Source organism: Paenibacillus sp., assembly GCF_031177825.1.
Taxonomy (GTDB): domain Bacteria; phylum Bacillota; class Bacilli; order Paenibacillales; family YIM-B00363; genus Paenibacillus_AE.
The window spans coordinates 229,358-284,865 of sequence record NZ_JAPSKE010000002.1 but is presented as its reverse complement, the minus strand read 5'-3'; the positions used below and the strand labels follow the sequence as shown (position 1 = coordinate 284,865).

At 61.9% G+C, this 55,508-nt stretch carries 64 protein-coding genes (2 of these 64 running past the window's edge); 58 read left to right on the top strand and 6 right to left on the bottom strand.

All coding sequences use genetic code 11. From position 1 onward, the window contains the following. The 27 genes from RIN49_RS03480 to spo0A all read left to right on the top strand — a co-directional run. On the top strand, positions 1–203 hold the 3' portion of the coding sequence (locus RIN49_RS03480; RefSeq protein WP_138193229.1) for a YqhV family protein. It extends 64 nt beyond the left edge of the window; only the last 203 of its 267 coding nucleotides appear in the window; its start codon lies off the left edge, out of view; the stop codon is at positions 201–203. Between the two features lie 90 nt (positions 204–293). Beyond that, positions 294–1,373: a stage III sporulation protein AA gene (gene spoIIIAA / locus RIN49_RS03475; protein ID WP_309118766.1), complete on the top strand. Its 1,080-nt coding sequence runs from the start codon at positions 294–296 to the stop codon at positions 1,371–1,373. Next, positions 1,367–1,888 (top strand): stage III sporulation protein SpoIIIAB, encoded by a 522-nt coding sequence (gene spoIIIAB, locus RIN49_RS03470; protein WP_309118765.1) that lies wholly within the window; start codon positions 1,367–1,369, stop codon positions 1,886–1,888. The genes spoIIIAA and spoIIIAB overlap by 7 nt, the downstream gene beginning before the upstream one ends. Before the next feature lie 13 nt (positions 1,889–1,901). Continuing rightward, positions 1,902–2,105: a stage III sporulation protein AC gene (spoIIIAC, locus tag RIN49_RS03465; RefSeq protein WP_138193231.1), complete on the top strand. Its 204-nt coding sequence runs from the start codon at positions 1,902–1,904 to the stop codon at positions 2,103–2,105. Positions 2,106–2,116: 11 nt separating this feature from the next. After that, on the top strand, positions 2,117–2,506 hold the full coding sequence (spoIIIAD, locus tag RIN49_RS03460; protein ID WP_138193232.1) for a stage III sporulation protein AD: 390 nt from the start codon (positions 2,117–2,119) through the stop codon (positions 2,504–2,506). Between the two features lie 41 nt (positions 2,507–2,547). Beyond that, a complete protein-coding gene (gene spoIIIAE / locus RIN49_RS03455) occupies positions 2,548–3,678 on the top strand; it encodes a stage III sporulation protein AE (RefSeq protein WP_309118764.1) in 1,131 nt (376 codons plus the stop codon). Positions 3,679–3,703: 25 nt separating this feature from the next. Continuing rightward, complete coding sequence (gene spoIIIAF / locus RIN49_RS03450) at positions 3,704–4,462, top strand: stage III sporulation protein AF (protein WP_309118763.1); 759 nt, start codon at positions 3,704–3,706, stop codon at positions 4,460–4,462. 31 nt (positions 4,463–4,493) lie between these two features. Further along, on the top strand, positions 4,494–5,153 hold the full coding sequence (gene spoIIIAG / locus RIN49_RS03445; protein WP_309118762.1) for a stage III sporulation protein AG: 660 nt from the start codon (positions 4,494–4,496) through the stop codon (positions 5,151–5,153). Positions 5,154–5,221: 68 nt separating this feature from the next. Continuing rightward, positions 5,222–5,959 (top strand): SpoIIIAH-like family protein, encoded by a 738-nt coding sequence (locus RIN49_RS03440; RefSeq protein ID WP_309118761.1) that lies wholly within the window; start codon positions 5,222–5,224, stop codon positions 5,957–5,959. 171 nt (positions 5,960–6,130) lie between these two features. Continuing rightward, positions 6,131–6,622, top strand: a complete 492-nt coding sequence (gene accB / locus RIN49_RS03435) for an acetyl-CoA carboxylase biotin carboxyl carrier protein (RefSeq protein ID WP_309118760.1) — start codon at positions 6,131–6,133, stop codon at positions 6,620–6,622. Positions 6,623–6,647: 25 nt separating this feature from the next. Then, positions 6,648–7,991: an acetyl-CoA carboxylase biotin carboxylase subunit gene (gene accC, locus RIN49_RS03430; RefSeq protein WP_309118759.1), complete on the top strand. Its 1,344-nt coding sequence runs from the start codon at positions 6,648–6,650 to the stop codon at positions 7,989–7,991. 100 nt (positions 7,992–8,091) lie between these two features. Beyond that, a complete protein-coding gene (locus tag RIN49_RS03425) occupies positions 8,092–8,505 on the top strand; it encodes an Asp23/Gls24 family envelope stress response protein (RefSeq protein ID WP_138193239.1) in 414 nt (137 codons plus the stop codon). A gap of 144 nt (positions 8,506–8,649) precedes the next feature. Next, a complete protein-coding gene (gene amaP, locus RIN49_RS03420; RefSeq protein WP_309118758.1) occupies positions 8,650–9,207 on the top strand; it encodes an alkaline shock response membrane anchor protein AmaP in 558 nt (185 codons plus the stop codon). A 9-nt stretch (positions 9,208–9,216) separates the two neighbouring features. After that, complete coding sequence (locus RIN49_RS03415; RefSeq protein WP_309118757.1) at positions 9,217–9,462, top strand: DUF2273 domain-containing protein; 246 nt, start codon at positions 9,217–9,219, stop codon at positions 9,460–9,462. Positions 9,463–9,504: 42 nt separating this feature from the next. Continuing rightward, positions 9,505–9,960, top strand: coding sequence for a transcription antitermination factor NusB (gene nusB / locus RIN49_RS03410; RefSeq protein WP_309118756.1), 456 nt, complete (start codon positions 9,505–9,507; stop codon positions 9,958–9,960). 32 nt (positions 9,961–9,992) lie between these two features. Beyond that, positions 9,993–10,853 (top strand): bifunctional methylenetetrahydrofolate dehydrogenase/methenyltetrahydrofolate cyclohydrolase FolD, encoded by an 861-nt coding sequence (folD, locus tag RIN49_RS03405; RefSeq protein WP_309118755.1) that lies wholly within the window; start codon positions 9,993–9,995, stop codon positions 10,851–10,853. Continuing rightward, on the top strand, positions 10,850–12,217 hold the full coding sequence (gene xseA, locus RIN49_RS03400) for an exodeoxyribonuclease VII large subunit (protein WP_309118754.1): 1,368 nt from the start codon (positions 10,850–10,852) through the stop codon (positions 12,215–12,217). Before folD ends, xseA begins: the two co-directional genes overlap by 4 nt. A gap of 25 nt (positions 12,218–12,242) precedes the next feature. Further along, the gene (gene xseB / locus RIN49_RS03395; protein WP_138193507.1) at positions 12,243–12,461 is read left to right on the top strand and encodes an exodeoxyribonuclease VII small subunit; all 219 of its coding nucleotides are present in this window, start codon (positions 12,243–12,245) and stop codon (positions 12,459–12,461) included. Further along, entirely contained in the window at positions 12,454–13,368 is a 915-nt protein-coding gene (locus tag RIN49_RS03390; protein WP_375295203.1) for a polyprenyl synthetase family protein, read from the top strand. The genes xseB and RIN49_RS03390 overlap by 8 nt, the downstream gene beginning before the upstream one ends. Positions 13,369–14,204: 836 nt before the next feature. Beyond that, a complete protein-coding gene (locus RIN49_RS03385; RefSeq protein ID WP_309118753.1) occupies positions 14,205–14,810 on the top strand; it encodes a hypothetical protein in 606 nt (201 codons plus the stop codon). Further along, positions 14,782–16,701: a 1-deoxy-D-xylulose-5-phosphate synthase gene (dxs, locus tag RIN49_RS03380; protein WP_309118752.1), complete on the top strand. Its 1,920-nt coding sequence runs from the start codon at positions 14,782–14,784 to the stop codon at positions 16,699–16,701. The genes RIN49_RS03385 and dxs overlap by 29 nt, the downstream gene beginning before the upstream one ends. Positions 16,702–16,730: 29 nt before the next feature. Next, a complete protein-coding gene (locus RIN49_RS03375) occupies positions 16,731–17,630 on the top strand; it encodes a TlyA family RNA methyltransferase (protein WP_309118751.1) in 900 nt (299 codons plus the stop codon). Between the two features lie 75 nt (positions 17,631–17,705). Next, the gene (locus tag RIN49_RS03370) at positions 17,706–18,155 is read left to right on the top strand and encodes a hypothetical protein (protein WP_309118750.1); all 450 of its coding nucleotides are present in this window, start codon (positions 17,706–17,708) and stop codon (positions 18,153–18,155) included. 7 nt (positions 18,156–18,162) lie between these two features. Next, positions 18,163–18,612, top strand: a complete 450-nt coding sequence (gene ahrC, locus RIN49_RS03365) for a transcriptional regulator AhrC/ArgR (RefSeq protein WP_138193250.1) — start codon at positions 18,163–18,165, stop codon at positions 18,610–18,612. A 12-nt stretch (positions 18,613–18,624) separates the two neighbouring features. Beyond that, positions 18,625–20,322 (top strand): DNA repair protein RecN, encoded by a 1,698-nt coding sequence (recN, locus tag RIN49_RS03360; RefSeq protein WP_309118749.1) that lies wholly within the window; start codon positions 18,625–18,627, stop codon positions 20,320–20,322. A 117-nt stretch (positions 20,323–20,439) separates the two neighbouring features. Further along, positions 20,440–21,765 (top strand): SpoIVB peptidase, encoded by a 1,326-nt coding sequence (gene spoIVB, locus RIN49_RS03355; RefSeq protein ID WP_309118748.1) that lies wholly within the window; start codon positions 20,440–20,442, stop codon positions 21,763–21,765. Positions 21,766–21,903: 138 nt separating this feature from the next. After that, positions 21,904–22,743, top strand: coding sequence for a sporulation transcription factor Spo0A (gene spo0A / locus RIN49_RS03350; RefSeq protein WP_138193253.1), 840 nt, complete (start codon positions 21,904–21,906; stop codon positions 22,741–22,743). Positions 22,744–22,805: 62 nt separating this feature from the next. Here the strand turns inward: spo0A and RIN49_RS03345 are convergent, their stop codons facing one another. Both RIN49_RS03345 and RIN49_RS03340 read right to left on the bottom strand, forming a co-directional pair. Further along, positions 22,806–23,093, bottom strand: coding sequence for a DUF3817 domain-containing protein (locus RIN49_RS03345; protein WP_309118747.1), 288 nt, complete (start codon positions 23,091–23,093; stop codon positions 22,806–22,808). A 497-nt stretch (positions 23,094–23,590) separates the two neighbouring features. Continuing rightward, positions 23,591–24,196, bottom strand: a complete 606-nt coding sequence (locus RIN49_RS03340) for a YhjD family protein (RefSeq protein ID WP_309118746.1) — start codon at positions 24,194–24,196, stop codon at positions 23,591–23,593. Between the two features lie 251 nt (positions 24,197–24,447). Here RIN49_RS03340 and RIN49_RS03335 point away from each other — a divergent pair, with 251 nt between their 5' ends. Next, the gene (locus RIN49_RS03335) at positions 24,448–24,825 is read left to right on the top strand and encodes a cupredoxin domain-containing protein (protein WP_309118745.1); all 378 of its coding nucleotides are present in this window, start codon (positions 24,448–24,450) and stop codon (positions 24,823–24,825) included. 26 nt (positions 24,826–24,851) lie between these two features. On the opposite strand, the gene RIN49_RS03330 is transcribed toward RIN49_RS03335, so the two are convergent. Then, positions 24,852–25,112: a DUF2627 domain-containing protein gene (locus RIN49_RS03330; RefSeq protein WP_309118744.1), complete on the bottom strand. Its 261-nt coding sequence runs from the start codon at positions 25,110–25,112 to the stop codon at positions 24,852–24,854. A 176-nt stretch (positions 25,113–25,288) separates the two neighbouring features. Here RIN49_RS03330 and lpdA point away from each other — a divergent pair, with 176 nt between their 5' ends. The 4 genes from lpdA to RIN49_RS03310 are packed head-to-tail and all read left to right on the top strand — an operon-like array spanning position 25,289 to position 30,238. After that, complete coding sequence (lpdA, locus tag RIN49_RS03325) at positions 25,289–26,725, top strand: dihydrolipoyl dehydrogenase (RefSeq protein WP_309118743.1); 1,437 nt, start codon at positions 25,289–25,291, stop codon at positions 26,723–26,725. A 59-nt stretch (positions 26,726–26,784) separates the two neighbouring features. Beyond that, entirely contained in the window at positions 26,785–27,825 is a 1,041-nt protein-coding gene (locus tag RIN49_RS03320) for a thiamine pyrophosphate-dependent dehydrogenase E1 component subunit alpha (protein WP_309118742.1), read from the top strand. 1 nt (position 27,826) lies between these two features. Beyond that, entirely contained in the window at positions 27,827–28,807 is a 981-nt protein-coding gene (locus RIN49_RS03315; RefSeq protein WP_309118741.1) for an alpha-ketoacid dehydrogenase subunit beta, read from the top strand. A 33-nt stretch (positions 28,808–28,840) separates the two neighbouring features. Beyond that, on the top strand, positions 28,841–30,238 hold the full coding sequence (locus RIN49_RS03310) for a dihydrolipoamide acetyltransferase family protein (protein WP_309118740.1): 1,398 nt from the start codon (positions 28,841–28,843) through the stop codon (positions 30,236–30,238). Here the strand turns inward: RIN49_RS03310 and prli42 are convergent. Further along, positions 30,235–30,333 (bottom strand): stressosome-associated protein Prli42, encoded by a 99-nt coding sequence (gene prli42, locus RIN49_RS03305; protein ID WP_158299270.1) that lies wholly within the window; start codon positions 30,331–30,333, stop codon positions 30,235–30,237. The two genes, RIN49_RS03310 and prli42, sit on opposite strands and share 4 nt — an antisense overlap. Before the next feature lie 96 nt (positions 30,334–30,429). Between prli42 and RIN49_RS03300 the strand changes: the two genes are divergently transcribed. Next, positions 30,430–31,566: a M20/M25/M40 family metallo-hydrolase gene (locus tag RIN49_RS03300; RefSeq protein WP_309118739.1), complete on the top strand. Its 1,137-nt coding sequence runs from the start codon at positions 30,430–30,432 to the stop codon at positions 31,564–31,566. A 103-nt stretch (positions 31,567–31,669) separates the two neighbouring features. Here RIN49_RS03300 and mciZ read toward each other — a convergent pair whose 3' ends face one another. Continuing rightward, complete coding sequence (gene mciZ, locus RIN49_RS03295; RefSeq protein ID WP_309118738.1) at positions 31,670–31,903, bottom strand: Z-ring formation inhibitor MciZ; 234 nt, start codon at positions 31,901–31,903, stop codon at positions 31,670–31,672. A gap of 84 nt (positions 31,904–31,987) precedes the next feature. Here mciZ and RIN49_RS03290 point away from each other — a divergent pair, with 84 nt between their 5' ends. The 20 genes from RIN49_RS03290 to sigF all read left to right on the top strand — a co-directional run bounded on the left by RIN49_RS03290 (position 31,988) and on the right by sigF (position 49,593). Then, positions 31,988–32,551 (top strand): NUDIX hydrolase, encoded by a 564-nt coding sequence (locus RIN49_RS03290; RefSeq protein WP_309118737.1) that lies wholly within the window; start codon positions 31,988–31,990, stop codon positions 32,549–32,551. A 7-nt stretch (positions 32,552–32,558) separates the two neighbouring features. Further along, the gene (locus tag RIN49_RS03285) at positions 32,559–33,755 is read left to right on the top strand and encodes an endonuclease Q family protein (protein ID WP_309118736.1); all 1,197 of its coding nucleotides are present in this window, start codon (positions 32,559–32,561) and stop codon (positions 33,753–33,755) included. 80 nt (positions 33,756–33,835) lie between these two features. After that, positions 33,836–34,501 carry a stage II sporulation protein M gene (spoIIM, locus tag RIN49_RS03280; protein WP_309118735.1) on the top strand — a complete coding sequence of 222 codons (666 nt, stop codon included), beginning with the start codon at positions 33,836–33,838 and terminating at the stop codon, positions 34,499–34,501. Between the two features lie 68 nt (positions 34,502–34,569). Next, positions 34,570–35,034 (top strand): ferric iron uptake transcriptional regulator, encoded by a 465-nt coding sequence (gene fur / locus RIN49_RS03275; RefSeq protein WP_309118734.1) that lies wholly within the window; start codon positions 34,570–34,572, stop codon positions 35,032–35,034. Positions 35,035–35,199: 165 nt separating this feature from the next. Continuing rightward, complete coding sequence (locus RIN49_RS03270; RefSeq protein ID WP_309118733.1) at positions 35,200–36,045, top strand: SDR family oxidoreductase; 846 nt, start codon at positions 35,200–35,202, stop codon at positions 36,043–36,045. A 21-nt stretch (positions 36,046–36,066) separates the two neighbouring features. Next, positions 36,067–37,191: an alanine dehydrogenase gene (gene ald, locus RIN49_RS03265; RefSeq protein WP_309118732.1), complete on the top strand. Its 1,125-nt coding sequence runs from the start codon at positions 36,067–36,069 to the stop codon at positions 37,189–37,191. Positions 37,192–37,268: 77 nt separating this feature from the next. Then, positions 37,269–37,502, top strand: coding sequence for a DUF4227 family protein (locus RIN49_RS03260; protein ID WP_309118731.1), 234 nt, complete (start codon positions 37,269–37,271; stop codon positions 37,500–37,502). 168 nt (positions 37,503–37,670) lie between these two features. Next, positions 37,671–38,567: a site-specific tyrosine recombinase XerD gene (xerD, locus tag RIN49_RS03255; RefSeq protein WP_309118730.1), complete on the top strand. Its 897-nt coding sequence runs from the start codon at positions 37,671–37,673 to the stop codon at positions 38,565–38,567. A 74-nt stretch (positions 38,568–38,641) separates the two neighbouring features. Continuing rightward, positions 38,642–39,817 (top strand): phosphopentomutase, encoded by a 1,176-nt coding sequence (locus tag RIN49_RS03250; protein ID WP_309118729.1) that lies wholly within the window; start codon positions 38,642–38,644, stop codon positions 39,815–39,817. Between the two features lies 1 nt (position 39,818). Then, complete coding sequence (locus tag RIN49_RS03245; RefSeq protein ID WP_309118728.1) at positions 39,819–40,673, top strand: purine-nucleoside phosphorylase; 855 nt, start codon at positions 39,819–39,821, stop codon at positions 40,671–40,673. Between the two features lie 18 nt (positions 40,674–40,691). Continuing rightward, the gene (locus RIN49_RS03240) at positions 40,692–41,540 is read left to right on the top strand and encodes a purine-nucleoside phosphorylase (RefSeq protein WP_309118727.1); all 849 of its coding nucleotides are present in this window, start codon (positions 40,692–40,694) and stop codon (positions 41,538–41,540) included. Positions 41,541–41,544: 4 nt separating this feature from the next. Continuing rightward, positions 41,545–42,888: a pyrimidine-nucleoside phosphorylase gene (locus RIN49_RS03235; RefSeq protein WP_309118726.1), complete on the top strand. Its 1,344-nt coding sequence runs from the start codon at positions 41,545–41,547 to the stop codon at positions 42,886–42,888. 275 nt (positions 42,889–43,163) lie between these two features. Next, a complete protein-coding gene (locus tag RIN49_RS03230; protein ID WP_309118725.1) occupies positions 43,164–44,066 on the top strand; it encodes an ABC transporter ATP-binding protein in 903 nt (300 codons plus the stop codon). Beyond that, entirely contained in the window at positions 44,063–44,860 is a 798-nt protein-coding gene (locus tag RIN49_RS03225) for an ABC transporter permease subunit (RefSeq protein WP_309118724.1), read from the top strand. The genes RIN49_RS03230 and RIN49_RS03225 overlap by 4 nt, the downstream gene beginning before the upstream one ends. A gap of 39 nt (positions 44,861–44,899) precedes the next feature. Further along, a complete protein-coding gene (locus tag RIN49_RS03220) occupies positions 44,900–45,493 on the top strand; it encodes a TetR/AcrR family transcriptional regulator (RefSeq protein WP_309118723.1) in 594 nt (197 codons plus the stop codon). Positions 45,494–45,606: 113 nt separating this feature from the next. Continuing rightward, positions 45,607–46,263, top strand: coding sequence for a DNA-binding response regulator (locus RIN49_RS03215; RefSeq protein ID WP_309118722.1), 657 nt, complete (start codon positions 45,607–45,609; stop codon positions 46,261–46,263). A gap of 356 nt (positions 46,264–46,619) precedes the next feature. Beyond that, on the top strand, positions 46,620–47,816 hold the full coding sequence (locus tag RIN49_RS03210; RefSeq protein WP_309118909.1) for a D-alanyl-D-alanine carboxypeptidase family protein: 1,197 nt from the start codon (positions 46,620–46,622) through the stop codon (positions 47,814–47,816). A 214-nt stretch (positions 47,817–48,030) separates the two neighbouring features. After that, the gene (gene spoIIAA / locus RIN49_RS03205) at positions 48,031–48,384 is read left to right on the top strand and encodes an anti-sigma F factor antagonist (protein ID WP_309118721.1); all 354 of its coding nucleotides are present in this window, start codon (positions 48,031–48,033) and stop codon (positions 48,382–48,384) included. Then, positions 48,381–48,827, top strand: coding sequence for an anti-sigma F factor (gene spoIIAB / locus RIN49_RS03200; protein ID WP_309118720.1), 447 nt, complete (start codon positions 48,381–48,383; stop codon positions 48,825–48,827). Before spoIIAA ends, spoIIAB begins: the two co-directional genes overlap by 4 nt. A 10-nt stretch (positions 48,828–48,837) precedes the next feature. Continuing rightward, a complete protein-coding gene (gene sigF / locus RIN49_RS03195; protein ID WP_138193274.1) occupies positions 48,838–49,593 on the top strand; it encodes an RNA polymerase sporulation sigma factor SigF in 756 nt (251 codons plus the stop codon). On the opposite strand, the gene RIN49_RS03190 is transcribed toward sigF, so the two are convergent. After that, a complete protein-coding gene (locus RIN49_RS03190) occupies positions 49,571–50,005 on the bottom strand; it encodes a GNAT family N-acetyltransferase (RefSeq protein WP_309118719.1) in 435 nt (144 codons plus the stop codon). The genes sigF and RIN49_RS03190 overlap by 23 nt on opposite strands. A gap of 180 nt (positions 50,006–50,185) precedes the next feature. On the opposite strand from RIN49_RS03190, the gene RIN49_RS03185 reads away from it, so the two are divergent. The 5 genes from RIN49_RS03185 to lysA form a co-directional block, all read left to right on the top strand. Continuing rightward, on the top strand, positions 50,186–51,580 hold the full coding sequence (locus tag RIN49_RS03185) for an aminotransferase-like domain-containing protein (RefSeq protein ID WP_309118718.1): 1,395 nt from the start codon (positions 50,186–50,188) through the stop codon (positions 51,578–51,580). Positions 51,581–51,641: 61 nt separating this feature from the next. Beyond that, entirely contained in the window at positions 51,642–52,271 is a 630-nt protein-coding gene (locus RIN49_RS03180; protein ID WP_309118717.1) for a stage V sporulation protein AA, read from the top strand. Next, positions 52,268–52,708: a stage V sporulation protein AB gene (locus tag RIN49_RS03175; RefSeq protein ID WP_309118716.1), complete on the top strand. Its 441-nt coding sequence runs from the start codon at positions 52,268–52,270 to the stop codon at positions 52,706–52,708. The genes RIN49_RS03180 and RIN49_RS03175 overlap by 4 nt, the downstream gene beginning before the upstream one ends. Positions 52,709–52,755: 47 nt before the next feature. Then, the gene (locus RIN49_RS03170; protein WP_309118715.1) at positions 52,756–54,447 is read left to right on the top strand and encodes a spore germination protein; all 1,692 of its coding nucleotides are present in this window, start codon (positions 52,756–52,758) and stop codon (positions 54,445–54,447) included. A gap of 76 nt (positions 54,448–54,523) precedes the next feature. Beyond that, positions 54,524–55,508 carry the 5' portion of a diaminopimelate decarboxylase gene (lysA, locus tag RIN49_RS03165; protein ID WP_309118714.1) on the top strand. Its footprint extends 353 nt past the window's final position, so 985 of the gene's 1,338 nt are visible here — the first part of the coding sequence; the start codon lies at positions 54,524–54,526; its stop codon lies beyond the right edge, outside the window.

The following is a 55,508-nucleotide window of genomic DNA, read 5'->3' as shown; positions in this document are numbered from 1 at the left end:
TGGCGGCCTTTCTGATTTACAGGCTCGCAAGCGTAGAGAAGGCGCTCGTCATCAATTCGTCGCTGGCCTTGGTCGGGCCGATCATCTTTATTTCCATTACGGCGCTCGGGCTCGTCGGCATTACGGATAAGCTTTCTTTCGGCAAGCTGGCGTGGGTCGCCGTGGGGGTAGCTTGTCTATTAATCGGTATTCTGAAAAAGTAGCTTGTCATAATTCGATAGGCCAAGCATACATATGGTTGTAAGTTAGGCCAAGCCGGACTTACGACAACCGCCGACGCGGCGAAAGGGGCGATGACGATGTGGAACGCCGTGCTGGAGTGGCTGCCGGGTTCGATTCGAACCGTTCTGTCGCGCATGTCCGCGGATTGGACGTCCCGAGCCGAGGAAATCCGGGTGCGGGACGGGCGTCCGCTGGAGATCGTCGCGGCGGGCGACTACACGTTCGTAGAGCCCGACGGAAGCCCGACGCTGCGGGTCGAAACCGCCTTCCGGCCGACGCGCGACGATTGTCTGAAGCTGCTGGACCGCATTACGAACCACTCGGTGTACACGATGGAAGAGCAGCTCCGCCGCGGTTACATTACTGTGCAGGGCGGCCATCGCATCGGACTCGCGGGTCGGGCGGCGCTGGAGCGCGGAGCGATCAGAACGCTGCAGCACATCGGCGGCTTCAATCTTCGCATCGCCCGCGAGGTGAAGGGCTGCGCGAGCGCGCTTCTCCCTCGGCTGTGGGACGCGGAGTCGCGGCGGCTGCATCATACCTTGATCGTCTCGCCGCCGCAGCGCGGCAAAACGACGCTCCTGCGGGACGCGGCCCGCCTCGTCTCGACCGGCGGCTGGGCCGGGCGGACGGCGATCGATCGGCGGGACCGGGCGCGCAAGGTCGGCATCGTCGACGAGCGGTCGGAGATCGCGGCCGCCGTCGACGGCAAGCCGACGTTCGACGTCGGCCCGCGGACGGACGTGCTGGATGCCTGTCCGAAGGCGGAAGGCATGATGCTGATGATCCGCGCGCTGTCGCCGGAGGTGCTCGTCGTCGACGAGCTCGGCCGTCCGGAGGACGCGGAAGCGGTGATGGAGGCGCTTCATGCCGGCATCGCCGTCATCGCCACCGCGCACGGCCGAGACGCGGACGAGGTTCGCGGCCGGCCGTCGCTTGCCGCCCTGTTCGAAGCGCGTGTGTTCACGCGCATCGTGACGCTCGCCGCCAGCGGACCGACGGGCGAGGTGCTCGACGTGCGCGACGCCGAAGGGCGCCGGCTGCCGCCTTGGCGGCCGATCGAGGCGCCTTCGGCGACGAAGCGGGCGGTCGGAGGCGACGGTAGCGCGTCGACCGGCGAAGCGGAACGGAAGGGGGCAACCAGATGCTGAAGTGGATCGGCGCGACGATGATCTTGGCCGCCGGCACCGCCTACGGTTTCGCGCAGGCTTCCCGATACGCTCGTCGCCCCAAGGAGCTGCGCCTGCTCGGGGCGGCGCTAGGGACGCTCGAGTCGGAAATCGTCTACGGGCTGTCTCCGCTGCCGGAGGCGCTGAACCGGGTGGCGTCGGCGACGCAGAAGCCCGTGTCCCGCCTGTTCGCGGACGCGGCGGCGCGAATGGCCGATGCGCGATCGGAGCGGACGGCGGGAGACTGCTGGAAGGAGGCGGTGAACGCCGCTTGGCCGGCGACGGCGCTCCAAGGTCCGGAGAAGGCGTCGCTGCTCGCGTTGGCGCCGACGCTCGGGATGACCGATCGGGACGACCAGGCGAAGCATCTTCGGCTCGCGATCGCCCAATTGCGCGCGGAGGAAGAGACGGCGCGGGAGGAGCAGGCGCGGTACGGCAAGATGTGGAGAAGCTTAGGGGCGCTTACGGCGGCATTGGTCGTCATTTTAATGTACTAAGGACGGTGCCAGGATGAACGAGGATGTCAATGCCATATTTCAGATCGCCGCCGTCGGCATCATCGTCGCCATGATTCATACGGTGTTGAAGCAAATGGGAAAAGAGGATTACGCGCACTGGGTGACGTTAATCGGCTTTGTCGTGGTGCTGTTTATGGTGATACGGAAACTGGATCAGCTGTTTCAAGAAATTAAAACGATCTTCTTATTTCAATAGGCGGTGGCGCCGTGGATATGATCCAAGTGGTCGGCTTCGGTCTGGTCGCCACCGTGCTCGTCCTGATCGTCAAGGAGCAAAAGGCGCCGGTCGCCTTCCTGCTCGCCGCCTTCGCGGGCATCGTCATTTTCCTGGCGTTGATCGGGAAAATTTCCGAAATCATCGCGATGCTCGAGCGGCTGGCCGATCAATCGAACGTGAATATGGTGTTCTTCCAAACGATATTGAAAATCATCGGCATTGCGTATATCGCGGAATTCGGAGCGCAAGTCGTTCGGGACGCCGGGCAGGAAGCGATCGCATCGAAGATCGAGCTCGCCGGCAAAGTGCTTATCATGGTGCTCGCCATCCCGATCATCTCGGTGATCGTCGAGACCGTCATGAAGCTGATGCCCGCATAAATCGAGGCGGATGTTCGTCGGAATGTTGAGGAGGGGTGGGCGTGTCGGCAACCGCAGCTCCGGGCGCAGACGAGGCCGGCGCGGTCCAGGATTGGGTCGACGCCCAATCGGAAATCGTCCGTACGGACGAAGTAGAGCATTATTGGGACACGCTCATGCGCCAATACGGCGGATGGTTCCCGAACGGGAACCCGTCGTTCCAGGAAGCGCTTATGCCGGGAGGCGACGGGTTTTCCCTGGCGAACGCGGCGAGCGGCCTGCTGCAATTTCTGCTGCACGAGGTCGTCGTGAACGGGAAGCTGCTGGCGATGATCGTCATTCTGACCGTGTTCAGCATTGTGCTGGAGACGCTGCAGACGGCGTTCGAGAAGACGACGGTGAGCAAGGTCGCTTACGCCATCTCGTATCTCGTCATCGTCGTCATCGCGATCAACAGCTTCCATATCGCGATTCAATTCGCGAAGGACGCCATATCCGGCATGATTCACTTCATGACCGCGATGATGCCGCTCGTGCTGACGATGCTGGCGTCGATGGGGAACGTCGCGACGGTGTCGATCATGCACCCGCTCATCGTGTTCATGATCCATACGGTGGGGAACCTGGTTTTCTTCTTCATCTTTCCGTTATTGTTCTTCTCCGCCGTTTTACATATTGTTTCGACGCTGACCGACAAGTACAAGGTGACGCAGCTCGCGACGCTGCTCCGCAACGTCGCGATCGGGACGCTGACGGTATCGCTCACGGTGTTCCTCGGCGTCATCTCGGTGCAAGGCGCCACGGGCGGCGTGGCGGACGGGGTGACGCTCAAGACGGCGAAGTACGTGGCGGGCAACTTCGTCCCGGTCGTCGGCCGCATGTTTTCGGAGACGACGGATACGGTGCTCAGCGCTTCGCTGTTGATGAAGAACGCGATCGGCCTCGCCGGCGTCGTCATCATCGTTCTGATCGCCGCGTTCCCGGCGCTGAAGATTCTAGCGTTGGCCTTCATCTACAACCTGGCGGCAGCGCTGCTGCAGCCGCTCGGCGACAGTCCGGTCATCGGCTGCCTGCAGACGATCGGGAAGAGCATGATCTTCGTGTTCGCGGCGCTCGCGACGGTCAGTCTCATGTTTTTCCTCGCGATTACGATCATTATCGCCGCGGGGAACGTGACCGTAATGATGCGATGAATGCGAACGAGGAGGCGTTGCTGCGATGATGGAGGCGCTGACCGGTTGGCTCAAGCAGATCGTACTGGTGGTGCTGCTGGCGACGTTCATCGATCTGCTGCTGCCGAACCGAACGATGCAGCGGTACGTCAAGCTCGTCGTCTCGCTGTTCATCCTGATGACGATTCTGTCGCCGGTGCTGCAGCTGATCGGCTCGAACGCGAACGTGCGGATGCTCGCCGCATCCGTCGGCGGCTGGTCCGTCGCCGGGACGGCGGCGCCGGCGCCCTCCGGAGCGTCGGGGCCGTCCGGCGGCTCCTCGATGCCCGCCTTGGGCGAGCTGCTCTCCGAGGGGGAAGCGATCGCGAGAGCGCAGAGCGAACGGTCGATCGACATGCTCGAGAACCGGATCGAAGCGATGGTCGAAGAGCATGTGCGGTCGAAGCACGAAGCGGAAGCGAGCGTCGAGGCCGAGGTGGACATCGACGGCGACGGCCTGCCGACCGTGAAGAGCATCCGAATCCGCGTCGGCGCGTCGTTGGCGGCCGCCGAGGCGGCGTCGGCGGAAGTCGAAGGGGGCGACGGCGCCGAGTCCGCGCCGGCGCCGTCCGACGGGGTGAACATCGAGCCGGTGATCGTCGAACCGGTGGTCGTGGAACCGGTTCGCATCGGCGAGACGCGGGCGGAAGAAGCCGCGGCGGACGACTCGGCGCCCGCGCCGGTCTCTGCGGCCGAACGCAAGGCGATCGCGAAATCGGTCGCGGAGGCGTGGGCCGTCCCGGTCTCGAAAATCAAAGTGGAATGAACGGATGCGTCCGGCGAAGGAGGTGATGCGAATGGCGAAATGGTGGAAGACGTTCGAAGAGCGGTTCGGCGGCGGTCCGGGGGGCGCGAGCCGCATGAACACATTCCGATGGCTCCTGATCGTGGCGGGCGTCGGCGGCGTCTTCATGATTCTGAATTCGTTCCTGACGGTGGAGAACGTGCCGCCTCCGTATGAGAGCGGCGGGGTTCCCGAAACCGCGGCGAGCGGCGCGCCGCCGGGCGGCGGCGACGTTCCCGCCTTCGGAACCGGCGCGGCGAAAGACTCGAAGTTCGCGGCGTACGAAGCGAGCTACGAGGACGAGCTGAAAGAGATTTTACAAAAAATCGTCGGCGTCGGGGAAGTGAACGTACTCGTTACGATCGAATCGACAGAGGAGATCGTAGCCGAGCGGAACGTGACCGAGACGGCCCAGGAGACGAACGAGCGGGACGCGAACGGCGCCAATCGACACATTACGCAGACGTCCCGATCCGGAGAAATCGTGTTATATACGGAATCCGGCGACAGCGTGCCGCTCGTGCGCAAGACGATCCGACCGACGATCCGCGGCGTGTTCGTCGTCGCCGAAGGCGCCGAAAATCTAACGGTGAAGAAGATGATGATCGAAGCGGTCGAACGGGGGCTCGGCGTGCCGTCCCATAAAATCTCCGTAGCGCCCAGCAAGAGGTAACCGCGCCGAACCGGCGTCCACATATTCCTAAAAAAACCAATTCAGAAAAGCACAAGGAGGAAACAAGAATGAATACAAGAAGACAAACGGTGTGGCTCGTATCGATGCTGGGGTTGATGGTCGTCCTGTCCGCGTATTACTTGTTCACCGACGAAGCGGATCAAATTCCGGTGCCTACGGAGCAAACGGCGCAGAACGAAATCATCGTCGAAGGCGTCGGCATGATGGATCCGACGTCGGCGCAGCCGGACGTGACGATCGACGATATCGCGACGCTCGAGGAGGACGCCACGGCGGATGGCGCAGCCGAAGGGACGGCCGAAGGCGCGGCGGAGAGCGCGACGGACGGCGTCGCGGAAGGCGCGGATCCGGCGACGCCGGAAGACGCGACGGCCGAAGCCGAAGAGACGATCACGGACGAGCAAGTGCTCGAGCAAGTGTCGAACCGTTCGAGCGCGGACGCGATTACGGCGATGCAAATCGAGCGCGATTCCGACTTCTCCAGACAGATCGAAGCGCTGACGGCGGCGATGACGAACGAAGAAGCGTCGGAGCAGCAAATCACGGAAGCGATCAACAAACACAGCGCCCTGATGGATTTGGAAGCGAAGCTGATCGCTTTCGAAGAGAAGCTGCTCGGCGACTACGAGAACGTTGCGGTCATGTACGACGATCAGAAGCAGCATTTCACGGTTCACGTCTCCGCGGCCCAGCTCGAAAAGAGCGAAGCGGTTTCGATCGTCACCGAGGCGATGAAAGACCTGAACATCGCGATTCATCAAATCACCGTCAAGCTGTATAACTAACGATCAGGCTTCGTCGACCGCGCGGCGCAAAAAAAATCGGAGGGAGCCCGGGGAAACTGGGCTCTTTCCATTTACTTCTTTTAAGGGTATAATTACAACGTCGCTTTTGGGGGTTGGCAAGACGCTCGCGACGGCGCAGACTCATTCGCTTGAGGAGATGAAAGCAAGACGATGTATAAACTTAACGAAATCAAAGAACTCATTCGATTGGTGGACAGCACTTCCATACAACATCTGGAGATCGAAAACGAGAACGGCAAAATCAGCATCAAGAAGCCCGAAGCTCCGGCCGTTCACGTGACGGCGCAGCCGACGGCGGCCATATCGGCGCAGCACGCTTTCGCACCGTCGGCTCCGGCTCCGGCGCCCGCCGCTCCGCAAGCGCCCGCGGCTCCGGCCCCGGCGCAAGAAGAGCGGAACGCCGATCTGCACCCGATCGTCTCTCCGATGGTCGGCACGTTCTACGCCGCCCCGTCGCCGGACGCGCAGCCGTTCGTCAAGGCGGGCGACGCCGTCAAAGAGAAGACGATCGTATGCATCGTCGAGGCGATGAAGCTGATGAACGAAATCGAAGCGGAAGTGAGCGGGCAGATCGTCGAAGTGTTGGCGCAGAACGGCCAGCTCGTCGAGTACGGCCAGCCGCTCTTCTTGGTGAAACGGTAAGAGCGACAACGGGAGGAAAATACGGATGAAGTTTCACAAAGTGCTGGTCGCGAACCGGGGCGAGATCGCAGTCCGCATCATTCGCGCTTGCAGAGAGCTGGGCATCTCCACGGTCGCGGTGTATTCCGAGGCGGATCGCGAGGCGCTGCACGTTCGACTCGCGGACGAGGCGTATTGCATCGGTCCGGTATCGTCCAAAGACAGCTATTTGAATTTAACGAACATCATGAGCGTCGCCACGTTGACCGGCGCGGACGCCATCCATCCGGGGTACGGCTTCCTTGCGGAGAATGCGGACTTCGCCGAAATTTGCGAACGCTGCAACGTCGTCTTCATCGGCCCGTCCCCGGACGCGATCTCCCGCATGGGGGACAAGTCCGTGGCGAAGCAGACGATGCGCGACGCCGGCGTTCCGGTCATTCCGGGCTCGGTCGGTCTCGTCGAGACGATCGAAGACGCGGTCGCGATCGCCCGCGACATCGGCTACCCCGTCATCATTAAAGCGACGGCCGGCGGCGGGGGGAAGGGCATCCGCATCGCGGCATCGGAAGAAGAATTGATCCAAGGCATTATCGCCGCGCAGCAGGAAGCTCAGAAGGCGTTCGGCAACGCCGGCGTCTATCTGGAGAAGTTCCTTACCGGCATGAAGCATGTAGAAATCCAAATCGTCGCCGACAAGCACGGCAACGTCGTGCACCTCGGCGAGCGGGATTGCTCCGTGCAGCGCCGGCGTCAGAAGCTCGTCGAAGAGGCGCCTTGCCCGGTGCTGTCGCCGGAGGTGCGCCGCCGCATGGGCGACGCGGCCGTCCGCGCCGCCCACGCCGTCAATTATTCCGGAGCCGGAACGTTGGAGTTCTTGCTCGGTCCCGACGAACAGTTTTATTTCATGGAGATGAATACCCGCATTCAGGTCGAGCATCCGGTAACCGAGATGGTGACCGGCGTCGATATCATTAAAGAGATGATTTCCGTAGCGGAGGGCCATCCGCTCAGCATGCGTCAATCCGACGTCGTCATCAACGGCCACTCCATCGAATGTCGCGTCAACGCGGAAGATCCGGCGAAGAACTTCATGCCGTCCGCGGGACGCATTAATTTCTACCTGCCGCCCGGCGGCGTAGGCGTGCGCGTCGACAGCGCCGCTTATCCGGGGTACGTCATTCCGCCGCATTACGACTCTATGATTGCGAAGCTAATCGTGTGGGCGCCGACGCGGGAAGAAGCGATCGCCCGCATGAAGCGCGCGCTCGGAGAGTTCGCGGTCGACGGCGTGCATACGACGATTCCGTTCCATATGAGGCTGATGGATCACCCGACGTTCCAACGCGGCGATTTTGACATTAAGTTCCTGGAAGAACACGAAGTATAGCGATCGGACTATGCCGATTCGCCCGATTCTCCAAGGTTTGTCATAATTTTGGACGGGTGGTATAGTATTTAAGTATAAGACAAGGGGAGGATGATCGATAATGAACACGATTGCCCCGGAATTCACGAAGACCGAGATGGGGAACATACAGATCGCTCCGGAGGTCATTGAAATTATCGCAGGCCTCGCAACGATCGAAGTGGACGGCGTCACCGGCATGAGCGGCGGGTTCGCCAGCGGCGTGGCCGAGCTCCTCGGTCGGAAAAACCTGTCTAAAGGCGTCAAAGTCGAAGTCGGTCAACGCGAAGCGGCAGTGGACGTGTCCATCGTCATCGAGTACGGAAGACGCATTCCGGAAGTCGCGTCCGCCATCCAGGCGAACGTCAAGCACGCGATCCAATCGATGACCGGACTGAACGTCGTCGAAGTGAACGTTCACATCCACGACGTTATGTTCAAGGGTCAGGAACGGATCGAAGAAGAAGAAGGTCCGATTACGACCCGCGTGAAGTAACCGAGCGGCGCGGGTCGCGCGGAACGAATGGACATACCGAAATCCCCCGGGCGTCGCCGTTCGGGGGTTTCCTCGTCGTAGCCTTGCGCAACGCGGCGGGAAGCGGCATTCGGCAAGGACGTACCAGTGGAGGGAGCTGCAGTCATGGGCAGAGTCGCGGACAAATTGTTTTTGTTTCTGTACAGCGTGGCCATTTTGATCTTCTCGGGGATCGGGCTGATCGTCTCGATGGAGTGGGTGGCTCCGGCGTTCGCCGAATCATTCGTCGATGCCATATATATGACGGGTCCGGCCAAATATGCCGCGATCGCGGTATGCGCCGCATTATTTCTGCTGTCGATCCGATTTCTGTTCGTGTCGCTGCGCAAGAGCCGCGAGCGGAGCGGCTCCATCGATCAGCGCACCGAATTCGGCGATATCCGCATCTCGCTCGAGACGGTGGAAAATCTAGCGCTGAAGGCGGCGAACCGCGTTCGAGGCGTGAAGGACTTGCGCGCCCGCGTGCGCGTCGACGACAGCGGCCTCGACATCCAGCTTCGCTCGGTGGTCGACGGCGAATCTTCGATTCAACAGCTGACCGAGGAGATGCAGCGCGGCGTGAAGGAGCATGTCGAGGACATTACCGGCATTCCGGTCGCCATGGTGACCGTATACGTCGCCAACGTCGTGCAATCCCAAACGTTCAAAGCCCGAGTGGAGTAGGTGACGCCGATGTGGAAGAAACTCGCGGATTCGATTCTGGAGTGGGCCCTCGCGGGGCGCGTCGGGAGAATCGTCGGAGCCGCGGCGGGCGTGCTGCTCGGATTCGTATATTTGATTTGGGGCTTCTGGGATATGCTGGCTTTCGCATTGATCGGGTTTACGGGGTACACGCTTGGTTTAAAATCGGACAATCGGGAAAAATGGGTGGATAGAAACGCCATCGCCCGATGGTTCTCAGACAGATGGTATCGATGAATCCCATGGCTGTGGGATTTTTTCGTTAGGAGGAGTTTATCGATGAAGCGAAGGTCCGCGCGCGTGGTAGCGGTGCAATGTTTGTATCAGATGGAGATGAATCGAGTGCCGGCGCACGAGGCGCTGCAAACCGCGATGGAAGAGGCGCTGAACGACAACGAGTCCGGCACGGACGTCAGCGACGCGGACGCGTTGCTTGCGTACGTTCGGGGATTGTTGGACAAGCTGGTTCCGCTGATCCCGGAAATCGACGGGATGCTGACGGAGTTCCTGCAAGGCTACCAAGTAGACCGCCTGTCGAGGGTCGACCGAGAGGTGCTTCGTCTCGCGGTGTACGAGATGATTTATGCCGACGACGTTCCCCCGAAGGTAGCGGTGAACGAAGCGATCGAGGTCGCGAAGCACTTCGGCACGGACGAATCGGGCAAATTCGTCAACGGCGTGCTCGGGAAGATGGTTAAACAAGTAGACGAGTTGAAGGCGAAAGCGAACGCGTAAATAACGGGCGAAAAACGGAGGCGTTACCAACCATGACGGCATTGATCCTCGACGGAAAAAAAATCGCGAACGAATTGATGACTAGATTACATAAGGAAATCGACTCGCTGGTCGAGTCCGGCGCGCGTCCGGGACTCGCGGTCGTGCTGGTGGGCGAAGACCCGGCTTCGCAGGTATACGTACGAAATAAGGAAAAGGCTTGCGCCGATCTCGGCATTCATTCCGTCGTGCACCGTTTAGACGCGGACACACCTCAGGATAAGCTGATCGAGCTCATTCGCGCGCTGAACGCAAGCGCCGAAATTCACGGCATCCTGGTGCAGAAGCCGCTGCCGGGCCACATCGACGACAAGGCGGTCATCGGCGCGATTTCGGCAGAGAAGGACGTCGACGGCTTCCACCCGATCAGCGTCGGCAACCTGCTCATCGGCGACGAAGGCTTCGTGCCGTGCACGCCGGCGGGCGTCATCGAGATGATGCGCTCCGCAGGCATCTCCGTGGACGGCAAGCGCGTCGCGGTCATCGGCCGGAGCAACATCGTCGGCAAGCCGATGGCGGCGCTGCTCATCCGCGAGAACGCGACCGTGACGGTGTGTCACTCGAAGACGGCGAACCTGCCGGAAGTGACGCGGGAAGCGGACGTCATCGTCGCGGCGATCGGCCGGCCGAACTTCGTGACGCCGGAATACGTGAAGCCGGGCGCGGTCGTCATCGACGTCGGCGTCAACCGGCTGCCGGACGGGAAGCTGGCCGGGGACGTCGACTTCGACGCGGTGAAGGAAGTCGCGTCGGCGATTACGCCCGTTCCGGGCGGCGTCGGCCGGATGACGATCGCGATGCTCATGAAAAACACGGTGGAAGCGGCCCGGAAAGCGTTGGAGTCGTCGCGGTGAATCAGGGGCAAAACCAGAAGGTATTTTCGGTACGGGACATCACGAGATATATCAAAATGAAGATGGATGCCGACGCCGTACTTCAGAACGTATGGGTGCGCGGCGAAATTTCGAATTTCACGCGGCATTCCAGCGGGCATTTATACTTTACTTTGAAAGATAAGGACAGCCGCATCAAGTGCGTGATGTTCGCGGGACAAGCGTCCCGTCTGCCGTTCGCGCCGAAGGAAGGCGCGAGGGTCGTGGCGAACGGCAGCGTGTCGGTGTACGAACGGGACGGGCAGTACCAGATGTACGTGAACGGCATGCAGCCGGACGGCATCGGCAGCCTGTATCTCGCCTTCGAGCAGCTGAAGAAGAAACTCGAAGACGAGGGGCTATTCTCCGCGTCGCGGAAAAAGCCGATTCCGACGTTCCCGACGGCGATCGGCGTCATTACGTCGCCGACCGGGGCGGCCGTGCGCGACATTATCATCACGCTGCAGCGGCGGAACCCGGCGGTGCCGATTTTGCTGTATCCGGTTTCCGTGCAAGGCGAGACGGCGGCGCCTTCGATCGTGAAGGCGATTCGCGCCATGAACGAACGCCGCGAGGTCGACGTGCTCATCGTCGGCCGCGGCGGCGGCTCGCTCGAGGAACTGTGGGCGTTCAACGAAGAGGCGGTCGCGCGGGCGATCGCGGCGTCCGACATCCCGATCATCTCGGCGGTCGGCCACGAGACGGACACGACGATTGCCGACTTCGTCGCGGATCTTCGCGCGGCGACGCCGACGGCCGCCGCGGAGCTCGCCGTGCCCAGCCGACTCGAGCTGCGCGACACGATCGGTCATCTGCGCAGACGGATGACGGGGGCGCTGCAAGGCGCGGTGCAGTCGCGCCGCGAAGCGCTCCTGCGGCTTCGCCGTTCGCCGTTCCTGACGAATCCGAAGCGGCAGCTGATGATGCAGCAGACGGAACGGCTCGACCGGCATACGGCGGCGCTGCACTATCATGCGAAGACGGCGCTGCGAACCGCGGGCGACCGGTTCTCCCGGCTCGATCGGCGCCTCTCTACGGTCAGCCCGAGGGAAGCGGCGCGCCATGCCGCGAAGGGGCTCGACGTGGCGAAGCTGAAGCTGCTGCAGCGAATGAACGCGATCATGAAGGAGCGCGGCCACGCGTTCGACATGCACGCGAAGCGACTCGACGCGCTCAGCCCGCTGAAGGTGATGCAGCGGGGCTACAGCCTCGTCTACGACGAGAACAAGCGCTTGGTCAAGACGGTTGGAGACGTACAGCTCGGCGACATGGTCCGCGTGCGGCTCGCCGACGGCGAGCTGGATTGCACCGTATGGTCGATGAAGGGGGAAACAAGCAGTGACTGAACCAACGATCGGCTTCGAAGAGGCGATGGAGAAACTGGAGACCATCGTCGCGAAGCTCGAGAGCGGCGACGTGCCGCTCGAGGAAGCGATCGAGCTCTTCCAGGAAGGCATGCGGTTATCCCGCATCTGCAGCCAGAAGCTTGAAACCGTGGAACGGAAAATCGAGATGCTGCTCGAAGAGGACGGACAGACGGTGAAGAAACCGTTCGGGGCCGCGCTCGACAAGGGGGATCCCGTTGAATAACGCTATAAGCGAATCGATCGAAGCATATTTGGCTTCCGTCGCCGGTCGCGTCGCGGACGAGCTCGGCACGATCGTGCCCGAAGCGTGGGACGTGCCCGCGCCGCTGCGCGAGTCGATGGCGTATTCGCTGCTCGCGGGCGGGAAGCGGCTGCGTCCGGCGTTCGCGCTCGCCGCGGCGGAGGCGGCCGGCGGCGAGCCGGCAGAAGCGCTTCCGGCCGCCTGCGCGGTGGAGCTGATCCATACTTATTCGCTCATCCACGACGATCTGCCGGCGATGGACGACGACGACTTCCGCCGCGGACGCCCGACGAACCACAAGGTGTTCGGGGAGGCGATGGCCATCCTCGCGGGCGACGCGCTGCTTACCCACGCGTTCCACGTGCTTGCGACGATGCCGGAGCGGTTCCCGCGCGTGTCGGCGTCCGCCGCGCTGCGCATCGTGAAGGAGCTTGCGGCGTACGCCGGAGCGCCCGGCATGGTCGGTGGTCAAGCGGCCGATATGCTGGGCGAGCAAGGGGAAACGACGCTCACGCAGCTCGAGTACATCCATCTGCATAAGACGAGCGATCTCGTCGTGGCCTCCCTTCGCGCCGGGGCCATCGTCGCCGGAGCGAACGAAGAGCAACTGGCGGCGCTCACCGTCTACGGGCGATCGATCGGGCTCGCCTTCCAAATCCAAGACGACATTCTGGATCTCATTGGCGATGCGTCGAAGCTCGGGAAGAGCACGCAAAGCGACGTCGCGCAAGGCAAGGTGACGTATCCGTACCTCGTCGGTCTTGCGGCGAGCAAGGCGAAGGTCGAGGAGTTGACGGCGGCCGGCAAGGCGGCCGTCTCCGGCGGCGCGTTGCCGGCGCCCGAGCGGCTGCTGCAGATGGCCGATTATTTGATTACGCGAGAATATTAGATTGCTAGGAACGCCCTCCGGCGACGGCCGGGGGGCGTTCCGTTCTTTCGGAAGGCGGGCAACATTCCCTCTTCCGTTGAGCACCCTTTTCCCGATGTGGTATAATAGCAGAAGGAATACGGAGTGGCGCAGTATTCTAGTCGGCCTACCGCTTTGAGGGCGAGCCTAAAAATTCGCCGAAGGGCACATCGATGAAGTTCCTGGTGCCGGCTTTCGACGCCCAGTCGGGGGCTGGTGGTGGGAGTTAAGGTTGCGGGGCGATCCGCAATGGCATGCGGGCGTTGACCCTGCTTCCGCGGAGGCCCAAGTGCGTGGCGCGAGCTTGTCGTCTTGCCGACGATCGGGCAATCGGCCATGGCTCGGGGTATGAACCTGTCATTCGTTCCCGCGTGATTTTGAAGTGATCCTAATCGCTTATCGGAGATACGCGGGGGCGGTGCAGCGTAGCCTGCCTTGAGTGGGCCAGCAGGGAGTATAGATATAGGCGCGATCGACCTAGGCCAAGGTCGGCCGTAGTAGCCCACGCTATATGAAATCTGGTCTGCAAAAGAGGCTAAGAAGCGGTTCTTGAGCTGCCCGAGGAAAACTCCTAGACTGTTCATATCCATGGGGCTTCTTGGGGATTATAGTGTGGACTAAGTGGTAATCCAGTCTGGCGGTCGGCGACGGCGTCAAGACGTTCTTAAAGGGGAACCGCCCTACCGGCGACGGGGGGTGATCGTCTGGGAAAACCTACTGGACCTAAGCCACAGCATTTACTCGAGAAGCTGCCACTCCTCCCATTCCCGAAGAGAGGACCATAAGAAACGAGAATGAAATCCATTTGGAAGCACTCCATGCGATGGAGTATTTTTATTTCTATAATTACGTTTATATTGGCAAGCGTGTTTTCCGTCGTATCCACCGCGATGCTGCAGGGCGTCGTCTGGGCTGCGGGCGTGGTCATCGTACTGTTCATCGTCCTCGTCGGCATAGGATTCGATATGATGGGCATCGCCTCCGCTTCCGCGAACGAGCGCCCGTTCCATGCGATGGCCGCCGAGAAGGTGCCGGGCGCGAAGCAATCGATCTTTATCGTACGCAACGCGGACCGGTTTTCGAATTTCTGCAACGACGTCGTCGGCGATATTTGCGGCATTATCAGCGGAACGGCATCCGCGCTCGTCGTCGGCAAGATGATCGTAAGCTCGCCGGGCGGCGACGGGTTGTTGACCGCCGCGGTGACGGTCGTCTTCTCGGCGGTCGTCTCCGCCCTGACGGTCGGAGGCAAAGCCGTCGGCAAGTCGTTCGCGATTCACTACTCGATACCGATCGTACTCTGGATCGGCAGATTCTTTTTCCTGCTGGAACGCCGGTTTGGCATACGCATCTGGGGCGGCAAGAAGAAAACAAACGGAAAGCGGGGAAACAAGCGTGCTGCTCGATCGAATCACTCAGCCTAGCGATCTGAAATCGCTCGACCTCGCCCAGCTCGAACAGCTGGCGCAGGAAATCAGAGAATTTCTCATTACGACGTTGTCGTCGACCGGGGGGCATCTCGCTCCGAACCTAGGCGTCGTAGAGTTGACCTTAGCGCTTCATTACTTGTTCGACAGCCCGAACGACAAGCTGATTTTCGACGTCGGGCACCAAGCGTATGTTCATAAGCTGCTTACGGGACGCAAAGACCGCTTCTCGACGCTTCGAAAATACAAAGGCTTATGCGGCTTCGTCAAGCGCTCCGAATCGGAGCACGACGTGTGGGAGGCGGGGCACAGCTCCACCTCTCTTTCGGCTGCAATGGGCATGGCGGCCGCGCGGGATTTGCAAGGGAAGAAAAATAAAGTCGTCGCGCTGATCGGGGACGGGGCGCTGACCGGCGGCATGGCGTTCGAGGCGCTCAACCATATCGGGCACGAGAAGAAGAACTTGACCGTCGTGCTGAACGATAACGAGATGTCGATCGCGCCGAACGTCGGCGCGCTGCACAACTACCTATGCAAGGTGCGCTCCGACAAGACTTACATAAAGACGAAGGAAGAAGTCGAATCGCTGCTCAAGAAGGTTCCCGCGATCGGCGGCACGCTCGCCGCTTGGGCGGAGAAGGTCAAGGACAGCCTGAAATATTTGGTCGTCTCCGGCGTGTTGTTCGAGGAGCTCGGCTATACGTATTTCGGGCCGATCGACGGACATCATTTGTCCGCGCTGCTCGAGACGTTCCGGCAGGCGGAGAAGGTCGAAGGGCCGGTGCTCGTGCACGTCGTGACGACGAAGGGCAAGGGGTATGCGCCGGCGGAAGCCGATTCGCATACTTGGCATGGCCTCGGCGCCTACAAGATCGAGTCGGGCCAAGTCGTGAAGTCGGCCGGTCCGCCGATGTATACCGAGGTGTTCGGCAAGACGCTGATCGAGCTCGCGGAGCGGGACGAACGCATCGTCGCCGTCACGCCGGCGATGCCCAGCGGCTCGGGACTGATCAAGTTCGCGGAGAAATTCCCGAACCGGATGATCGACGTCGGCATCGCCGAGCAGCATGCCGCCACGATGTGCGCGGCGATGGCGATGGAAGGCATGAAGCCGGTATTCGCGGTGTATTCGACGTTCCTGCAGCGCGCGTACGACCAGGTCGTACACGATATCGCGCGGCAAAACCTGAACGTGGTGTTCGCGATCGACCGGGCGGGCTTCGTCGGTCCGGACGGCGAGACGCATCACGGGGTGTACGATATCGCGTATTTGCGCCATGTGCCGAATATGACGATCATGATGCCGAAGGACGAGAACGAGCTCCGGCACATGCTGTATACGGCCGTTCAGTACGACGGCGGCCCGATCGCGGTCCGCTACCCGCGCATTCAAGGCACGGGCGCGCCGTGGAACGACGAGCTGCGCACGCTGCCGATCGGCCGCTGGGAGACGGTGCGCGACGGCGACGACGCCGTCGTTCTGGCCGTCGGTCCGATGGTGCAGCTTGCGCTGGAGGCCGCCGAGAAGCTCGCCGCCGAAGGCGTATCGCTGCGGGTCGTGAACGCCCGCTTCTTGAAGCCGCTCGACGCGGCGATGCTGTCCGCCCTTGCGGACGAACGTCTGCCGATCGTCACGATCGAGGAGGGCGCTTCCGCCGGCGGGTTCGGCGGGGCGGTGCTCGAATGGATGTCCGGGCACGGCGTATACGACGTGCCGGTTCGCGTCATGGGCGTGCCGGACGCGTTCATCGAGCACGGCTCGATTCAGGAGCAGCGCGCGGAGGTCGGTCTCACGTCCGACCGGCTCGCGGAGACGGTACGGACGATGCGCGCCGGCGTACAGGCGTCCTACGCGGCGAAGCCGCTCATGACCGGCACGAACAAGTAACGGACGAGAGAAGCTGGGGATATGAATCTATGACAGAATCGAATTACTCGGGATCGGGACCGGTTCCGGATCGCCCGGAGGACGTTCCGCGCGGGAAGACGAGCCCGAACGCCAAGGAACGCATCGACGTGCTGCTCGTCGAGCGCGGCTTGTTCGACAGCCGCGAGAAAGCCAAGGCCGCCGTCATGGCCGGCCTTGTGTTTTTGGACGGAGAACGGATCGAGAAAGCGGGCATGAAGGTGTCGGCCGCGAGCGCGTTTACGGTGAAGGGCGACCTCCATCCGTACGTCAGCCGCGGGGGCTTGAAGCTCGAGAAGGCGATTCGTCACTTCGGTCTGGACTTGACGGGGGCGGTCATGATCGACATCGGCGCCTCGACCGGCGGCTTCACCGATTGCGCGCTGCAGCACGGGGCGTCGTTCGTCTACGCGATCGACGTCGGGTACAACCAGCTCGATTGGTCGCTGCGGAAGGACGAACGGGTGCGCGTCATGGAACGGGTCAATTTCCGATACGTGACGCCCGCCGACCTCGTAGGCCCGCCGGCGACGTTCGCGGCGACGGACGTATCGTTCATCTCGCTGCGCCTCATTCTGCCGCCGCTGCGGCCGCTGCTCGCGCCCGGGGGATTGCTCGCGGCGCTCATTAAGCCGCAGTTCGAAGCGGGACGCGAGCTCGTCGGGAAGAACGGCATCGTCCGCGACCCCGCCGTTCACCGCGACGTGCTGCAACGCATGATTCGCTTCGGGGCGGAAGCCGGGTACGCCTTGGAAGGCTTAACGTACTCTCCGATTACGGGAGGCGAGGGCAATATCGAGTTTCTCGCCTTGTGGCGGCTCGCCGAAGGACCGCTCGAGCCGCCGCCGGACGCGGACAAGCTCGCGGCGGACGTCGTGCGCGAGGCGCACGAGACGCTGCACCGCGCGTAAGGAAGCGAAGCAGGGTAGGAAAAAGCAGGAAACCGACGCCGCATCTCGAATACGTAACGGTGGAGGTGCACCGTCGTGAACGATGACGTGGTAGTGCTAATCTTCGTATTGCTCGTATTCGCGGTATGGGGCCTCGTCTTATTCCGGCGTTGGCTGTACCGAACGCCCGACGTAAAGACGCCGGTCGCGCAAGACGGCCGGAAGCCGAACGACGAGGTGACCGAACTGCTGGCCGACCATGGGTACGAGGTGACGCACGGGAAGTGGAAGGTGAATCTCACCGTGCGCGTCGACGACAAGGAGCTCGGCAGTCAGATGTTCGTCGATTATTTCGCGAAGCGGGGCGACGGCATCTACGTCGTCAAAGTCGCCAAGTCGCGCAAGCCGCTCGATCTGACGGTCGGAAGCGCGATTCGGGAGCGGCTGCTGGCGTACGCGTTGTTGTACGAAGAGACGGCCGGCGTCCTGTACGTGGACGTCGCGGCGCGTCAGGTTCATCAAATACGATTCGAGTTGGAGTTGTGAAAGCGTTATGAAGGGGCAGCGGCATATCAAAATCAGGGAAATCATAACGGGACGCGAAATCGAGACGCAAGACGATCTGGTCGACGCGCTGCGGGCGGCGGGGTATACGGTCACGCAGGCGACCGTGTCGCGCGATATCAAGGAGCTGCAGCTCGTGAAGGTGCCGCTTGCGGACGGAAGATACAAGTATTCCCTGCCTTCCGACCAGAAGTACAACCCTGCGCAGAAGTTGAAGCGAGCGCTCATCGATTATTTCGGCTCGATCGATCATGCCGACAATCTCGTCGTCATGAAAAGCTTGCCGGGGACCGCCAACACGATCGGCGAGCTGATCGACAATCTCGATTGGCCGGACGTGATGGGCACGATCTGCGGCGACAATACGGTGCTGATCATTTGCCGCAGCGGGGAAGCGAGCCAACGCGTCGTGGACGAAATCTTAAGCATGCTTTCGTAGGGGGAATCGCAATTGCTCCTTGAGCTTTCCGTCAAACATCTGGCCGTCATCGAAGAGGTGCGCGTATCGTTCCGAACCGGGTTTCACGTCTTTACCGGGGAGACGGGCGCGGGGAAATCGATTTTGATCGACGCCTTAAGCTTAGCTATCGGAGGAAGAGCTTCGGCCGACCTTGTGCGTCATGGATGCGACAAAGCGGAAATTGAAGCTCTTTTTGACGTTCCGGGGAACCATCCGGCGAGGGACATCCTGCGGGACAACGGGATCGAAGGTCCGGAGGACGAGCCGATCATCGTCCGCCGCGAAGTGACGGCGGCAGGGAAGAGCACCGCTCGGGTGAACGGGCAGCTGGTGACGATCGTGGCGCTGCGGTCGATCGGCGAGACGCTCGTCAACATTCACGGGCAGCACGAGCACCAGTCGCTGCTCCGCGCCGATCGGCACTTGGAATGGCTGGACGCGTTCGGGGGGGGCGGCATCGCGCCGGCCAAAGCCGCCTATCGCAGCGTATACGACGAGTACGCCGAGACGAAGCGCCAGCTGGAACAGGTGAGCCGATCCGGGAAGGAAGCGCTGCAGATGGCCGATTTGTACCGGTTCCAATGGGAAGAGATCGATGCGGCGAAGGTAAAACCCGGCGAGGATGAATCGTTACAGGAAGAAAGGCAAAGACTAGCGAATAGCGAGCGCCTGTTTGCCGCGGCCAATGACGCGTTCGAGGCGTTGTACGGCGGCAAACGCGGGCTCGATTCCGTGACCAGGGCGGTACAGCGAATGTCGGATATTTCCAAATACGATCCGGACTCGCTGCAGCCGCTCGTGGAGCAGATGCAGTCGGCGTTCTACCAACTGGAGGACGCCGCGTTCCAAATTCGCGATTACCGCGAGAAAATCGAATTTAACCCGGACAAGCTCGAGCGAATCGAACAGCGGCTGCAGACGCTCCATTCGCTGAAGCGCAAGTACGGCGACTCCGCCGAAGACATCTTGGCGTACGCGGCCAAGATCAAGAAGGAGCTCGACGACGTCGACAACCAGGAGGAGCGCATCGCGGAGCTGTCCGCCCGCCTCGGCGACCTTACGGCGACGCTGCGGACGCGGGCCGAGGCGCTGACCCGAGCGCGCCGGGCAGCCGCCGAGACGCTGTCCAGAAAACTGATGGAGCATCTGAAGGACTTACATATGGAGAAGACGAGGTTCGAGGTCGAGCTCCGTTCGAACGAAGGCGCGTTCCGGCCGGACGGCTGGGATACGGCCGAATTTCTGATCGCGCCGAACCCGGGCGAGCCGCTCCGCGGACTCGCCAAGATCGCTTCGGGCGGCGAGTTGTCGCGTATCATGCTCGCCATGAAGTCGATCTTCGCCGCGGTCGACCGGGTGCCGTCCCTCATCTTCGACGAGGTCGATACGGGGGTCAGCGGCCGCGCCGCGCAGGCGATCGCGGAGAAGATGGCCCGCCTCGCGGGACAAGTGCAGGTGTTCGCGATCACGCATCTGCCGCAGGTGGCCTGCATGGCCGACGCGCATTACGCGATCGAGAAGAAGGTGAAGGGCGAGCGGACGTTCACCGAGGTGAACGCGCTCGGCGCCGGCGAACGGACGGCGGAGCTGGCGCGCATGCTGGGCGGCGTCGAAGTGACGGACACGACGATGCGCCACGCGCAAGAAATGCTCGCGTTGGCGGATAGCAGAAAGTCCGGGTGGATGTAGGGCGTCAGGAATCATTTCCGAGTTTAAAACGAGCGGGGCGGGGATACCTTATAGGTACGTTATTGGCGACCGCGCCAAAGTGCCTAAGGCGTGAGAACGAAAAGGAGCGTGAGGCGTTTGACTTCCGGCACCAAGAAAAAACTTTTCGGACTTATGCTCGTCTTTCTCGTATGTCTTATTTCATGGTCCCCGCCGTTCCAGCGGTACGCATCGTTCCCGGAGACGCTGCATGTGTTCTCCGGCGAGGGGAAGGAGCTTTCGCTTAGTATGCCCGTTCATGCGGTCGGATCGGTGAAGGACCCCGAAATCGTTCAGGTGAACGGCTCTTCCGAGCCGACGTTCGATCTGAACTTGGAGGAGCCGATCTCCCTCCAAACGTACAAAGCGGGACAGACGGAGATGCAGCTGAAGCTGTTCGGGAAAATTCCGTTCAAGACGGTCAAGGTCGACGTCGTTCCGGATCTGAAGGTCATTCCGGGCGGACAGACGATCGGCGTCAAGATCAAGTCGAAGGGCATCCTCGTCGTCGGCCACCACTTGGTCCAGACGGAGGATCGCGGCAAAGTGTCTCCCGGCGAAGAGGCGAAGCTTAACGTCGGCGACGTCATCCTCGAGATGAACGGGAAGAAGCTGAACGACGTCAACAAAGTGGCGGACATCGTGCAGCAATCGGGTAAGGCCAACCAACCGATCGAGCTGCTCGTCCTTCGCGCGGGCGAAAAGCTGAAGTCGTCGATTACGCCGGTGTACGATCCTTCCGATAAGGCGTACCGGCTCGGCATCTACATTCGCGACTCCGCGGCGGGCGTCGGCACGTTGACGTTCTATGCCCCGGATCAGAAAGCGTACGGCGCGCTCGGACACGTCATCACCGACATGGATACGCAGACCCCGATCGTCGTCGGCGGCGGGCAAATCGTGCATTCCAACGTAACGTCCATCGACAAGAGCGAGAACGGCGAACCGGGCGAGAAGCGGGCGGTGCTGATCGACGAGGATAAGGTGCTCGGCGACATTCGGAAGAACACCGACTTCGGCATCTTCGGCAAGATGTACGAGGCTCCGGAATACGCCAGCATGAAGGAGCCGATCCCGGTGGCGTTCGCCGACGAGGTGAAGGAAGGTCCGGCCCATATTTACACCGTCGTCAACGGGCAGAAGGTCGAGAAATTCGACGTGGAAATCGTCCATGTGGCGAAACAGACGTTCCCGGCGACCAAGGGCATGATCATCAAAATTACGGATCCGCGGCTCGTCGCCAAGACCGGCGGCATCGTGCAGGGCATGAGCGGCAGCCCGATCATTCAGAACGGCAAGCTGATCGGGGCGGTAACGCACGTATTCGTGAACGATCCGACGAGCGGCTACGGCTGCTTCATCGAGTGGATGCTGCGCGATGCGGACATTTTAATGGATAACCAAGCGAATCCTAAGGCGAGCTAAGCGGCCTTGGGTTTTTTTGTCGAAAATTAAATCTTTTTCGACAAAAGGAATTCAGCCTCTCGTGTCGAATCCAATAAAGACCAAAAAATATGGCGGATCGCTTCCAGCTGTGGCCAAGACGTCTAAGGAGGATTTGCATTGCATAAGATCGAGGTTTTGTTGGCGGACGACAACCGGGAATTCGCGAATTTGTTGTCGGAGTACATCAGCGAGCAAGAGGATTTGTCTGTTGCCGGGGTCGCGTACAACGGGGAAGAAGTCATGGAGATGATCGAGGAGAAGGGGATCGTGCCCGATGTCCTCATTTTGGATATTATCATGCCGCATCTGGACGGGCTCGGGGTGCTCGAACGGCTCCGAGAGCTCAATTTGGATCCGGCGCCGAAGATCGTCATGTTGACTGCGTTCGGCCAGGAGAACATTACGCAGAAGGCCGTCCAGCTCGGCGCTTCGTACTACATTCTTAAGCCGTTCGACATGGACGTGCTCGTCAATCGGATTCGCCAGCTGGCGGCCGGACCGGTTCCGCAAGTGAGCAGCGGCAGCTCGGGCGGCACGTTGTCGTCGATCTCTTCGCAGATGCGCAAGCGCCCGTCGCTGCTCTCTTCGAAGCCGCAAGGCAAGCCGAACCTCGACGCGAGCATCACGAACATTATTCACGAGGTGGGCGTGCCGGCCCATATTAAGGGGTATCAGTACTTGCGCGACGCGATCACGATGGTGTACAACAACATCGAGCTGTTGAGCGCCGTCACGAAGACGCTGTATCCGGCGATCGCCGAGAAATACCGCACGACCCCGTCGCGCGTCGAGCGGGCCATCCGCCACGCGATCGAAGTCGCTTGGACGCGAGGCAACATCGACAGCATTTCGCATTTGTTCGGGTACACGATCAACATCTCGAAGGCGAAGCCGACGAACAGCGAATTTATCGCGATGGTCGCCGACAAGCTGCGCATCGAACATAAGGTTAGCTAAAGTTTCGAACATACATATATGCGAAAAAGGAGAGGAGTCCCTAACGGGATTCCTCTCCTTTTTTAGTTTCGGCTGACGTAGCGGTCGAACACGAACGGTCCGAACGGCAGCACCGCGGCGACGACGGCGCCCAACACGCGGGGGAGGCGCCAGCCTGCGGCGAATATCATGTACGCAGCCGCGGCGAGGTACAAGGCGAACAGAACGCCGTGAAGCGCTCCGACGACGGCGACGGCCTCCGGCATGTCCGCGGCGTACTTCAGCGGCATGGCGACGAACAACAGGAGCAGGAACGAGACGCCTTCCAACAGGCCTACGGCGCGGAATCGTCCGAGCGGGGTGCGAAGCATTTTCGGAAAACCTCCATTATGAATGCTATTCTCATCTACGTTGTATTGTAGCACGGAGGCGAAAAATAGAAAAAGACCCGGTTTCCCGGGTCTTCCGACGGCGCCGTTGGTTGATTTCACATCTTCAATGAGAAAGCTGTACCGGTATCGCTACCGATGGCGTCTAAAGCCGTCAAGCGTCTTTAGCACATCCCTCGCCCTCTATTTCGAGTGAGAACCCTCCTGGCTGTTCGTTTCCGCTGAATTCCTTACGTCCTCCAACGTAACCACGACCTTTCTCGTCGCCGTCTGAGTATATTATGTCCGGCATGCGGCGCTTTAAACATGGCGGATGCAGGAAAATTTCCCCTTCAGCGCTTCCGCGCGGGTATCGAGCGTTCCCCTTTCGGAAACACTAACGGTACGACAAGTACTGACAAGACCCGAGGAGGGGCAACCGCATGAACGGACTGCTGCAGTGGATTAACAAGCTGAATTTGATGTTGACGTTCTTGGTTTTATTCGGGGCGCACGGGCTGCTTTATTTCGCTCTCGGCAACGGAGATTGGTTCTTCCTCGCGTTGTCGGCCGCGCTCGTCTGGACGGGCGTGCTCGCCTTCGCGCAGCTGTTCGCGAGAGGGCGCTCCCGTTCCAAGTGAGCGGGGAGCCCGTCTCGCCACCGGGGCGAGCAGCCATTCGGGCCGCAGATGCTCGGGCAGATCGTCCCGCACGTACTTACGAATGTCTTCCCCCAAATACTTACGCATGCGAACTTCGGTCTCGGCTTTGGCGAAATGCCATAACATCTCGAAGCTCGCCTTATATCCGCGGCACCAATACACGCATCCGACCCCGTCTTCGTCGCGCCGCTCTTCGGTCATCTTGATTCCCTTCTCCTTCAGCCGGCGGCGCAGTCTCGCGAGGTCCGCCGTGACGTCGTCCATCGCCCGCTGCAGCAGGTCGACGTACGGTCCTTTGGTCTTTAATTTGCTGTCTTGAATCACCTTGATGTCTCGGTCGAACACCGTCATCAGGAGGCCCAGGATCAACGCTTCCTTGATCGTCCCGAGCTCGTCGACGGCGGTGACCGGCGGGATCATCGGCACGCGCTCTTGCTTCGCCATTGGCTGTTCCCCCACGACCACGAATGTATGTTCTCGAATGTATGTTCTTATTTTATGCCAAAGCGGCTCGGTTATGCAAGGGCATCCGTCCTTTTGCACGTCGGGGACGAGTATGATATAGTTACTTTTGGCCTCGGGCCGCGGAGAAACGTTCGAAAATTCGTCATGTTTGGAGGGAGAACGGTTCTCCCAAAAAGCGGGCGAGTCTTTATAATAATAGGATGTATATTGTTTGAGGGGGAAGACGACACATGCACAAATGGATTATGGCGGTTCTGTTTTTCGGAGCGGCCGCACTCGGCGTCGGCATCTTGTTTAACGAGCTTCCGCAGCCGCCGAGCGAGGAAGAATTGGCGGCAGCCGAAAATACGTTGGAGATCGTAGCGAAGAACTGGGAGTTCGACCAGACCGAGTACGTCGTCGAAGCGGGATCCACGATGACGGTCGCGCTGAAGAACGACCAAGGCTTGCACGGCATCTCGATTAGCGGCCTCGGCGTAGAGCTGCAAGGCGCGTCGTTGTCGCAGGAAGTGACGTTCGGCGAAGCGGGCGAAGTGTACGAAGTGAGCTGTATCGTTCTGTGCGGTCAAGGCCACGCGGAGATGACGGCGAAGATCGTCGTCCAGTAAAAATACGAATAACAAAAAAACAGCACCTAGCGGCGCTGTTTTTTCTTTTCGCGGAAACGAGGAGCGACGTAATTGCGCTTGCGGTCGCGGTAAAAAATCCAACCGCCGATGAAGGCGACGCCCGCCGCGAACAGCAGCAGCCCGGCCGCGAACTTCAGCCAAGGCAGCGCGCCGGGGCCGAACGATTCGAACACCGAGTTTTTCATGAGCAAGAAACCGTATGTGGCCATCCAGCCCGGAATGACGAGCAGCAGGACGGCGATGAATCGGGAAAATTTCGTGGGCATGCCGACAGCGTTCCTTTCAAAGTGCCAAGTCGAGTGATTCATTCATTTTACCCTATCCGCCCTTCCTACAAAAAGGGTACAATAAGAAAGAGTCTGACAAATTCATGAACGGCTTGTTATTACATAGAATCAGAGTAAGGGAATAATAGTAAAGTATAGTTTCGGAGGAACGTCCATTGACTCGTACATATGATATCGTAGTGCTCGGCGGAGGGCCGGGCGGTTACGTGGCGGCGATCCGGGCGGCGCAGCTCGGAAAGTCGGTAGCGGTAGTAGAGAAAGCGGGGCTCGGCGGGACATGCCTGCATAAGGGCTGCATTCCGAGCAAGGCGCTGCTGCGCAGCGCGGAGGTACTGGCGACGGTGCGGCGCGGGGCGGAATACGGCATCGAGGTTTCCGCCGCGCCGACGATCGATTTCGGCCGCGTCCAGTCGCGCAAGGCCGCCGTCGTCGAAGAGCTGCACCGCGGCGTGCAGCACCTGATGAAGAAGCATAAGATCGACGTCGTGTATGGGAAGGGGCGCCTCATGGGGCCGTCCATCTTCTCGCCGCAGACGGGAACGATCGCGGTGGAGACGCCGGACGGGGAGGCGGTGACGCTCGTCAACGACCGCCTCATTCTGGCGACGGGCTCCCGGCCGCGCGTCATTCCGGGACTCGAGCCGGACGGACGCTTCGTCCTGACGAGCGACGAGGCGCTGGAGCTGGAACGGCTGCCGGCTTCGCTCGCGATCGTCGGCGGCGGCATCATCGGCGTCGAGTGGGCGTCGATGATGAGCGACTTCGGCGTCGCCGTCACGGTGCTGGAGGCGGCGGATCGGCTGCTGCCGACGGAGGAAGAGGACGTGTCGCGCGAGATGGCGTCGTCGCTCGCGAAGCGGGGCGTACGGGTGCTGACCGGCGCGAAGGTACTGCCGGAGACGCTGAAGAAGCGGGAGGTCGGCGGCGCCTCCGAGGTCCGCGTCGAGGCGGAGCGCGCGGGCGAACGCGTCGCCGTCGAGGCGGAGGCGCTGCTCGTCGCGGTCGGCCGCGCGCCGAACGTGGAGGGCATCGGCCTCGAGAACGCGGACGTGGCGCTCGAGCGCGGCGCGATTCGGGTGAGCGGCTTCATGCAGACGAGCGAGCCGCACATCTACGCCATCGGCGACGTCGTCGGCGGGCTGCAGATGGCGCATGCGGCGAGCTATCAGGGCATCGTCGCCGTCGAGCACATTTGCGGCGTCGCGGACAAGCCTTACGATCCGTCGTACGTGCCGAAATGCGTCTTCTCGCATCCGGAGGTCGCGTCGATCGGCCTCACCGAGCGGCAGGCGAAGGAAGCCGGCCATCGGGTGAAGGCGGCGAAGATGCCGTTCCGCGCGATCGGCAAGGCGCTCGTGTACGGCGAGCCGGAAGGCTTCGTCAAGGTCGTCGCGGACGCCGAGACGAACGACGTGCTCGGCGTGCATATGATCGGCGCGAAGGTGACCGAATTGATCGGCGAGGCGTCGCTCGCGCGGCTGCTCGAAGCGACGCCGTGGGAGATCGGAGCGGCGATCCATCCGCATCCGACGCTGTCCGAGGCGCTCGGCGAAGCGGCGCTCGCGGTTGACGGTCGGTCGGTAGGGTTGTAAGATGAACGTGAAGGGGATTATGACCAGGTCATAATACTCGGTCTTAAGGAGGGCTCCCGATGATCAACGAGCATGAGTTGAAGAAAGGGCAGTCGAGGCACGCGCAGGCGGGCTTAAGCGACGACGATGCGATACAGATGTACGCCTTGATGGTCAAGGCGCGTAAATACGACGAGCGGGCGACGGTGTTGCAGCGCGCCGGCAAGGTGGCGTTCCACGTGTCCGGCATCGGGCAGGAGTGCGCGCAGGTGGCCGCCGCGTTCGCGCTGCGGCCCGGCACGGACTTGTTCTTCCCGTACTACCGGGACTACGGCTTCGTGCTGTCCGTCGGCATGACGCTGCGCGAGCTGATGCTGGCGCTGTTCTTCAAGGCGGAGGACCCGAACAGCGGCGGCCGGCAGATGGCCGGCCACTTCGGGCATAAGCGCCTGGGCATCTTCTCCGGCTCCAGTCCGGTGACGACGCAGGTGCCGCATGCGGTCGGCGCGGCGTACGCCGCGAGGCTCCGCGGCGAGGAGAGCGTGTCGTTCGTGACGTTCGGGGAAGGCTCGAGCAATCAGGGCGACTTCCACGAGGGCTGCAACTTCGCGGGCGTGCACAAGCTGCCCGTCATTCTGATGTGCGAGAACAACCGGTACGCCATCTCGGTGCCGGAGCGGCAGCAGATCGCCGGCCGCATCGTCGACCGCGCGATCGGCTACGGCTTCCCGGGCGTCCGGGTCGACGGCAACGATCCGTTCGAGGTGTATACGGCCGTGAAGCAGGCGCGCGAGCGCGGTCTCGCGGGCGAAGGCCCGACGCTGATCGAAGCGATGATGTACCGCATCTCGCCGCACTCCACGTCGGACAACGATCTGTTGTACCGGACGAAGGAAGAAGTCGAGGAGCATAAGTCGAAAGACGGCATTCCGAAGATGCGCGCCTACTTGGTCGAGCACGGCCTGTGGGACGACGCGAAGGAAGCGGCGCTGCTCGAGACGATCGACGGGGAACTGCGCGAAGCGGCGGAATACGCCGAGCAGGCGCCTTACCCGCGCCCGGAAGATACGCTGCTGTATGTATACGGCGACGATCATGCGAGCGAGGGGGACATCGGCTGATATGGCGGTCATGAAATATCTAGAAGCGATCCGTTCGGCGATGCACGAGGAGATGGGGCGCGATTCGCGCGTGTTCGTCCTCGGCGAGGACGTCGGCAAGGGCGGCGTCCTGAACGCGACGAAGGGGATGCGCGACGTCTACGGCCCCGATCGCGTGCTCGACACGCCGCTCGCGGAATCGGCGATCGCCGGCGTGGCGATCGGCGCCGCGATGCACGGCATGCGGCCGATCGCCGAGATGCAGTTCGCGGACTTCATCTTCCCGGCGACGAACCAAATCATCTCGGAAGCGGCGAAGATCCGCTACCGTTCCAACAACGATTGGCACTGCCCGATCGTCGTGCGCGCGCCGTACGGCGCCACCGGCGGCGGAGCGCTGTATCATTCGCAATGCCCGGAGTCGGTGTTTTTCGGCACGCCGGGCCTCAAGATCGTCGCGCCGTCGACGCCGTACGACGCCAAGGGGCTCATGCTGGCGGCGATCCGCGACCCCGATCCGGTGCTGTATTTCGAGCATAAGAAGTGTTATTTATCCGTCTCCGGCGAAGTGCCGGAAGGCGACTACGTCGTGCCGATCGGCAAGGCGGACGTGAAGCGCGAAGGCGAAGACGTAACGGTCATTACATACGGCATGACGGTGCATTTCGCCTTGGCCGCGGCGGAGCAGCTGGCCGCAGAGGGCGTCAGCACTCACGTGCTCGACCTGCGGACGCTGCAGCCGCTCGACAAGAACGCGATTCTCGCGGCGGCGGCGAAGACCGGCAAAGTGCTGATCGTACATGAGGATAACAAGTCGGGCGGCGTCGGCGCGGAAGTGTCCGCGATCATCGCCGAGGAGCTGCTGTACGACCTCGACGCGCCGATCATGCGGCTGTGCGGTCCCGACGTGCCGGCGGTCGGCTCGAGTCCGACGACGGAGAAATTTTTCTTGTTGAACGCGGACAAGGTGAAGGAAGCGATTCGGACGTTGGCGTCGTATTAAGCGGCAGCGGCAGGATGGAGAGGAGTGCGTAAGTTGAGCGATACGAAGACGATCGACGGGATTCCAGGGATCGCCGTCACCGTGCCGCACTTGGCCGAGAGCCTCGTGTCGGCGACGGTCGGCAAGTGGCTGGTCTCGCCCGGCGACTACGTGAAACAATACGACGTCATCTGCGAGCTGGTGACGGATAAAGTAACGACGGAGATGCCGTCGCCGGTGGAGGGTGTCGTCACGCATCTGCTTGTTGCGGAGGGCGTGGAGGCGGCCGTCGGCGAGCCGCTCTGCGTCGTGGCGGGCAAGGACGCCGTCGCCGCGGGAGCGGCGGCGGGCGCAGTCGCGCCGGCGACGGGAGCGGCCGCGGCCACCTCCCGCGGCGAAGCCGCGCAGGCGGGCGGCGCCCCAGCCGCGGACGGCGCGATGCGCCGACGCTATTCGCCGGCGGTGCTGGCGCTCGCGGCGGAGCACGGCATTCGGCTCGACGAGGAGCCGATTCCGGGCAGCGGCCACGAAGGCCGCATCACGCGCAAGGACGTGCTCGCCTACGTCGCGAGCGGCGGCCCGCGGGCGGCGCAAGCGGCCCGAGCGGCCCAGGCGGCCCAGAGCCAGAGCCGTCCTGCCGCGGCGGCCGTGCCGTTCGCGCCGGCGAAGGAAGCGGACGGACCGGTCCGGACGACGGGCCTTCATCTGTCGGAGGAGCCGCGAATTCCGGCGATCGAGGTCGAGAAGGGCGACGAACGGGAATACTTCATCGACGTCACGCCGATCCGCAACACGATCGCGAGCCGAATGCGGCAGAGCGTCAGCGAAATTCCGCACGCCTGGACGATGATCGAGGTCGACGTGACGAATCTCGTCAATCTGCGGAACAAGATGAAGGAAGAGTTTCTGAAGCGCGAAGGAATCAATCTGACGTACCTGGCGTTCGTGCTCAAGGCCGTCGTCGGGGCGATCAAGGACTACCCCATCATGAACTCGGTGTGGGCGGTCGACAAAATCATCGTGAAGCGCGACATTAACCTGACGCTTGCGGTGGGCACGGAGGACAGCGTCATGGTTCCCGTCATCAAGCAAGCCGACCGGAAGAACATCGCCGGCCTCGCGCGGGAAATCGACGAGCTCGCCCGAAAGACGAGAACCGGCAAGCTGACCCCGTCCGACATGCAAGGCGGGACGTTCACGGTCAACAATACCGGTTCGTTCGGTTCGATTTTGTCGCAGCCGATCATCAATTATCCGCAAGCGGCGAATTTGACGTTCGAGTCGATCGTCAAGCGCCCCGTCGTCATCAAGGACATGATCGGCGTACGATCGATGGTCAACCTATGCCTGTCGCTCGACCATCGGATTCTCGACGGCGTCATCTGCGGCAGATTCTTGCAGCGGGTGAAGGAAAACCTGGAGAGCTTCGACGAATCGACGAATTTATACTAGGCGCCGACGAAGCTGACTCCCATGAGAATCGTCGACAGCAGCATCGAGATCAAGACGGCCCAGACGACGACCTTGATCCAACCGCGATTTTGCATGAGCGGAATCACGCTCCTTTCGATAGGAAAAAGAAACAGGGCATTCTAAGCCTGTCCCCATTGTAACGCAACGACATGCCGGGAGGAAACTGGAACATGGTGATGGAGCAACGATTGATCGACGAGTTTTTCGAACTGGTGCGAACCGACAGCGAGACGAAGCACGAGCGCGTCATCTGCGATCTGCTCAAGCGGAAGTTCGCCGAGCTCGGCCTCGACGTATATGAAGACGATACGGCGACGAAGACCGGACACGGCGCGGGCAACCTGTTCGCGACGTGGGCCGCGACGCCGGGCATGGAAGACGTGGCGCCGTTCTTGTTCACGGGCCATATGGACACGGTCGCGCCGGGCAACGGCATCCGGCCGCGCATCGACGACGACGGCTTCATTCGCAGCGACGGCACGACGATTCTCGGCAGCGACGATAAGGCGGGTCTCGCCGCGATGTTCGAAGCGATCCGCGTCGTCAACGAGTCGGGACTGCCGCACGGCCGCATCCAGTTCGTCATTACGTCGGGCGAAGAGAGCGGTCTCGTGGGCGCGCGCGCGATGGACAAGAACCTGCTCGATGCGAAATACGGCTTCGCGCTCGACTCCGACGGCAAGATCGGCGAAATTTGCACCGCGGGGCCGACGCAGACGAAGCTGCGCATCACGGTGACGGGCAAGTCGGCGCACGCCGGGGTCAATCCGCAGGACGGCATCAGCGCGATTACGGTCGCCGCCAAGGCGATCTCGCGGATGCCGCTCGGCCGCATCGACCACGAGACGACGGCCAACATCGGCCGCTTCGAAGGCGGCGGCGAGACGAACGTCGTCGCGGAACAGGTCGTCATCACGGCGGAGGCGCGCAGCCTCGTGAACGAGAAGATGAGCGCGCAGGTCGCGAAGATGCGGGACGCGTTCGAATCGGCGACGAAGGAGTTCGGGGCGAAGTACGAATTCGTGGAAAATTACTTATACCCCGCCTACAAATTCGACGACGACGCGCCGGTCGTGCGGGTCGCGGCCGACGCGTTCGAATCGCTCGGCATCCCGTGGAGCACGTTCCCGTCGGGCGGCGGCAGCGACGCGAACATGTTCAACGGCATGGGCGTGCCGACGGTCAACCTCGCGATCGGCTACGAGCACATCCATACGCCGAAGGAGCAAATCCGCGTATCGGATCTGGTCGGCGCCGCGCGCATGGTCGTCGCGATCATCGAGCAGTCGGTCAACGTAAAAGCGTAAAAGCGGAAAGCGCGTTTCATAAAGCAAGCCGCCGGTTCGAGAGGGGAAAATCCTCCTCCGAATCGGCGGCTTTTTCGTTTACGTAAACAACGGGCTCGTCGGTTTACGCCATCGGATACGAACGGGAATCCGCGATCGAGTCGCGGGGGGAATAGGCGGGGGCGGAGCGGATGGACGCCGACGCGAGGGCGGGCCGCAAGGCGGGCGGTTGCCGAAGCCATGCCGCCAGCGTCGTCGACGGATCGTCGGTCTGCCGCTGGATTTGACGAAGCTTCTCCCGTACCTCCCATCCTTTGCCTACCAGTCGCAGCCGCTTGCTTCCGTAGTACCCTTTCATCGTGTCCAACGCACCCTTTCCGCAGGTTTGGTATAATCACCCTATGCGCGTATGGGAAAGCTTATGACGGGGAGGCTATACGAAATGGAGAAACCGCATTTGGATTTCACGGAAAAGACGATTTCGACGAAGCCGATTTTTCAGGGGAAAATCATTTCGCTGCAGGTGGACGAGGTCGCGCTGCCGAACGGCGGCACGGCGACGAGGGAAATCGTGAAGCATCCGGGGGCGGTGGCGGTCATCGCCGACGTCGACGGGAAGCTGCTCGTCGTCGAGCAATACCGCAAGCCGCTCGAGCGGCTCCAAATCGAAATTCCGGCCGGCAAGCTGGACGGCGGGGAGGACCCGGCCCAGGCGGCCGCGAGGGAGCTGCGGGAGGAGACGGGATACGCTTGCGAACGCGTAACGCTTCTCCATTCGATGGCGACGTCGCCCGGCTTCGCGGACGAGGTAATCCATATTTACGTAGCCGAAGGGCTTCGCGCGGGCGAGGCCGCTCCGGACGAAGACGAGTTTCTGAACGCGTTCGCGCTGACGCCGGAGGAAGCGTCGCAAGCGATCGCGAAGGGACGAATCTGCGACGCCAAGACGCTCCTGGCCGTTTACGCTTGGCAGCGGTACCTGACGACGGGAACATGGGGAGTCTGATGACGACGTGAACGAGGGTCTGCGCACGGTATACGCGGATTTGCACATTCATATCGGACGGACGGAAGCGGGAGCGCCGGTGAAAATCAGCGGGTCCCGCGACTTAACGTTCTTCAACATCGCGAGGGAAGCGAGCGTACGCAAGGGGATCGACGTTACCGGCATCATCGACTGCCAGTCGCCCGCCGTGCAAGACGAGATCGAACGGTATTTGGAAGCCGGGGAGATGGAAGAGCTCGCCGGGGGCGGCATTCGCTACGGCAACACGACCGTGCTGCTCGGCAGCGAGCTGGAGGTGAAGGATCCGGGCTGCGGTCCGGCGCATCTCTTGTGTTTCCTGCCGAAGCTGTCGGCGATGAAGGAGTTCACGGCATGGCTGTCGACGCGCATGAAGAACGTCTCCTTGAGCTCCCAGCGCGTCTACGCGTTGGCTCGGGAGCTGCAAGCGGAGACGGTGTCCTTGGGCGGGCTCGTCATTCCGGCGCATATCTTCACGCCGCACAAGAGCCTATACGGCAGCTGCTGCAGCCGGATGGAGGAGGTGCTCGATCCGGAGGACGTCGCGGCGGTGGAGCTGGGACTCAGCTCCAACACGGACATGGCCGATACGATCCCCGAGCTGCGCCGGCACGCCTACGTCACGAACTCCGACGCGCACTCGCTCGGGAAGATCGCAAGGGAGTATAACGCCTTCCGCTTGACGGCGCCCACGTTCGAGGAAGTCGCGAAGGCGCTGCGCGGCGAGGACGGCCGCGGGATCGAGGCGAACTACGGCCTGAAGCCGCAGTTGGGCAAATACCATCGCACGTATTGCGAGCGCTGCGACGCGCTCGTCGAGCTGGAGGACGGCCAAACGGAGAAGAAGTGCCCCGCCTGCGGCAGCGGCCGCATCGTGCGCGGCGTCTTCGACCGGATCGCGGCGCTCGCGAAGCCGGACGACGCGGCGGCCGCGGCGCGCGCCGCGATGCATCGGCCGCCGTATCGGAACCAGGTGCCGCTCGAATTCGTGCCGGGGCTCGGGCCGAAGAAGCGCGAGGCGCTGCTCGAGCGGTTCGGCACCGAGATGAACATTCTCCATCGCGTCCCGGAAGCGGAGCTCGCCGAGACGGTCGGCGCCGGTCCGGCCGCCGTCATCGCCGCGGCCCGAACCGGCGACGTCGCCGTCGCGTCGGGCGGCGGCGGACGCTACGGAAAAATCAAGTAAGTCTCGCACGCCCGTCATAGTTTCCTTCCTAGCTTCATATATTCGTATAACGAAGCAAGCTGGAAGGAAGGGAAGCCTCCATGACGGGCGTATTTCGCGTATATACCAAGGATTTGTTGCCGTTATACTTATTCGTATGCATCCTGTTCATCATGGGCGTCGTCTTCGGCGCGCTGCTCGTGAACGCGCTCACGCTGCAGCAGAAGCATGACGTCGGCCAATACGTCAATACGTTCTTATCCGGCTTCGGCGGCTCGGCCGCGGGCCTGGGAGGAACCGGCGCGGCGGAGCTCCGGCCGGCGGGCGCCGGCGCCGTATGGGATGCGTTCGGGGCGCATGCGCGGTGGGTCTTTTTCATCTGGATTCTCGGGTTGTCCGTCGTCGGCGTCCCGCTCATTCTGCTGCTTGATTTCTTGAAGGGCGTGCTGATCGGCTTTACGGTCGGCTACCTCGCGGGCCAATGGTCGTGGGACGGCATCGTCTTCGCGATCGTGTCGGTCGCGCCGCAAAACCTGGTCGTCGTACCGGCGATCATCGTGTGCAGCGTCGCAGCCATTTCGTTCAGTCTGCTGCTCGTGCGCGGCCGGCTGCTGCATCGCAGCGGAACGGTGAAGCAGCCGCTTGCGTCCTTCTCGCTGACGGCTCTGCTGCTGACGGGCTTAATGCTTGCCGTATCCCTCTTCGAGGTGTACGTCTCGCCGGGGCTGCTCGAATGGGCGGCGCCGATGCTGCTCGACGCCGTTTGACTTGATCGATGGCCTCCCTCTATAATGATTAGAAGAGTTCATAGAGACGCGTGAGGGGGGACTTCGACGTGGAGGCGCGCATCGAGAAGATTAAACAACAGCTTCAGTCGCAAGGATACAAGCTGACGCCGCAGCGAGAAGCGACCGTTCGCGTCCTGCTCGAGAACGAGGAGGATCATCTGAGCGCCGAGGACGTGTTCATGCTCGTCAAGGATAAGGCCCCCGAGATCGGTCTCGCTACCGTGTACCGGACGCTCGAACTGCTCAGCGAGATGCACGTGGTCGAGAAGATGAATTTCGGCGACGGCGTGGCGCGGTACGATCTGCGCAACGACAGCTCGCACCATCACCATCACCACTTGATTTGCGTGCAGTGCGGCGCGGTCGACGAGATTATGGAGGACTGGCTGGGCGAGCTGGAGGAACGGCTGGAGAAGGAGTTCCGGTTCGCCGTGTTGGACCACCGCCTCGACTTCCAAGGCATCTGCCACCGCTGCCGGGATAAGGGCGTGACCGTGCCCAAGCGAGGGTAACAACCGAATAGACATGTTTTGACACTCCGACGGGAACGGCTCGGAGTGTTTTTTGTCGCGCCTACATATTTTCCCATGAGAGAAGCAACCTATCTCTATCAGCGCAAGCGCATTAGGAATGACCGCGAAGCGACGAAGGGAAGGAAGGTTGAAAAGGTCATGGTCATGTCTTTATTTACGAAGGACGACAAGAAGGCGGAGCCGTCGACCGGCGCGAACGGGGCGCCCCGGCGCCGCAGACTCGAAGGGAAGGCGGCGGTCGTCACCGGCGCGGGCTCGGGCATCGGGCGGGCCGCGGCGATCCGGATGGCGGAGGAAGGCGCGAAGGTATGCCTCGTCGATCTGAAGGAACGGAACGCCGAAGCGGTGGAGGACATCATTACGGCGGCAGGCGGCGAAGCGATCGTCACCGATACGGACGTCTCCGACCCGGCCCGGGTCGAAGCGGCGATTCTCGCGGCGGTCGACGCGTTCGGGCGGCTGGACGTCGTCTTCGCCAACGCGGGCATCAACGGGACGATGGCGCCGATCGAGACGTTGACGCCGGAGCAATGGTCGCATACGCTCTCGACGAATCTGAACGGGACGTTCTACATCGTCAAGTATGCGATCCCGCATCTGAAGGAAGACGGCGGGAGCATCATCGTTACGAGCTCGATCAACGGCAACCGGAAGTTCAAAAATTTCGGCGGCGCGGCGTACAGCGCGTCGAAGGCGGCTCAAGTCGCCTTCGCGAAGATGGCGGCGCTCGAGCTGGCGCAGTACCGGATTCGCGTCAACGCGATCTGCCCGGGCGCGATCCAGACGAACATCGGCGAAAATACGCAGCAAACCGACGAGGTCCAATCGATCGAAATTCCCATAAAATATCCCAAAGGCAGCCAACCGCTCGCGCATCGGGCCGGAAGGCCGGAGCAGGTCGCCGACCTGGTGTTGTTTCTCGCGTGCGACGAGTCGAGTCACATTACGGGTACAGAGGTATACATCGACGGCGCCGAGTCGTTGCTGTAACGGTAGAGGAGGAACGGACGCATGATCGTGGGGGTACCGAAGGAAATCAAGAACAATGAATTTCGGGTCGCCTTGACGCCGGCGGGCGCCGGCATGCTCATGGCGGCCGGGCACGAGGTCGTCGTCGAAGCGGGCGCCGGCGCGGGCAGCGGCTTCGACGACGAAGATTACGAGCGCGAGGGCGCCCGCATCGCTCGCGACGCCGACGACGTCTGGTCGGCGGCCGAACTGATCCTGAAGGTGAAGGAGCCGCTGCCGGAGGAGTACGGGCGCTTCCGGGAGAAGCAGATGTTGTTTACGTACTTGCATCTTGCGGCGGCGGGCGACCTCGCCGACGCGCTGCTCGCGAGCAAGGTGTCGGCGATCGCGTACGAGACGATCCAGGCGCCCAACGGCTCGCTGCCGCTGCTCACGCCGATGAGCGAGGTCGCCGGACGCATGTCGGTGCAGATCGGCGCGCGCTATCTCGAGGCGTACAACGGCGGCCGCGGCATTCTACTCGGCGGCGTGCCCGGCGTGCCGCCCGCCGAGGTCATCGTTATCGGCGGAGGCATCGTCGGCCTGAACGCGGCCCGCATGGCGCTCGGCCTCGGCGCGCAGGTCGTCATCATCGAACGCAGCGCCGATCGCATGCGGTACATCGACGAGCTGTTCGCCGGCAGGGTGTCCACGCTGATGTCGAACCCGTACAATATCGCGAGCGCGGTTCAGAAGGCCGATCTGTTGATCGGCGCCGTGCTCATCCCGGGCGCACGGGCGCCGAAGCTCGTCACGGAAGAGATGGTGACGCGCATGAAGAAGGGGGCCGTCATCGTCGACGTGGCCGTCGATCAGGGCGGCTCGATCGAGACGATCGACCGGGTGACGACGCATAGCGATCCGACGTACGTGAAGCACGGCGTCATCCATTACGCGGTCGCGAACATGCCGGGGGCGGTGCCGCGCACGTCGACGCTCGCGCTCACGAACGCGACGCTGCCGTACGCGATGCAGCTCGCGAACAAGGGGCTTCGCCAGGCCGCGCTCAGCGACGTCTCGCTGCTGTACGGCGTCAACACGTACGACGGGCGCGTCGTGCACCGCGCCGTCGCGGACGCGATCGGCAAGCCGTACGTACCGGTGCAGGACATCTTGTCACAGACATAAAGCCGGGGACAAGTTCATATGTTGTACGAGATCGCGAGATTGTCCGAACGGCTTGTTCGCGGGAGGTGCCCGAACGTATGATCGTTCCGCTAAGGCGTTGGATCCATCGCCTGAAATTCATCTTACTGTTTCTTGCGCTCACCTACGCGGCGTATCATCTTTTCGACGCCGTCGCCGCATGGATCGAACCGGATAAATACCGGGAACCCGGCGGCCGGGCGGTGAAGGCGTTCCGGCAGGAACAACCGTCCCGGATGGAGTACGACTCCGCGTGGGAGCGGCTGCGCGAGTTTTATTGGATCGGCGAGTGACCGCGGCGAGAAGGCTAGACCGAGGGCATCGGCGGAGCGACCGCCGGTGCCCTCGCTGCGCTTGAAGGAATCGGCTCGAGCAGGAAATCGCGGCGCCGGCGGCGAAATGAGTCGGCAAGACAAGCTCGGAGGAAGTTCTTTCCGCCGACAAACAAGGGGCGCGCGACGTTGAAACAGCATCTTCGGTTATTTATCGATTACTTGTCGGTGGAACGCGGGCTCGCCCGCAATACGCTCGAGGCGTACGAGCGCGACTTGACGTTATATCTGGATTATCTAGAACAATCGGGCGTCGCCGACGTCGCCGAGACGACCTCGACGCACGTGCTCGGCTTCATGGCGGCGGGCAAGCGGAGCGGCAAGGCGTCCGCGACCGTCTTTCGGCGGCAGGTGGCGGTGCGGGCGTTTTATAAGTTCCTAACGGAAGAACGGGTGATCGCGGCGGACCCGACGTCGACGATGGGAACGCCGACGCCCGGCAAGAAGCTGCCGACGACGCTGACGACCGCGGAGGTCGAACGGCTGCTCGCCGCGCCGTCCGTCTCCACCCCGCACGGCGTGCGGGATCGGGCGATGCTCGAGCTGCTGTACGCGACCGGCATGCGCGTCTCCGAGCTGCTCGACCTTGACCTTAGCAGCGTGCATACCGGGATGGGCTTCGTGAAAGCCGTCGGCAAGGGCTCGAAGGAGCGCATCATTCCGATCGGCCGGATGGCCATAGCCTGCTTGAACGATTATTTGAACGGCGCGAGAGGGAAGCTGCACAAGGGGAAGAAGGCGGAAGACGCCCTGTTCCTGAACCATCTCGGCGGGCGTATGACGCGGCAGGGTTTTTGGAAAATCATCAAAAAGTACGCTCTCGAAGCGGGCATCCGCGCGGAGCTGTCGCCGCATACGCTGCGCCACTCGTTCGCCACGCATCTGCTCGAGGGCGGGGCGGATTTGCGCGCGGTGCAGGAGATGCTCGGCCATGCGGACATCTCGACGACGCAAATTTATACCCACGTCGCCAAGTCGCGCCTGAAAGAGGTATACGATCGGACGCATCCGCGCGCGAAGAAATGACGCCTTTTTGCATTCCCCGCCCGGGGAGTGAGATAATGGAGGATGCCACCAATTTCAAAGGGGGAAGTGCACTCTTGCGCACATTCGATAAAATTTGCATGATCGTCCTCGACAGCGTCGGCATCGGCGAACTGCCGGACGCGGCCCGCTTCGGGGACGCCGGGGCGCATACGCTCGGCCACATCTCGGAACGCGTGCCGACGCTCTCGCTGCCCCATCTTCGGGAACTCGGACTCGGCAACATCTCGGACATGCCGGGCATCCCGCCGGTCGAGTCGCCGAAAGGCTGCTACGGCAAGATGGCCGAGACGTCCGTCGGCAAGGACACGATGACCGGCCATTGGGAGCTGATGGGCCTGAACGTGACGATTCCGTTCCAGACGTTCCCGAACGGGTTTCCGGACAAGCTGATCGACGCATTCGAAAAGGAGACCGGCCGCCGCGTCATCGGCAACAAGCCGGCGTCGGGCACCGACATCTTGGACGAGCTCGGGGAAGAACAAATGAAGACGGGCGCCTGGATCGTCTACACGTCGGCGGACAGCGTGTTTCAAATCGCCGCGCACGAGGACGTCATCCCGCTCGAAGAGCTATACGACGCTTGCCGCATCGCGCGCCGCCTGACGCAGGGCGAATTCGCCGTCGGCCGCGTCATCGCGCGTCCGTACGTCGGCGCGCCAGGCGCCTTCCGGCGGACGAGCAACCGACACGACTACGCGGTGAAGCCGCCGGCGCCGACCGTCATGAACGCGCTCAAGGACGCGGGACTCGACGTCATCGCGGTCGGGAAAATCGGGGACATCTTCTCGATGGAAGGGGTCACCGAGTCGCTGCCGACGAAGAGCAACGCGGACGGCGTGGACAAGACGATTCTAGCGATGAAGAAGCCGTTCCGCGGCTTCTGTTTCACCAACCTCGTCGATTTCGACTCGCTGTACGGCCACCGGCGCGATCCGCAAGGGTACGCGCAGGCGCTCGAGGCGTTCGATCGAGCGCTCCCGGCGATCATGGAGACGTTCACGGAGCGGGATCTCTTACTTATTACGGCCGACCACGGCAACGATCCGGTGCACGCGGGCACGGACCATACGCGGGAGTACGTCCCGATATTGCTGTGGAGCCCGGCTTTGGCGGGCGGCGCGTCGATCGGCGTGCGCGGCACGTTCGCGGACGCGGGCGCGAGCATATTGGACAATTTCGGCGTGCAGCCGATGGAGCACGGCACTTCATTTATCAAGGAGCTGAAGTAAGATGGCGCAAGCGGCAGGCGGGAACGGCATGATGGCTTCGATTCGGGAGGCGGCTGCTTATCTGGAGAGCCGGACGAGCGTTCGGCCGGAGATCGCGCTCGTGCTCGGATCGGGGCTCGGCGTGTTGGCCGACTCGATTCAGGACGCGGTGACGGTCGATTACGCGGACATTCCGCATTTTCCGGTATCGACGGTGGAAGGGCATGCGGGCGAGCTCTTGATCGGCACGCTGGCGGGCAAGCCGGTGCTGCTCATGAAGGGCCGGTTCCATATGTACGAAGGGTACGGGGCAGAGACGGTATCGTTCCCGGTGCGCGTCATGAAGGCGCTCGGCGTGAAGACGCTGCTCGTCACGAACGCGGCGGGCGGCATCAACGCGTCGTTCCAGCCGGGGGACCTGATGTTGATTTCGGATCACATCAACTGGATGTTCCGAAATCCGCTGATCGGTCCCAACGATCCGGAGGTCGGCGTACGGTTCCCGGACATGTCCGAGGCGTATAGCAAGCGGCTTCGCGCGCTCGCTCGCCGCGTCGGCGAGTCGGTCGGCGTGACGTTCCAAGAAGGCGTCTACGCGGGACTGCTCGGCCCGACGTACGAGACGCCGGCGGAAATTCGGATGCTGCGCACGCTCGGCGCCGACGCCGTCGGCATGTCGACGGTGCCGGAGACGATCGCCGCGCGCCATTCCGGCATCGAGGTGCTCGGGATTTCCTGCATCAGCAATATGGCGGCGGGGATGCTGGATCAGCCGCTCTCGCATCAAGAGGTCATGGAGACGGCCGAAAAGGTGCGGGAGACGTTCATTCGCGTCGTGACGGGCATCGTCGCCGAGCTTCCTGGCTCTAGCGACTAAACGGGAGGATACACAAGGATGGCTACATACTACGAACAAGCGCAAGAAGCGGCGGACGCGCTCCGCCTGAAGCTGGGCGGCCGCGAGCCGAAGATCGGTCTCATTCTCGGCTCGGGTCTCGGCGACCTCGGCGACGACGTCGCGAACGCGGTGAAAGTGCCTTACGACGAGCTGCCCCACTTCCCCGTGTCGACGGTGGAAGGGCATGCCGGACAATTCGTGATCGGCGAGCTCGAAGGCAAGCCGGTCATCGTCATGCAAGGGCGGTTCCATTACTACGAAGGGTACTCGATGCGGAAGGTCGTGTTCCCCGTGTACGTCATGAAGCTGCTCGGCGTCTCGACGCTCGTCGTGACGAACGCGGCCGGCGGCATGAACAAGTCGTTCGCGGCAGGGGACCTGATGCTCATTACGGACCATATTAATTTCACGGGCGACAACCCGTTGATCGGCGCGAACGATCCGCGTCTCGGCGTGCGATTCCCGGACATGTCGACGGCGTACGACGCGGAGTACCGCGCGACGGCGCGGCGTTTGGCCGCGGACGTGCGGGGCGAAGACGGCGAGCCGATGCGGCTCGTGGAAGGCGTCTATTGCGGCGTCAGCGGCCCGACGTACATGACGCCGGCCGAGCTGATTTTGCTCGCGCGCGCCGGCGGCGACGCGGTCGGCATGTCGACGGTCGGCGAGACGATCGCCGCGCGTCATGCGGGGCTGCGCGTGCTCGGCATCTCCTGCATTACCGACATGGCGATCGGCGAGGAGCTGGAGCCGCTGACGCACGAGCAGGTCGTGGCGGTGGCGAACCGCACGAAGCCGAAGTTCAAGACGCTGATTCGCGCTTTCGTTCGCGAAGTAGAGGTGTAGAACGATGCGCGCGGTCGATCTCATTCAGGCGAAGCGGGACGGGGCGGAGCTGTCGGAAGCGGAAATTCGCTTCCTGGTCGACGGCTACGTCTCCGGCGCGATTCCGGATTACCAGATGTCCGCTTGGGCGATGGCGGTCTATTTCCGCGGCATGACCGCCGCGGAGACGGCCGCGCTGACGCTCGCCATGGCCGAGTCGGGCGACACGGTCGACTTATCGGCCGTGCGCGGCGTCAAGGTCGACAAGCATTCGACCGGCGGGGTCGGCGATACGACGACGCTCGTGCTGGCGCCGCTCGTCGCGAGCGCCGGCGTGCCGGTCGCCAAGATGTCCGGTCGCGGCCTTGGCCACACCGGCGGGACGATCGACAAGCTGGAGGCGATTCCGGGCTTTCGGGTCGAGCTGACGCAGGACGCGTTCACCGCGCAGGTGAACGCGCTCGGCGTCGCGGTAATCTCCCAGTCCGGCAATATCACGCCGGCCGATAAGCTGCTCTATGGGCTGCGCGACGTAACGGCGACGGTCGAATCGATCCCGCTGATCGCGAGCTCCATCATGAGCAAGAAGATCGCGGCCGGCGCCGATGCGATCGTGCTCGACGTCAAGACGGGCGGCGGCGCGTTCATGAAGACGATCGACGACTCGATCGCCTTAGCTAGAGCGATGGTGGCGATCGGCACCGAGGTCGGCCGCCGCACCGTCGCGGTCATCAGCGGCATGGACCAGCCGCTCGGCAATTCGATCGGCAACGCCCTCGAAGTGCGCGAGGCGCTCAGCGTGCTTCGCGGCGAGCCGGGCGTATCGCCGGACTTGATCGAGGTGTGCCTCGCGCTCGGCGCGCACATGCTCGTGCTCGGCGGCGGCGCCGAGTCGTACGACGCGGCCCGGGCCGCGCTTCGCGAGAAGCTCGCTTCCGGCGAGGCGCTGCGGAAGTTCGCGGCGTTCGTCTCCGCGCAGGGCGGGGACTCCGCCGTCGCCGACGAGCCGGGCCGCTTGCCGGCCGCCGCGCGCGTCGTGCCCGTGCCGGCGCCCCGCGCCGGGTACGTCGGCGCGATCCGCGCGGAGGACCTCGGCACGGCCGCGATGTGGCTCGGCGCGGGGCGCGCGACGAAGGACGCGACCATCGACCTTGCGGTCGGGATCCGCATGCTGAAGCGGATCGGCGATCGGGTCGATGCGGGCGAGCCGCTCGCGGAGCTGCACGTCGGCGAAGCGACGGGCGAAGCCGCCTTGGCGGAGGTCGTCCAGAAGGCGAGCGACGCCTACGCGCTGCAAGATGCGCCGCCCGCGAAGCCGCCGCTCATCTACGCGGTCGTGACGCAGAGCGGCGTGGAACGGCTGGCTTGATCGCTCGACTTTCCAAGAGATCCTCCGAATGCGGAGGGTCTCTTTTTTTCGAAACGCGGATGTAACAGAGGGGGAGAGCGACTGCGATCGGCGCGACGCGCGCGTCTATTTTTTTGTCGGCCCAGACCAAGGCGTCGTAGGGACGATACGACAAAATTATACGCAGAGGGTATACATATATAAATAATACCGGTATAAAAATGATTGACAAACCTAATTTCCAGTTATAAAAATATACTTGTAATTAAAATCGAGTATAACAGAGGTGTCCAACGATGTTGGTCCTTGAAGCGAATGGCGTTACGAAACGATACGGCTCGGCCAGAGGCGTGCAAAGCATCGAATTCGCCGTGGCGGAAGGCGAGGCGTTCGGTTTTATCGGGCCGAACGGCGCCGGCAAATCGACGACGATTCGAATGCTCTTAGGGCTGTCCCGTCCGGATGCGGGGGAAATTCGTCTGTTCGGCCGGCCCGTCCGCGCGGACGCGCCGGAGCTGCGTCGCGCCGTCGGCTACTTGCCGTCCGAGGTCAGCTTTCCGAAGGAGCTGACGGGCGATCAGGTGCTCCGCGCGACGGCTCGCGCATACGGGCTGGAGCTGGAGCGCACCCGTGCGAGAGCGTATGCCGAGCGGCTCCAATTCGATTCGTCGCGCAGCGTGAAGTCGTATTCGCTCGGCAACCGCAAGAAGCTCGGCATTATCGCCGCCCTGCTGCACGAGCCGAAGCTGCTCGTGCTCGACGAGCCGACGTCCGGTCTCGATCCGCTGATGCAGCAGCAATTTTTCCAAATTCTTCAAGAGCGGAAAGCGGCGGGGAACACCGTGTTTTTCTCGACGCATGTGCTGACCGAGGTCGAGAGGCTGTGCGACCGCGTCGCGTTCATCAAGGACGGCGAAATCCGGCACGTGTCCGCGATGAGCGACATTCCGGGACGGAGCCGGCTGCGCATCTCGGTGACGTACTCGGAGGAGGGCGACCGAATCGAGGCGTACGGGCTAAGAGAGATCGATCCGAACGTCGAATATCGGGACGGGGAACATCGCTTCGCCGCGAACCGGGACATTCACGAAACGCTGCAGCTGCTCGCCCGCTATCCGATTCGGGATATCGCCATTCGGAAGCCGACGCTTGAAGAGCTCTTTATGCAATATTACGAGCAAGAGGGGGAGCGGATATGATCAAACGCAACCTGATGCGTCTCGAATGGAAGCTCGGCCGCCGCGGGTGGATCGTCGCCGCCGTCGTCGTCCTCTCGTTTCAAGCGATGTTCGCCGGCCTCGCCGAAATTTATATTAGCAACGACGAGCTGTCGAGGCTCATCGAATCGTATCCGCCGGCGATGCTCGCGGCGGTCGGCATCGAGCCGGACGCGCTCACGACGTTCGAAGGGTGGATGTCCACGCAGCCGTACACGTTCTTTACGCTGATGCTCGGCGTATTCGCCGCGATCTGGGCGTCCGCTTCGATCGCGAAGGAGCGCGACCGTCAGACGGCGGAGTGGCTGTTTTCGCTTCCGTACGGACGCGGGGAAATCTTTTTCTCGAAGGCGTTGACGCATTGGCTCGAGGTGACGGCCGTTTATGCGTTAAGCGTCGCCGTGACGCTCGGTTTCGGCTACGGCACGACCGACGTGAACGCCCCGGGCGCCGTCGTCTTGCTGCTGACGGCAGGGTATTGCATCGCCCTCGCCTTCGCCGGCATCGGGTACGCGCTTACCGCCGCATTTCGGTCCGAACGCGCCGCGATTTCCGCGGCGTCCGGCATCGTCGTCGTGTCGTTCCTGCTTCAGATGCTGAACGGACTCGACGACAGCGTCAGCTGGCTCTCGAATTTCAGCCTGTTCCAAGCGTTCGACGCCGCCTCCATCCGACGGGACGCCGTCTTGACACCTTCGGGCTTGGCGACTACATTAGGGATATATTTCGCCGGACTCGCCGCCGGATGGGCGATGCTGCGAAGGCAGGACGTCTGAGACGGACGGCGCCGGGCACGCGGGGGAGCCGGGACGGTAGTGAGCGACACAAGGACCAAGAGAGAACGCCAGAAGCTGTCGGCGATCGCGGGGGCCGCGGAGCGGCTGTTCTGCGAACGCGGCATCGCGGAGACGAGCATGGACGACATCGCAGAAGCGGTGCCCGTCGCGAAGATGACGTTATACAAATACGTCGGCAGCAAGGAGCAGCTTCTCGATCACGTGCTCGACGCGCTGCTCGAGAAGGGCGAGGCGGATTTCGCCGAGATGCTGGAGCGCTCGCCGTCGCCGTTGGACGCGCTGAAGGCGCTCGCGCAATACCGGGGGATGGATCATATGAACGGCATCTTCGTGCGGGATTTGATGCGGCTTTATCCGGACAAAGCGAAGCGCATCATCGCGATGCAGCAACGCATCGTCACGCCGATGATGGAGCGTCTCATCTTCGAGGGACAGCAGCGGGGTCAGCTGCGGAAGGATTTATCGCCTCATGTCGTGCTCCTCTTCATGATGGGGCTCAAGGACTTCGTCGCCCGGTCCGATGCGATGGGCGGCCCGCTCGATTTGCATACGGTCGGCGAGCAGCTGTTGTCGATTCTGTACTATGGCATCGTATCGCCGGATCAGGTATAATCGAAGCGATATCGAATTTCGGTCGCGAAGCACGCGCCGCTTCTTCTCGGGAACGAGAAGAGCGGCGCTTTTTGTTGTTTACGCGCGAACGACGAAGGGGCGGGAACGAGTGTATGAAGACGTTCGACTCGGAACATGAAGCATGGTTCGACGCGGCGCTGCGCGGGAAGACGCGGAAGGCGCGGGAGGCGCTCGAACGGGGACACGGACACGGCGAGCGGCAGTTTCTGCGTAACGTCTGGTGGCCGGCGTTCGGCTCGTTCGAACATCTGCACCCGCAATACGAGGTTCGGAATTTCGAAGGACGGGCGATCCGCCTCGACTTCGCCTTCCTGCGGCCTCCGTTCCGCATCTGCATCGCGGTGGACGAGGGTTCTCGCGTCTCGGAGAGCGAACCCCGCGCAGAGCGATTGAGCGCGGATTTTTGGGTCGTCCTTCGGTTCACTCTCGAGGACGTCCTGCAGGATCCGCTCCGTTGTCAGCGAACGTTGATCGAGGCGTTCGGCCGAATGTTCCGGGACCGAACGACGGATCCGAATCGTCTGTCTCCCGGGGAGAAGGAGATCCTCCGTCTTGCCGCCCGCTCCGTCCGTCCGACGAGGCCGTCGGACGTCATGCATGCGCTGCAGGTGTCCGACAAGACGGCTCGCTCGCTGCTGAAGTCGCTCGTCGACAAGCGGCTGCTCCGGCCGGCGGGGGCCGGTTCCCGGCGCATTCGCGCGTACGAGCCCGCGCTGGAGCCGCAGCTGCTGCTGTATATGGTCGGGTGAGACCCGGCCGAGGAGACGAAAGCCCCGAGCGGGAAAGCCGCTCGGGGCATTTGTCATGGTTCGACTCTAGGCTCATATGGATTTCCCCGCCCTTTTTGTCTTCCAATGGCTCCTCGGACGGATCTTTGCGTTCTACGATTTTTTCCTCGTTCGACAGTACCCCGGGTTTCTTCTCGGTCGCGGTACGACGCCTCCTTGTCTAGTTTCGGTCGAATACGCCGAGAAGGCGCGCCGCGACCCGGTATAAAACGATTCTCCCCCGTCAACAATGGTAAGAGCGCAAAAACCGCATTTTGCCAGTCTCGAAAAATAGGTTCGTCATTTCTTAGGAGGGGTAGAAGTTGATCACAAACAAGATGAGCAAGAGATTCGCCGTCGCCATCCTCGCCATGCTGGTCGCTCTGACGCTGGGCGCGGGCTCGGCGGCCGCCTCGATCGGCGCGGACGAAGCCGAGTCGGCCGAAGCGCCGGTCGTCGATCTGGCGCCGAACGCGCGCTCGGCGATCTTGATGGACGCCGACACGGGCACCGTCATTTTCCAAAAGAACGTATCGGAAAAGCTGCCGCCGGCATCCATCACGAAGGTGATGACGATGCTGCTGATCATGGAGGCGCTCGACGCGGGCAAGATCAAGCTCGACGATAAGGTGTCGACGAGCGAATACGCGGCATCGATGGGCGGCTCTCAGATCTTCCTGGAGGTCGGCGAAGAGATGACCGTCGACGAGATGCTGAAGGGCATCGCGATGGCGTCCGGCAACGATGCGTCCGTCGCGATGGCGGAGAAAATCGCGGGCAGCGAGCAGCAATTCGTTCAAATGATGAACGAGCGCGCCAAGGAGCTCGGGATGAACAATACGAACTTCGTGAACGTCAACGGATTGCCTGCGGAAAATCACTATACGACGGCCGAAGACATCGCCATCATGTCCCGCGAGCTCATGAAGCACGAAGAAGTTACGAAATATACGAGCGTATATCAAGACTATCTCCGGAAGGAATCGGAGAAGCCGTTCTGGCTCGTGAACACGAACAAGCTCGTGCGGTTTTACTCCGGCGCGGACGGGCTCAAGACCGGATATACGAGCGAAGCGAAGTTTTGCCTTACGGCGACGGCGAAGCGCAACGACTTCCGCGTCATCGCGGTCGTGCTCGGGGAGCCGAACACGAAGACGCGCAACGCCGAGGTGACGTCCATGTTCGACTACGCGTTCGCGCAGTACCAGAACCATACGCTGATTAAAGACGGCGATCAGATCGGCAGCATTAAAGTCGAGAAGGGTCAGCAGGAACGGATCGAGTTGAAAGCCGACCATCAATACAGCGTTCTGCTGAAGAAGGGCGACAACACCGACGAGATTCGTTACGAGCTCAAATACGACGAAAACCTGAAAGCGCCGATCGCCATCGGCCAGCCGATCGGCAAGATCGTCGTGTACAAGGGCGACGCGGTGCTTAAGGAGTACGACCTCGAGTCGCCGGTCGACGTCCCGGAAGCGAGCTGGTGGACGATGCTGAAGCGCACCGCTTCCAAGCTGTTTCTGATCAAGTAACCGAGCGTCCCGGCGTCCCGAACCGCCCCCCGTCCCCGCCTTCCGAGGCGGGGGCGGAGGTTCTTTTTCCATCGTTCTATCAACCTCCCGCCTGAAGGCCGACCGCGAAATAGAGAGGAAAATGTCGCTATTCTTCTAGTTTTGTCGTCAGGCAGGAAAGGAAGAGCCTTCCGTAGAATTGGAACGAACAAGACCAGGAAGGAGATGGAACAGCATGAGCTTCGGCATTCATATGGAGCAGCACCGGCAGGCGTTGATCGTCCGGCTCGAAGGCGAGTTGGATCACCATGCCGCCGATTCGGTACGCACCCAAATGGAGGATGCTATCATTCGGGGGAACGTCACGCACCTCATTTTAAGTTTAAAAGAGTTATCCTTCATGGACAGCTCCGGCATCGGAGTCATCCTTGGACGCTATAAGCTGATTACGAGCCGAGGCGGCAAGATGGTCGTCTGCGACGCGTCGCCGGCCGTCTATCGATTGTTCGAAATGTCGGGACTGTTCAAGATCGTCGCGATCGAGCCGAGCGAGAAACAAGCGCTTACGAGTCTGGGGGTCGTATCATGAGCGAGACGAATTTCATGAAGCTAGAATTCTCGAGCCGCTCCGTGAACGAAGCGTTCGCCCGCGTCGCGGTCGCCGCCTTCGTGAGCCAGCTGGATCCTACGCTCGACGAGCTGACCGACATTAAGACGGTCGTCTCCGAAGCGGTGACGAACGCGATCATCCACGGGTACAACGAGGATCCGAACGGCGTCGTCGCGATCCGGGGGCGCATCGAAGGGGATACCGTGTATTTGACCGTCGAGGACCAAGGCGGGGGCATCGACGACCTCGACCTGGCGCGCACGCCGCTGTACACGTCGAAGCCGGAGCTCGAGCGTTCCGGCATGGGCTTTACGATCATGGAAAACTTCATGGACCGATTGGACGTCGTCTCCGAGCCGGGCAAAGGCACGAAAGTCGAGATGGTGAAGCGCATCGAGTCAAAAAAAGTGATGTATAACTAGGAGTTGGGCTATGGATGTCGATGTAAAAAACGCCTCCCACAGCTATCTCGACGACGCTGAAGTCAAGCGCCTGATCGCGCTCAGCCAAGCCGGCGAGACGACCGCAAGGGACACGCTCGTCAATTGCAACATTCGTCTCGTTTGGTCGGTCGTGCAGCGGTTCTTGAACCGCGGCTACGAGCCGGAAGACTTATTCCAAATCGGGTGCATCGGATTGCTCAAATCGATCGACAAGTTCGACTTGTCCTACGACGTCAAATTTTCCACCTATGCCGTCCCGATGATCATCGGCGAAATTCAACGATTTCTCCGGGACGACGGCACCGTGAAGGTGAGCCGCTCGCTCAAGGAGATGGCGAACAAGGTGCGGAAGACGAAGGACGAGTTGTCGAAGCGGTACGGGCGTCTGCCGACGATCAGCGAAGTCGCGGAAGAGCTCGGCGTCACGCCGGAGGAAATCGTTTTCGCGCAGGAAGCCAACAAGCCGCCGTCCTCCATTCACGAAACCGTGTTCGAGAACGACGGCGACCCGATCACGTTGATGGACCAGATCGCCGACGATTCGCAGGAGCGTTGGTTCGACAAGCTGGCGCTCGGGGAAGCGATCAACGCGCTGTCCGAACGCGAGCGGTTGATCGTCTATCTACGCTATTACCGGGACCAGACGCAATCCGAAGTCGCCTCGCGCCTCGGCATCTCGCAGGTACAGGTGTCGAGGCTCGAGAAGAAAATATTGCAGAGCATCAAAGACCAGATCGCCCAATAGGGGCGGTCTGGTTTTTCGTTCTCGCCATCGCCTCCCGGCGTACGAAGCCGTAGCGCTCGTACAGTCCGTGAGCGTCGCGGGTGGCAAGCCCCATATTCGTATCCCGGATGGCCGGGTGCGAGAGGGCCGTCTCCATCAACCGCTTGCCGATGCCGCCTCTCCGGTGCGCTTCGTCTACGACGACGTCGCAAATCCAGGCGAACGTCGCTCGATCCGTCACCGCCCGCAGGAAACCGACCTGAAGTTCTCCGACGAACGCCGACAAACAGAGCGATCCCCGCACGCTCGCCTCGACGGTTCTCCTGTCCCGGTCCGCCGCCCAATAAGAAACCGCCAGCATCTCGCATACCTTGTCAAGATCGACGAGCTCCGTCTCGTCCGTAATCCGCAAGTCTCCCCATGTCCATTCCATTCGATATTCTCTCCTTCTCTAGTATCGTTCCTTCGATGACCGACCGGTTTTGTAAGGGTACAGATGTCGAAAAATCGGTGGTTCGGAGGGTACAGAATCATTATTATGGAAATGAAGGACGGTAGGAAAGAATCGATTCCTGCTAGTGTACGGGTACAAATTTCTGGGAGGGCGGGGACGATGCAAGAAGGAAGCAAGTACGGAAATATCGTTCGATATGCGCTCGAGCGGATCGGCGACGGCGCATGGAAGGCGGGGGCGAAGCTGCCGTCCGTCCGAGCGATGGCGGAGCGGAACGGGTGCAGCGTGAATACGGTGCTGCGAGCTTACGAAGCGCTTCAAAGCGAAGGATATGTTTACGCGAAGCCGAAGGCGGGGTTTTTCGTGGCGGCCGATCCGGATCGGCCTTCGCCTCGGGCGACCGCCGCGATCCCGTTCGATGCGGCTTCGCCGGACGAGTCGGCGATGCCGTATAAAGAATTTTTCGAATACATGACCAAGGCGGTCTTCCAACGCAGAGGCGCCTTGTTCGACTACGGCGATCCGCAGGGGCTGCCGTCGCTCAGGCAAACGCTCGCGAAGCATCTGCAGGACGTCGGCTTGTTCGTCGACGCGCGGCGGATCTTCGTCGTCTCGGGATCGCAGCAAGCGCTCCAGCTGCTCGTCTCGATGCCGTTCCCGAACGGGAAGACGCATGTTCTCGTCGAACAGCCGGCGTATCACGGCATGCTTCGCGCCTTGCGAACCGCGAACGTGCCGGCGATCGGGCTGGAGCGGACCGAGAAGGGCATCGATTTGGAGCGATTGGAGCGGCATTTCCAAAGCAATCCCATTAAATTTTTCTATACCGCGAGCCGGTTCCATAATCCGACGGGCTGGTCGTATGCGAAGGCGCAGCGGGAAAGCATCGCGAGACTCGCTCGAAAATACGACGTGTACGTCGTAGAGGACGACTATTTGGCCGATCTGGAGCTCGATTCCCGGAACGAACCGATCGCCGCGAACGACGGCTGCGACCGAGTCGTCTACGTGAAGAGCTTCTCGAAGACGTTGCTGCCCGGCATGCGGCTCGGGCTGGCCGTATTGCCGCAGCCGCTCGAAGGAACGTTCCGCGAGCATAAGCTTTGCGCCGACTTCGGGACGTCGTCGCTGTCGCAGAACGCGCTGGAGCTGTACCTTCGCAACGGCTTGTTCGACGTCCACCGGAAGAAAGTCCGAGCGACGTACCGCGACCGCATGACGGAGCTGATCCGCGTTAGCCGGGAGACGCTGCCGCCCCAGGTGACGCTGGACGCGCCGACGGGAGGCATCTTCGCCTCTCTGTTTCTGCCGAAGACGCTGCCCGAGGCGGAATTCGCCCGCGCGCTCGAAGCGGCCGGCGTTCCGACGGTGCCCGGAGAACGATTTTTCTTGCCGGGCTTCCCGGGGGCGACGCCCCTTCTGCGCATCAGCGTCATTCGCGCCGACGAAGCCGCTATTCGCCGCGGCGTCGAGCTCGTCGCCGCGGAAGCCCGGCGGCTGCTTCGCACGACGCCGAAGGAGCGGGCCGAAGCTTCCGGAGTTCATTGGATCTAAGTCGCGCATGTTCGGCGAGCGTCCCACCTATACTATGGGAACATAGCAGGGGGGGACAGCGATGAAGCCAATCGTGTATTTGCGGCTGCGCAAGCGCGCGCGGCTGCCGAAGGGTCGCGCGATCCGGCTGCGGGACGTCGCGCAGCTGTTGTCGGAACCGGAGCTGGAGGAGAAGCTGTACGATCTCGTCGTCCATCGGCCCGTATCCGGCGATGGCAATCTGGTGTTGGTCGACATCCTTCGCGTCGTCTCGGTCATCCGGGAAGCGGCGCCGGACGCCGCGATCGAATCGTTCGGGGAACCGCACGCGCTGGTCGAGCTCTACGCGAAACGCCGACCCGCGAACCGCATCGCCTTCGCGCTCGTATGGCTGTTGTTGTTTTTCGGGTCGGGTCTTGCGATCATGAACTTCCACGAAGACGTCTCGATGCCAGCGGTGCATCAGCGCATCGCCTTTTTGCTGACCGGGCAGACGATCGATCACCCTTTCTTCCTACAAATCCCGTATTCGTTCGGGATCGGACTCGGGATGGTCATCTTTTTCAATCATGTGTTCAAGAAGAAGATCAACGAGGAACCGAGCCCGCTCGAGGTGGAGATGTTCAAATACGAGGAAAGCGTGCATCAGTACGTCGTAACGGAGGAGTACCGGAAGCTGGACGGGCGGCGTCGCGAAGAGCGGAAGCGATGACGGCGACGATGAGCGGGGCGGTCGCGGGAGCGGCGCAGGCGTTCCTCGGCCTGGCCAGCGGACTCGCGGTCGGGAGCGGGCTCGTCGCGTTCCTCGTCGTGCTCGACGTCATTCCGCGGCTCGCGCAAATTACGGGGACGACGTCGCGCGGCGCGGATTTGGAACTCGCGGTCGTGTTCGGGGCAGTGTTCTGGACGTGCGCGGACTTCTTCGGATGGTCGCTTTCCTGTCCGGAGGCGGTTCTGATCGGCGTCGGGCTGCTCACGGGCGGCTTCGTCGGCACGGTGGCGGCGGCGCTCACCGAGGTATTGAACGTCTTTCCGATTCTGGCGCGAAGGCTCCGCCTGGAATCCCATCTGCGATGGCTGCTGGCCGCCATGGTGCTCGGCAAGGTGCTCGGTTCGTTGTTTGAATGGCTGGCGTTCCGGGTACAGTAAAGGGAACGTCGTACAACTGAGGAAAGAGCGAGGAGTGTAGGAATGCCATGAGCAGGACGGACGAACGCGAGCCGAACCACGACCAAACCATCGTCTTCATTCCCGAAGGGGATTTCGACGCGACCTTCGAGCCCGATGACGGGCTGGTCGACGACGCGAAGCCCGACCTGGAGGAGCGCATCCGGGAAGGGATTCCGCCGGCGAAGAAGCCGCCGGAATCGGACTTATACCGATATACGGAGCAGGAAGAGAAGTTTCTGTTCACCGACGACGTTCCGGAGAAGCTCGAAGACGTCAAGCGGGTGATGGAGGAGCGGGCGGGCTTCAACGCCAGCTTCGACGCGATCGCGCGCGATATGACGTACGGCGGCAAGCCGACGTCGTTGTATTATTTGAACGGCTTCGTCAAGGACGAAGTGCTGACGATGATCATGTCGCGCTTGTCGTTGCTGCCGGGGAACACGCTCAATACGGAAGCCGTGCGGAAGCTGTTCGAGCAATACATTCCGCATATTCAGGTGGACAAGCTCGATACGATGACCGAAATCATCGGCAAGGTGCTCGGCGGAGGCAGCGCCTTGTTCATCGAAGGGGAACGGTCCGCCATCGTCATGGACGTCAAGAGCCTGCCGCAGCGGGGCACCGACGAGCCGTCGGTCGAGAAAGTCGTGCGCGGCTCGAGAGACGGGTTCATCGAGACGCTGCTCACGAACGTGACGCTGCTCCGGCGTCGGCTGAAGGATCCGCGGCTGAAGCTCGAGACGATGCAGGTCGGCCGCCGCACGCGCACGGACGTGTGCGTCGCGTACATTCAAGATATCGCGGACGTCAGTCTGGTGAAAGCGATCAAGAAGAAGATCGAGGCGCTGGACATCGACGGACTCGCGATGGCGGACAAAGAGCTGCAGGAGCTGATCATCGATCGGGGATGGAACCCGTTCCCGGTCGTGCGCTATACCGAACGTCCCGACGTGGCCGCCTATCATCTGCTGGAAGGACATGTGTGCTTGTTCGTCGACACGAGTCCGAGCGTCATCATTTTGCCGTCGACCTTTTTCCACCACGTGCAGCACGCCGAAGAATATCGGCAGACGCCGTTCGTCGGCACGTATTTGCGGTGGGTGCGTTACTTCGGCGTCTTCGCGTCGATCTTCCTGCTGCCGCTTTGGTTCTTGTTCGTCCTCAAGCCCGAACTGCGCCCGATGGTGTTTACGTTCATCGGACCGCAGGAAACGGGAAGGATTCCGATCCTGGCGCAGTTCTTGATCGTCGAGATCGGCGTCGACATGATGCGGCTCGCCGCCATTCATACGCCGACGCCGCTCGCCTCCGCGATGGGCCTCATCGCCGCCATCTTGATCGGGGACATCGCCATCAAGGCCGGACTGTTCGTTAACGAGGTCATCTTGTACATGGCCGTCGCCGCGATCGGCATGTTCGCGACGCCGAGCTACGAGCTCGCGCTGGCGAATCGGCTCGTCCGGATCGCGTTGCTCGTGGCCGTCGCGCTGTTCGGCGTACCGGGCTTCGCCGTCGGCACGGTGCTCATCATGCTGATGCTTATTTCGCAGCGGTCCCACCATACGCCTTACATGTGGCCGTTCATTCCGTTCGACGGCAAGGCCTTGCTCGACATCGTTCTGCGAAGACCGTTCCCGACGCAAAAATTCCGCATGACGTTGACGAAGCCGCAAGACCGGACGCGGATGGCGGCGAAGATCGGGTTGAAGAAGAAATGACTGTTTTTCCCCTTGGTTTTGTGATAATGTCAGTCAGAGAGCACTGATTCGACAGAATAATGAAGGGGATAGGACGATGTATTTGCACGGAACGACGAAGATCAACCGTCACGGACGTTTGGAAATCGGCGGCGTCGACACCGCCGAGCTAGCCGAACGGTTCGGGACGCCTTTATATGTAGTGGACGAAGCGCTCGTACGCGAGCGCTGCCGGCAGTTCATGGACGCGTTCCGCGCGTCCGGGGTGCCGTTCGAAGTGTCGTATGCGAGCAAGGCGTTCTGCGTGAAAGCGATCGTCCGCGTCGTCGAGGAGGAAGGACTGTCGCTCGACGTCGTGTCGGACGGAGAGCTGTACACGGCGCTGGAAGCCGGGTTCCCCGCGAAGAAGATTCACTTCCACGGCAACAACAAGACGCCCGAGGAGATCGCTATGGGGCTCGACGCGGGCATCGGCTGCTTCGTCGTGGACAACTTCACGGAGATCGCGCTGCTGAACGCGATGGCCGGCGAGCGGGGCCTTCGCGCGAAGGCGCTGCTGCGCATTACGCCCGGAGTCGAGGCGCATACGCACGAGTTCATCTCGACGGGACAAGAGGATTCCAAATTCGGGTTTAATCTCGCGGGCGGCGCCGCGTTCGAAGCGGTGAAGGCGACCGTCGCCGCTCCGCATCTGGAGCTGCTCGGCGTTCATTCGCATATCGGTTCGCAAATTTTCGAAGTGGAAGGTTTCCGTCTGGCCGCCGAGAAGGTCGCCGACTTCGCCGTCGAAGCGAAGTCGAAGCTGGGCGTCTCGTTCCCGGTCGTCAATCTTGGCGGCGGCTTCGGCATCCGCTACGTCGAAGGCGATCGCCCGCTGCCGGTGGCCGAGTACGTGAAGGCGATCACCGACGCGGTGAAAGAACGCTTCGGCGCGCACGGCCTTCCGCTCCCGAGCATCTGGGTGGAGCCGGGTCGCAGCATCGTCGGCGATGCCGGCACGACGTTATATACGGTCGGCTCGGTGAAGGACATCCCGGGCGTGCGCAAGTACGTCGCGGTGAACGGCGGCATGACCGACAACC

What these genes read in the sequence shown, in the direction of transcription:
- spoIIIAA (WP_309118766.1), top strand. Translation starts at nt 294, where the DNA reads ATGACGATGTGGAACGCCGTGCTGGAGTGGCTGCCGGGTTCGATTCGA.
- spoIIIAB (WP_309118765.1), top strand. Translation starts at nt 1,367, where the DNA reads ATGCTGAAGTGGATCGGCGCGACGATGATCTTGGCCGCCGGCACCGCC.
- spoIIIAC (WP_138193231.1), top strand. Translation starts at nt 1,902, where the DNA reads ATGAACGAGGATGTCAATGCCATATTTCAGATCGCCGCCGTCGGCATC.
- spoIIIAF (WP_309118763.1), top strand. Translation starts at nt 3,704, where the DNA reads ATGATGGAGGCGCTGACCGGTTGGCTCAAGCAGATCGTACTGGTGGTG.
- spoIIIAG (WP_309118762.1), top strand. Translation starts at nt 4,494, where the DNA reads ATGGCGAAATGGTGGAAGACGTTCGAAGAGCGGTTCGGCGGCGGTCCG.
- RIN49_RS03440 (WP_309118761.1), top strand. Translation starts at nt 5,222, where the DNA reads ATGAATACAAGAAGACAAACGGTGTGGCTCGTATCGATGCTGGGGTTG.
- accB (WP_309118760.1), top strand. Translation starts at nt 6,131, where the DNA reads ATGTATAAACTTAACGAAATCAAAGAACTCATTCGATTGGTGGACAGC.
- accC (WP_309118759.1), top strand. Translation starts at nt 6,648, where the DNA reads ATGAAGTTTCACAAAGTGCTGGTCGCGAACCGGGGCGAGATCGCAGTC.
- RIN49_RS03425 (WP_138193239.1), top strand. Translation starts at nt 8,092, where the DNA reads ATGAACACGATTGCCCCGGAATTCACGAAGACCGAGATGGGGAACATA.
- amaP (WP_309118758.1), top strand. Translation starts at nt 8,650, where the DNA reads ATGGGCAGAGTCGCGGACAAATTGTTTTTGTTTCTGTACAGCGTGGCC.
- RIN49_RS03415 (WP_309118757.1), top strand. Translation starts at nt 9,217, where the DNA reads ATGTGGAAGAAACTCGCGGATTCGATTCTGGAGTGGGCCCTCGCGGGG.
- nusB (WP_309118756.1), top strand. Translation starts at nt 9,505, where the DNA reads ATGAAGCGAAGGTCCGCGCGCGTGGTAGCGGTGCAATGTTTGTATCAG.
- folD (WP_309118755.1), top strand. Translation starts at nt 9,993, where the DNA reads ATGACGGCATTGATCCTCGACGGAAAAAAAATCGCGAACGAATTGATG.
- xseB (WP_138193507.1), top strand. Translation starts at nt 12,243, where the DNA reads ATGGAGAAACTGGAGACCATCGTCGCGAAGCTCGAGAGCGGCGACGTG.
- RIN49_RS03385 (WP_309118753.1), top strand. Translation starts at nt 14,205, where the DNA reads ATGCGATGGAGTATTTTTATTTCTATAATTACGTTTATATTGGCAAGC.
- RIN49_RS03375 (WP_309118751.1), top strand. Translation starts at nt 16,731, where the DNA reads ATGACAGAATCGAATTACTCGGGATCGGGACCGGTTCCGGATCGCCCG.
- ahrC (WP_138193250.1), top strand. Translation starts at nt 18,163, where the DNA reads ATGAAGGGGCAGCGGCATATCAAAATCAGGGAAATCATAACGGGACGC.
- RIN49_RS03345 (WP_309118747.1), bottom strand. Translation starts at nt 23,093, where the DNA reads ATGCTTCGCACCCCGCTCGGACGATTCCGCGCCGTAGGCCTGTTGGAA.
- RIN49_RS03340 (WP_309118746.1), bottom strand. Translation starts at nt 24,196, where the DNA reads ATGGCGAAGCAAGAGCGCGTGCCGATGATCCCGCCGGTCACCGCCGTC.
- RIN49_RS03335 (WP_309118745.1), top strand. Translation starts at nt 24,448, where the DNA reads ATGCACAAATGGATTATGGCGGTTCTGTTTTTCGGAGCGGCCGCACTC.
- RIN49_RS03330 (WP_309118744.1), bottom strand. Translation starts at nt 25,112, where the DNA reads ATGCCCACGAAATTTTCCCGATTCATCGCCGTCCTGCTGCTCGTCATT.
- RIN49_RS03320 (WP_309118742.1), top strand. Translation starts at nt 26,785, where the DNA reads ATGATCAACGAGCATGAGTTGAAGAAAGGGCAGTCGAGGCACGCGCAG.
- RIN49_RS03315 (WP_309118741.1), top strand. Translation starts at nt 27,827, where the DNA reads ATGGCGGTCATGAAATATCTAGAAGCGATCCGTTCGGCGATGCACGAG.
- prli42 (WP_158299270.1), bottom strand. Translation starts at nt 30,333, where the DNA reads ATGCAAAATCGCGGTTGGATCAAGGTCGTCGTCTGGGCCGTCTTGATC.
- RIN49_RS03300 (WP_309118739.1), top strand. Translation starts at nt 30,430, where the DNA reads ATGGTGATGGAGCAACGATTGATCGACGAGTTTTTCGAACTGGTGCGA.
- mciZ (WP_309118738.1), bottom strand. Translation starts at nt 31,903, where the DNA reads ATGAAAGGGTACTACGGAAGCAAGCGGCTGCGACTGGTAGGCAAAGGA.
- RIN49_RS03290 (WP_309118737.1), top strand. Translation starts at nt 31,988, where the DNA reads ATGGAGAAACCGCATTTGGATTTCACGGAAAAGACGATTTCGACGAAG.
- spoIIM (WP_309118735.1), top strand. Translation starts at nt 33,836, where the DNA reads ATGACGGGCGTATTTCGCGTATATACCAAGGATTTGTTGCCGTTATAC.
- RIN49_RS03270 (WP_309118733.1), top strand. Translation starts at nt 35,200, where the DNA reads ATGTCTTTATTTACGAAGGACGACAAGAAGGCGGAGCCGTCGACCGGC.
- ald (WP_309118732.1), top strand. Translation starts at nt 36,067, where the DNA reads ATGATCGTGGGGGTACCGAAGGAAATCAAGAACAATGAATTTCGGGTC.
- RIN49_RS03260 (WP_309118731.1), top strand. Translation starts at nt 37,269, where the DNA reads ATGATCGTTCCGCTAAGGCGTTGGATCCATCGCCTGAAATTCATCTTA.
- RIN49_RS03245 (WP_309118728.1), top strand. Translation starts at nt 39,819, where the DNA reads ATGGCGCAAGCGGCAGGCGGGAACGGCATGATGGCTTCGATTCGGGAG.
- RIN49_RS03240 (WP_309118727.1), top strand. Translation starts at nt 40,692, where the DNA reads ATGGCTACATACTACGAACAAGCGCAAGAAGCGGCGGACGCGCTCCGC.
- RIN49_RS03235 (WP_309118726.1), top strand. Translation starts at nt 41,545, where the DNA reads ATGCGCGCGGTCGATCTCATTCAGGCGAAGCGGGACGGGGCGGAGCTG.
- RIN49_RS03230 (WP_309118725.1), top strand. Translation starts at nt 43,164, where the DNA reads ATGTTGGTCCTTGAAGCGAATGGCGTTACGAAACGATACGGCTCGGCC.
- RIN49_RS03225 (WP_309118724.1), top strand. Translation starts at nt 44,063, where the DNA reads ATGATCAAACGCAACCTGATGCGTCTCGAATGGAAGCTCGGCCGCCGC.
- RIN49_RS03215 (WP_309118722.1), top strand. Translation starts at nt 45,607, where the DNA reads ATGAAGACGTTCGACTCGGAACATGAAGCATGGTTCGACGCGGCGCTG.
- RIN49_RS03210 (WP_309118909.1), top strand. Translation starts at nt 46,620, where the DNA reads ATGAGCAAGAGATTCGCCGTCGCCATCCTCGCCATGCTGGTCGCTCTG.
- spoIIAA (WP_309118721.1), top strand. Translation starts at nt 48,031, where the DNA reads ATGAGCTTCGGCATTCATATGGAGCAGCACCGGCAGGCGTTGATCGTC.
- spoIIAB (WP_309118720.1), top strand. Translation starts at nt 48,381, where the DNA reads ATGAGCGAGACGAATTTCATGAAGCTAGAATTCTCGAGCCGCTCCGTG.
- sigF (WP_138193274.1), top strand. Translation starts at nt 48,838, where the DNA reads ATGGATGTCGATGTAAAAAACGCCTCCCACAGCTATCTCGACGACGCT.
- RIN49_RS03190 (WP_309118719.1), bottom strand. Translation starts at nt 50,005, where the DNA reads ATGGAATGGACATGGGGAGACTTGCGGATTACGGACGAGACGGAGCTC.
- RIN49_RS03185 (WP_309118718.1), top strand. Translation starts at nt 50,186, where the DNA reads ATGCAAGAAGGAAGCAAGTACGGAAATATCGTTCGATATGCGCTCGAG.
- RIN49_RS03180 (WP_309118717.1), top strand. Translation starts at nt 51,642, where the DNA reads ATGAAGCCAATCGTGTATTTGCGGCTGCGCAAGCGCGCGCGGCTGCCG.
- RIN49_RS03175 (WP_309118716.1), top strand. Translation starts at nt 52,268, where the DNA reads ATGACGGCGACGATGAGCGGGGCGGTCGCGGGAGCGGCGCAGGCGTTC.
- RIN49_RS03170 (WP_309118715.1), top strand. Translation starts at nt 52,756, where the DNA reads ATGAGCAGGACGGACGAACGCGAGCCGAACCACGACCAAACCATCGTC.